General features: G+C 58.7%; 56 protein-coding genes and 2 pseudogenes. 32 read left to right on the top strand and 26 right to left on the bottom strand.

From position 1 onward, the window contains the following. Window positions 1–18 precede the first annotated feature (18 nt). The 3 genes and pseudogenes from V7730_RS12955 to lon all read right to left on the bottom strand — a co-directional run bounded on the left by V7730_RS12955 (window position 19) and on the right by lon (window position 3,201). Window positions 19–216 carry an IS3 family transposase gene (locus V7730_RS12955; protein WP_335748012.1) on the bottom strand — a complete coding sequence of 66 codons (198 nt, stop codon included), beginning with the start codon at window positions 214–216 and terminating at the stop codon, window positions 19–21. A 92-nt stretch (window positions 217–308) separates the two neighbouring features. Further along, a pseudogene (locus tag V7730_RS22650) lies at window positions 309–515 on the bottom strand (transposase); the annotation flags it as partial. A gap of 274 nt (window positions 516–789) precedes the next feature. Next, complete coding sequence (gene lon / locus V7730_RS12950) at window positions 790–3,201, bottom strand: endopeptidase La (protein ID WP_335748011.1); 2,412 nt, start codon at window positions 3,199–3,201, stop codon at window positions 790–792. A gap of 328 nt (window positions 3,202–3,529) precedes the next feature. On the opposite strand from lon, the gene pcaF reads away from it, so the two are divergent. The 9 genes from pcaF to V7730_RS12905 are packed head-to-tail and all read left to right on the top strand — an operon-like array spanning window position 3,530 to window position 12,116. Continuing rightward, window positions 3,530–4,735: a 3-oxoadipyl-CoA thiolase gene (pcaF, locus tag V7730_RS12945; protein ID WP_335748010.1), complete on the top strand. Its 1,206-nt coding sequence runs from the start codon at window positions 3,530–3,532 to the stop codon at window positions 4,733–4,735. 3 nt (window positions 4,736–4,738) lie between these two features. Next, complete coding sequence (paaA, locus tag V7730_RS12940) at window positions 4,739–5,731, top strand: 1,2-phenylacetyl-CoA epoxidase subunit PaaA (RefSeq protein ID WP_335748009.1); 993 nt, start codon at window positions 4,739–4,741, stop codon at window positions 5,729–5,731. 43 nt (window positions 5,732–5,774) lie between these two features. Continuing rightward, window positions 5,775–6,074 carry a 1,2-phenylacetyl-CoA epoxidase subunit PaaB gene (gene paaB, locus V7730_RS12935; RefSeq protein ID WP_335748008.1) on the top strand — a complete coding sequence of 100 codons (300 nt, stop codon included), beginning with the start codon at window positions 5,775–5,777 and terminating at the stop codon, window positions 6,072–6,074. Further along, window positions 6,074–6,832, top strand: a complete 759-nt coding sequence (paaC, locus tag V7730_RS12930) for a 1,2-phenylacetyl-CoA epoxidase subunit PaaC (RefSeq protein WP_443070220.1) — start codon at window positions 6,074–6,076, stop codon at window positions 6,830–6,832. Before paaB ends, paaC begins: the two co-directional genes overlap by 1 nt. Further along, window positions 6,829–7,287 (top strand): 1,2-phenylacetyl-CoA epoxidase subunit PaaD, encoded by a 459-nt coding sequence (paaD, locus tag V7730_RS12925; RefSeq protein WP_443070219.1) that lies wholly within the window; start codon window positions 6,829–6,831, stop codon window positions 7,285–7,287. The genes paaC and paaD overlap by 4 nt, the downstream gene beginning before the upstream one ends. Before the next feature lie 7 nt (window positions 7,288–7,294). Next, window positions 7,295–8,362 carry a 1,2-phenylacetyl-CoA epoxidase subunit PaaE gene (gene paaE / locus V7730_RS12920; RefSeq protein ID WP_335748005.1) on the top strand — a complete coding sequence of 356 codons (1,068 nt, stop codon included), beginning with the start codon at window positions 7,295–7,297 and terminating at the stop codon, window positions 8,360–8,362. Then, entirely contained in the window at window positions 8,352–9,128 is a 777-nt protein-coding gene (locus tag V7730_RS12915) for a Phenylacetic acid catabolic protein (RefSeq protein WP_335748004.1), read from the top strand. The genes paaE and V7730_RS12915 overlap by 11 nt, the downstream gene beginning before the upstream one ends. Beyond that, entirely contained in the window at window positions 9,128–11,167 is a 2,040-nt protein-coding gene (paaZ, locus tag V7730_RS12910; protein WP_335748003.1) for a phenylacetic acid degradation bifunctional protein PaaZ, read from the top strand. Before V7730_RS12915 ends, paaZ begins: the two co-directional genes overlap by 1 nt. Window positions 11,168–11,183: 16 nt before the next feature. Continuing rightward, complete coding sequence (locus V7730_RS12905; RefSeq protein WP_335748002.1) at window positions 11,184–12,116, top strand: aldose 1-epimerase family protein; 933 nt, start codon at window positions 11,184–11,186, stop codon at window positions 12,114–12,116. Here V7730_RS12905 and V7730_RS12900 read toward each other — a convergent pair. The 5 genes from V7730_RS12900 to V7730_RS12880 are packed head-to-tail and all read right to left on the bottom strand — an operon-like array spanning window position 12,113 to window position 13,400. Then, window positions 12,113–12,262: a hypothetical protein gene (locus tag V7730_RS12900; protein ID WP_335748001.1), complete on the bottom strand. Its 150-nt coding sequence runs from the start codon at window positions 12,260–12,262 to the stop codon at window positions 12,113–12,115. The two genes, V7730_RS12905 and V7730_RS12900, sit on opposite strands and share 4 nt — an antisense overlap. Next, window positions 12,240–12,563 (bottom strand): class II aldolase/adducin family protein, encoded by a 324-nt coding sequence (locus tag V7730_RS12895; protein WP_335748016.1) that lies wholly within the window; start codon window positions 12,561–12,563, stop codon window positions 12,240–12,242. Before V7730_RS12895 ends, V7730_RS12900 begins: the two co-directional genes overlap by 23 nt. 14 nt (window positions 12,564–12,577) lie before the next feature. Next, on the bottom strand, window positions 12,578–12,745 hold the full coding sequence (locus V7730_RS12890; RefSeq protein WP_335748000.1) for a hypothetical protein: 168 nt from the start codon (window positions 12,743–12,745) through the stop codon (window positions 12,578–12,580). A gap of 15 nt (window positions 12,746–12,760) precedes the next feature. Continuing rightward, entirely contained in the window at window positions 12,761–13,054 is a 294-nt protein-coding gene (locus V7730_RS12885; RefSeq protein ID WP_335748015.1) for a four-carbon acid sugar kinase family protein, read from the bottom strand. Window positions 13,055–13,100: 46 nt separating this feature from the next. Beyond that, window positions 13,101–13,400: a four-carbon acid sugar kinase family protein gene (locus V7730_RS12880; RefSeq protein ID WP_335747999.1), complete on the bottom strand. Its 300-nt coding sequence runs from the start codon at window positions 13,398–13,400 to the stop codon at window positions 13,101–13,103. A 41-nt stretch (window positions 13,401–13,441) separates the two neighbouring features. On the opposite strand from V7730_RS12880, the gene V7730_RS12875 reads away from it, so the two are divergent. Beyond that, the gene (locus V7730_RS12875; protein ID WP_335747998.1) at window positions 13,442–13,714 is read left to right on the top strand and encodes a hypothetical protein; all 273 of its coding nucleotides are present in this window, start codon (window positions 13,442–13,444) and stop codon (window positions 13,712–13,714) included. A 262-nt stretch (window positions 13,715–13,976) separates the two neighbouring features. Here V7730_RS12875 and V7730_RS12870 read toward each other — a convergent pair whose 3' ends face one another. Then, window positions 13,977–14,270: a putative quinol monooxygenase gene (locus V7730_RS12870; RefSeq protein ID WP_335747997.1), complete on the bottom strand. Its 294-nt coding sequence runs from the start codon at window positions 14,268–14,270 to the stop codon at window positions 13,977–13,979. Beyond that, window positions 14,270–14,854, bottom strand: coding sequence for a tripartite tricarboxylate transporter permease (locus V7730_RS12865; RefSeq protein WP_335747996.1), 585 nt, complete (start codon window positions 14,852–14,854; stop codon window positions 14,270–14,272). The genes V7730_RS12870 and V7730_RS12865 overlap by 1 nt, the downstream gene beginning before the upstream one ends. Before the next feature lie 746 nt (window positions 14,855–15,600). On the opposite strand from V7730_RS12865, the gene V7730_RS12860 reads away from it, so the two are divergent. After that, window positions 15,601–15,810, top strand: a complete 210-nt coding sequence (locus tag V7730_RS12860; protein WP_335747995.1) for a hypothetical protein — start codon at window positions 15,601–15,603, stop codon at window positions 15,808–15,810. Here V7730_RS12860 and tgt read toward each other — a convergent pair. Continuing rightward, on the bottom strand, window positions 15,807–16,934 hold the full coding sequence (gene tgt, locus V7730_RS12855) for a tRNA guanosine(34) transglycosylase Tgt (RefSeq protein WP_335747994.1): 1,128 nt from the start codon (window positions 16,932–16,934) through the stop codon (window positions 15,807–15,809). The two genes, V7730_RS12860 and tgt, sit on opposite strands and share 4 nt — an antisense overlap. Window positions 16,935–17,041: 107 nt before the next feature. Here tgt and V7730_RS12850 point away from each other — a divergent pair, with 107 nt between their 5' ends. The 8 genes from V7730_RS12850 (at window position 17,042) to V7730_RS12815 (ending at window position 21,844) form a co-directional block, all read left to right on the top strand. Continuing rightward, window positions 17,042–17,935, top strand: a complete 894-nt coding sequence (locus V7730_RS12850) for an SPFH domain-containing protein (RefSeq protein ID WP_335747993.1) — start codon at window positions 17,042–17,044, stop codon at window positions 17,933–17,935. Then, window positions 17,932–18,210, top strand: a complete 279-nt coding sequence (locus V7730_RS12845; protein WP_335747992.1) for an NfeD family protein — start codon at window positions 17,932–17,934, stop codon at window positions 18,208–18,210. The genes V7730_RS12850 and V7730_RS12845 overlap by 4 nt, the downstream gene beginning before the upstream one ends. 154 nt (window positions 18,211–18,364) lie before the next feature. Further along, window positions 18,365–19,111: an aquaporin gene (locus V7730_RS12840; RefSeq protein ID WP_335747991.1), complete on the top strand. Its 747-nt coding sequence runs from the start codon at window positions 18,365–18,367 to the stop codon at window positions 19,109–19,111. Window positions 19,112–19,238: 127 nt separating this feature from the next. Continuing rightward, window positions 19,239–19,601: an SUF system Fe-S cluster assembly protein gene (locus V7730_RS12835; protein ID WP_259995308.1), complete on the top strand. Its 363-nt coding sequence runs from the start codon at window positions 19,239–19,241 to the stop codon at window positions 19,599–19,601. Between the two features lie 126 nt (window positions 19,602–19,727). Beyond that, window positions 19,728–20,336, top strand: a complete 609-nt coding sequence (locus tag V7730_RS12830) for a hypothetical protein (RefSeq protein ID WP_335747990.1) — start codon at window positions 19,728–19,730, stop codon at window positions 20,334–20,336. A 42-nt stretch (window positions 20,337–20,378) separates the two neighbouring features. Further along, a complete protein-coding gene (locus tag V7730_RS12825; protein WP_335747989.1) occupies window positions 20,379–21,101 on the top strand; it encodes a DUF3307 domain-containing protein in 723 nt (240 codons plus the stop codon). A 54-nt stretch (window positions 21,102–21,155) separates the two neighbouring features. Then, window positions 21,156–21,518, top strand: a complete 363-nt coding sequence (locus V7730_RS12820; RefSeq protein ID WP_335747988.1) for a HesB/IscA family protein — start codon at window positions 21,156–21,158, stop codon at window positions 21,516–21,518. A gap of 17 nt (window positions 21,519–21,535) precedes the next feature. Next, window positions 21,536–21,844, top strand: a complete 309-nt coding sequence (locus V7730_RS12815) for a TfoX/Sxy family protein (protein WP_335747987.1) — start codon at window positions 21,536–21,538, stop codon at window positions 21,842–21,844. Here V7730_RS12815 and V7730_RS12810 read toward each other — a convergent pair. The 3 genes from V7730_RS12810 to V7730_RS12800 form a co-directional block, all read right to left on the bottom strand. Next, window positions 21,841–22,119, bottom strand: coding sequence for a hypothetical protein (locus tag V7730_RS12810; protein WP_335747986.1), 279 nt, complete (start codon window positions 22,117–22,119; stop codon window positions 21,841–21,843). The two genes, V7730_RS12815 and V7730_RS12810, sit on opposite strands and share 4 nt — an antisense overlap. A 3-nt stretch (window positions 22,120–22,122) precedes the next feature. Further along, window positions 22,123–22,392, bottom strand: a complete 270-nt coding sequence (locus V7730_RS12805; protein ID WP_335748014.1) for an HD domain-containing protein — start codon at window positions 22,390–22,392, stop codon at window positions 22,123–22,125. 71 nt (window positions 22,393–22,463) lie between these two features. Further along, a complete protein-coding gene (locus V7730_RS12800) occupies window positions 22,464–23,369 on the bottom strand; it encodes an isopenicillin N synthase family dioxygenase (protein ID WP_335747985.1) in 906 nt (301 codons plus the stop codon). A 119-nt stretch (window positions 23,370–23,488) separates the two neighbouring features. On the opposite strand from V7730_RS12800, the gene tpiA reads away from it, so the two are divergent. After that, a complete protein-coding gene (gene tpiA, locus V7730_RS12795) occupies window positions 23,489–24,238 on the top strand; it encodes a triose-phosphate isomerase (protein WP_335747984.1) in 750 nt (249 codons plus the stop codon). An 84-nt stretch (window positions 24,239–24,322) separates the two neighbouring features. Here the strand turns inward: tpiA and V7730_RS12790 are convergent, their stop codons facing one another. The 5 genes from V7730_RS12790 to V7730_RS12770 form a co-directional block, all read right to left on the bottom strand. After that, window positions 24,323–25,699: a TRAP transporter large permease gene (locus V7730_RS12790; RefSeq protein ID WP_335747983.1), complete on the bottom strand. Its 1,377-nt coding sequence runs from the start codon at window positions 25,697–25,699 to the stop codon at window positions 24,323–24,325. A gap of 4 nt (window positions 25,700–25,703) precedes the next feature. Next, window positions 25,704–26,384 (bottom strand): TRAP transporter small permease, encoded by a 681-nt coding sequence (locus V7730_RS12785; protein WP_335747982.1) that lies wholly within the window; start codon window positions 26,382–26,384, stop codon window positions 25,704–25,706. Between the two features lie 96 nt (window positions 26,385–26,480). Beyond that, a complete protein-coding gene (locus V7730_RS12780; RefSeq protein WP_335747981.1) occupies window positions 26,481–27,476 on the bottom strand; it encodes a DctP family TRAP transporter solute-binding subunit in 996 nt (331 codons plus the stop codon). 248 nt (window positions 27,477–27,724) lie between these two features. Further along, entirely contained in the window at window positions 27,725–28,963 is a 1,239-nt protein-coding gene (locus tag V7730_RS12775; RefSeq protein WP_335747980.1) for a sigma-54-dependent transcriptional regulator, read from the bottom strand. Then, window positions 28,960–30,705, bottom strand: a complete 1,746-nt coding sequence (locus tag V7730_RS12770) for a sensor histidine kinase (RefSeq protein ID WP_335747979.1) — start codon at window positions 30,703–30,705, stop codon at window positions 28,960–28,962. The genes V7730_RS12775 and V7730_RS12770 overlap by 4 nt, the downstream gene beginning before the upstream one ends. Before the next feature lie 59 nt (window positions 30,706–30,764). Between V7730_RS12770 and V7730_RS12765 the strand changes: the two are divergent. Next, window positions 30,765–31,939, top strand: a pseudogene (locus V7730_RS12765) (cytochrome P450). On the opposite strand, the gene V7730_RS12760 reads toward V7730_RS12765, so the two are convergent. Then, window positions 31,936–32,397, bottom strand: a complete 462-nt coding sequence (locus V7730_RS12760) for an Lrp/AsnC family transcriptional regulator (protein WP_335747978.1) — start codon at window positions 32,395–32,397, stop codon at window positions 31,936–31,938. The pseudogene V7730_RS12765 and the gene V7730_RS12760 overlap by 4 nt on opposite strands. Before the next feature lie 139 nt (window positions 32,398–32,536). Here V7730_RS12760 and cysG point away from each other — a divergent pair, with 139 nt between their 5' ends. The 7 genes from cysG (at window position 32,537) to V7730_RS12725 (ending at window position 38,681) form a co-directional block, all read left to right on the top strand. Then, the gene (cysG, locus tag V7730_RS12755) at window positions 32,537–33,931 is read left to right on the top strand and encodes a siroheme synthase CysG (protein ID WP_335747977.1); all 1,395 of its coding nucleotides are present in this window, start codon (window positions 32,537–32,539) and stop codon (window positions 33,929–33,931) included. After that, window positions 33,931–34,227, top strand: a complete 297-nt coding sequence (locus V7730_RS12750; protein WP_335747976.1) for a DUF2849 domain-containing protein — start codon at window positions 33,931–33,933, stop codon at window positions 34,225–34,227. Before cysG ends, V7730_RS12750 begins: the two co-directional genes overlap by 1 nt. Continuing rightward, complete coding sequence (locus tag V7730_RS12745) at window positions 34,227–35,891, top strand: nitrite/sulfite reductase (RefSeq protein ID WP_335747975.1); 1,665 nt, start codon at window positions 34,227–34,229, stop codon at window positions 35,889–35,891. Before V7730_RS12750 ends, V7730_RS12745 begins: the two co-directional genes overlap by 1 nt. Then, complete coding sequence (locus tag V7730_RS12740; protein WP_335747974.1) at window positions 35,881–36,603, top strand: phosphoadenylyl-sulfate reductase; 723 nt, start codon at window positions 35,881–35,883, stop codon at window positions 36,601–36,603. Before V7730_RS12745 ends, V7730_RS12740 begins: the two co-directional genes overlap by 11 nt. Next, on the top strand, window positions 36,600–37,001 hold the full coding sequence (locus V7730_RS12735) for a DUF934 domain-containing protein (protein WP_335747973.1): 402 nt from the start codon (window positions 36,600–36,602) through the stop codon (window positions 36,999–37,001). Before V7730_RS12740 ends, V7730_RS12735 begins: the two co-directional genes overlap by 4 nt. A 70-nt stretch (window positions 37,002–37,071) precedes the next feature. Continuing rightward, window positions 37,072–37,920, top strand: coding sequence for a ferredoxin--NADP reductase (locus V7730_RS12730; protein WP_335747972.1), 849 nt, complete (start codon window positions 37,072–37,074; stop codon window positions 37,918–37,920). Window positions 37,921–37,967: 47 nt separating this feature from the next. After that, a complete protein-coding gene (locus V7730_RS12725) occupies window positions 37,968–38,681 on the top strand; it encodes a M50 family metallopeptidase (protein WP_335747971.1) in 714 nt (237 codons plus the stop codon). A 50-nt stretch (window positions 38,682–38,731) separates the two neighbouring features. Here the strand turns inward: V7730_RS12725 and V7730_RS12720 are convergent, their stop codons facing one another. Further along, on the bottom strand, window positions 38,732–39,535 hold the full coding sequence (locus tag V7730_RS12720; protein ID WP_335747970.1) for a translation initiation factor 3: 804 nt from the start codon (window positions 39,533–39,535) through the stop codon (window positions 38,732–38,734). A 195-nt stretch (window positions 39,536–39,730) separates the two neighbouring features. Between V7730_RS12720 and infC the strand changes: the two genes are divergently transcribed. Further along, the gene (gene infC / locus V7730_RS12715; RefSeq protein WP_443070221.1) at window positions 39,731–40,285 is read left to right on the top strand and encodes a translation initiation factor IF-3; all 555 of its coding nucleotides are present in this window, start codon (window positions 39,731–39,733) and stop codon (window positions 40,283–40,285) included. Between the two features lie 134 nt (window positions 40,286–40,419). Here infC and V7730_RS12710 read toward each other — a convergent pair whose 3' ends face one another. The 5 genes from V7730_RS12710 to V7730_RS12690 all read right to left on the bottom strand — a co-directional run bounded on the left by V7730_RS12710 (window position 40,420) and on the right by V7730_RS12690 (window position 46,347). After that, window positions 40,420–41,214, bottom strand: coding sequence for an FAD binding domain-containing protein (locus V7730_RS12710; protein WP_335747969.1), 795 nt, complete (start codon window positions 41,212–41,214; stop codon window positions 40,420–40,422). A gap of 112 nt (window positions 41,215–41,326) precedes the next feature. Beyond that, window positions 41,327–43,690, bottom strand: coding sequence for a xanthine dehydrogenase family protein molybdopterin-binding subunit (locus tag V7730_RS12705; protein WP_335747968.1), 2,364 nt, complete (start codon window positions 43,688–43,690; stop codon window positions 41,327–41,329). A gap of 102 nt (window positions 43,691–43,792) precedes the next feature. Continuing rightward, window positions 43,793–44,278 (bottom strand): (2Fe-2S)-binding protein, encoded by a 486-nt coding sequence (locus V7730_RS12700; protein WP_335747967.1) that lies wholly within the window; start codon window positions 44,276–44,278, stop codon window positions 43,793–43,795. Window positions 44,279–44,392: 114 nt separating this feature from the next. Then, window positions 44,393–45,382 (bottom strand): molybdopterin-binding protein, encoded by a 990-nt coding sequence (locus tag V7730_RS12695; protein ID WP_335747966.1) that lies wholly within the window; start codon window positions 45,380–45,382, stop codon window positions 44,393–44,395. Next, complete coding sequence (locus V7730_RS12690; RefSeq protein ID WP_335747965.1) at window positions 45,379–46,347, bottom strand: XdhC family protein; 969 nt, start codon at window positions 46,345–46,347, stop codon at window positions 45,379–45,381. The genes V7730_RS12695 and V7730_RS12690 overlap by 4 nt, the downstream gene beginning before the upstream one ends. Before the next feature lie 138 nt (window positions 46,348–46,485). Between V7730_RS12690 and V7730_RS12685 the strand changes: the two genes are divergently transcribed. From V7730_RS12685 to grxD, 3 genes are read left to right on the top strand one after another with little or no spacing between them, the layout of a single operon-like run. Next, complete coding sequence (locus tag V7730_RS12685; RefSeq protein WP_335747964.1) at window positions 46,486–46,722, top strand: BolA/IbaG family iron-sulfur metabolism protein; 237 nt, start codon at window positions 46,486–46,488, stop codon at window positions 46,720–46,722. A gap of 5 nt (window positions 46,723–46,727) precedes the next feature. Then, window positions 46,728–47,078 carry a hypothetical protein gene (locus V7730_RS12680; RefSeq protein WP_335747963.1) on the top strand — a complete coding sequence of 117 codons (351 nt, stop codon included), beginning with the start codon at window positions 46,728–46,730 and terminating at the stop codon, window positions 47,076–47,078. A gap of 3 nt (window positions 47,079–47,081) precedes the next feature. Then, window positions 47,082–47,444, top strand: coding sequence for a Grx4 family monothiol glutaredoxin (gene grxD / locus V7730_RS12675; RefSeq protein WP_335747962.1), 363 nt, complete (start codon window positions 47,082–47,084; stop codon window positions 47,442–47,444). Window positions 47,445–47,538: the final 94 nt, after the last annotated feature.

The following is a 47,538-nucleotide window of genomic DNA, read 5'->3' as shown; positions in this document are numbered from 1 at the left end:
GTTCGGGTTGGATACATCTTAGCACGCTGTCCAATTTTGCCGGACCACTTCACCCTTCAAGCGGCGCACACGGTGACGACCCGCATGGAACCCATGTCTCGGCAAGTAGGCCGCGATCTGGCGGCTGCCAAAGAATGGGTATTTCGTAAACACGCGGTCGATTTCATGCATCAGCGGCAACGTCTCCGCATTCACGCCTGCCGGGGTATAATTCATCTATTATCGGTTAAATTTTAGCTACTTGCACTTCCTGGTTAGGCTCAAATCAGTGCGGTCTCGGTTGATCATTTGTTTGCGTCAACTCGGGCTCATCGCTTCAGTCCTTGTGACAAAAAATCATTTTCGACCGCCAGATTCCCGATCTTCGCATGCAATTCCTTCACTTTAGCCTCATTATCTTCAGCCTTGCTGACCTTGACAGGAAACACGCCCGTCCGGCTATCAATAGCCTGACGTTTCCACGTCTTGAACTGCGTTGGGTGAATTTTGTGCTTGGCTGCGGTCTCTTGCGCCGTCTTGTCACCTTCTCAGCGCCTCAAGCGCTACAGTGGCCTTAAACTTGTCCGAATAACTGCGTCTCTTCGTCACTTCTGTATCCTGTCGTCGTTGTTGGATACATCTTAGAACGCTGTCCGAATTTGCAGTTCCACTTCAATTTCAACCGGATCTAATTGTGTGGATCACAGGTGGCCTGAATGCAGGGCCCTATCTTTTTTTTTCGGAGGAGCCCTGCGTGTCCCGAAGTCAGGAATGCCCCGCAATTTCTGCGGGGCGGTTAGACTTTAAGGTTTAGTGTGCCGTGGCGCTATCGCCAGTGCCACGCTTTGCCACGAGCGCTGCCGCTGCTGCGGCCTCTTCTGCGGCTTCGTCCCATTCCACCGGTTGGGGCTTTGAGACCAGCGCGTGTTCCAGCACTTCGGAGACGTGGCTTACCGGGATGATGGTCAGCCCTTCCTTCACGTTTTCAGGGATATCCGGCAGGTCTTTTTCATTCTCCTGCGGAATAAGCACAGTGGTGATCCCTCCGCGCAGCGCGGCCAACAGCTTTTCCTTCAAGCCACCGATCGGCATTGCGTTCCCGCGCAAGCTGACTTCACCTGTCATGGCGATGTCTTTGCGCACCGGAATCTTGGTCAGCACTGAAACGATAGACGTCACCATGGCAAGACCCGCAGACGGACCATCCTTTGGCGTCGCGCCATCAGGCACGTGCACGTGGATGTCGATCGTGTCGAACACCGGCGGCTTCACCCCGATTTGTGGCGAGATAGAGCGTACATATGAACTTGCCGCATCGATGCTTTCTTTCATCACATCACCAAGTTTACCCGTGGTCTTCATCCGGCCCTTACCAGGCAGGCGCAGTGCCTCAATATGCAGCAGTTCGCCACCTACCGACGTATAGGCAAGGCCTGTCACAACCCCGATCTGGTCCTCTTGTTCGGCCAGACCATAGCGGTGCTTTCGCACGCCAAGGAACTCGTGCAGGTTATCACCTGTCACGACGACACTCTCGACCTCTTTGCGCACGATCTTGGTCAGCGACTTACGCGCTACCTTCGCGATCTCACGCTCAAGGTTCCGCACGCCCGCTTCGCGGGTGTAATAGCGGATCATGCCAGTCAGGGCGCTATCCTCGATCTTGAACTCTTTGGCTTTCAGGCCGTGGTTCTTGATCTGCTTTTCAACCAAATGCTGCTTGGCGATCTCGCGTTTTTCATCCTCGGTGTAGCCCGAGAGCGGGATGATCTCCATCCGGTCCAGAAGCGGACCGGGCATGTTGTAGCTGTTGGACGTGGTCAGGAACATCACGTTGCTCAGGTCGTATTCGACCTCAAGGTAGTGATCCACGAATGTGGAGTTCTGTTCCGGATCAAGCACCTCCAGCATGGCCGATGCAGGGTCGCCACGGAAGTCCTGACCCATCTTGTCGATCTCGTCGAGCAGGATGAGCGGGTTCGTGGTTTTCGCCTTTTTAAGCGCCTGAATGATCTTACCGGGCATGGAACCGATATAGGTCCGGCGGTGGCCACGAATTTCACTCTCATCGCGCACACCACCAAGGGAGATGCGAATGAATTCGCGCCCCGTTGCCTTGGCCACGGATTTACCGAGCGAGGTTTTACCCACACCTGGAGGTCCGACCAGACACATGATCGGACCTTTCATCTTGGTCGAGCGTTGCTGCACCGCGAGATACTCGACAATGCGTTCCTTGACCTTCTCCAGACCGTAGTGATCCGCGTCAAGCACTGCCTCGGCCTTGCCCAGATCCTTTTTCACACGGGATTTAACGCCCCACGGGATGGACAGCATCCAGTCAAGATAGTTGCGCACAACGGTCGCTTCGGCAGACATCGGGCTCATGTTCTTGAGCTTTTTGATCTCGGCGTCGGCCTTCTCTCTGGCTTCTTTGCTCAGCTTGGTCGCTGCGACGCGCGCTTCAAGCTCGGCCACCTCGTTCTTGCCGTCTTCGCCATCGCCCAGCTCGTTCTGAATGGCCTTCATTTGCTCATTCAAATAGTATTCGCGCTGGGTTTTCTCCATCTGCGTTTTGACGCGGGTTTTGATCTTTTTCTCGACCTGCAGCACAGACATTTCGCCCTGCATCAGGCCATAGACCTTCTCAAGCCGCTCGGACACGCTGAGGGTTTCCAGAAGGTCCTGCTTCTGCTCGACCTCGATACCAAGATGCCCTGCGACCAGATCGGCCAGACGAGCGGGATCTACGGCTTCGCCGACAGCTGTCAGGGCCTCTTCAGGGACGTTCTTCTTTACCTTGGCGTAGCGCGCAAATTCATCGGCAACCGACCGCAGCAGCGCTGTGGTGGTGGCGGCATCGCCCAGCATCTCTGTCAGGTATTCAGCGCGGGCTTCAAAGAAGTTGTCGTTCTCAAGGTATTCGGTGATGCGCACACGCGCTTGGCCTTCGACCAGCACCTTTACGGTGCCATCGGGCAGTTTCAGCAGTTGCAGGACATTCGCCAGCACGCCGGCTTTGAAAATGCCGTCACTGTCAGGATCATCAATGCCCGGATCAATCTGGCTCGACAGCAGGATTTGCTTGTCATCGGCCATGACTTCTTCCAACGCGCGAACGGATTTTTCGCGACCCACAAACAGCGGGACAATCATATGGGGGAATACGACGATATCGCGCAATGGAAGTACGGGATAGCTCGCGTTCAGAGGCTCTTGCATGCTCTTTTCCTTATCTTGGCAAAACGGCTTTAGTCCCTCTTCGAGGCAACGTTTGGGCCGTCTCCGGTATGGGTAGGTAATTGTGCACCCTACCCGCCTGTTTCAATGGGGTCCCGCGTTTTGCAGGTGTTTTCCCTAACATGGCGCGAACCCCCATGCTCGGCAACTGCGGATTGGGCTGTGTTGATGAGAAATTTACAGGTTGATTGCGGATTTCCGCCATTGCGTTACTTAATGCGACCTATACGCTAGGTTGATGTAACGTATATCTTGAAAATCCATGCGGTATAGAGTAGCCACAGTAATTAGATTTAATGGGAGATCACCAATGGCCGAAGCCTTTATCTGCGACGCAGTCCGTACACCAATCGGGCGCTACGGTGGCGCACTTTCTTCTGTGCGTGCAGACGATCTGGCCGCGACCCCGCTGGCTGCGCTGATGGCGCGCAATGCGGGTGTGGACTGGGCGCGTGTGGATGATGTGGTCATGGGCTGCGCCAATCAGGCTGGTGAAGACAACCGTAACGTGGCGCGCATGGCCGCCCTGCTTGCTGGGCTGCCAGTGGATGTACCGGGCATCACCGTGAACCGCCTGTGTGCCTCTGGCCTTGATGCTGTGGGCTCCGCTGCGCGAGCGATCCGCGCTGGTGACATGGACATGGCCATCGCCGGTGGCGTTGAGAGCATGAGCCGTGCGCCTTTCGTGATGCCCAAGTCTGAAACCGCCTTTGGCCGCGCTAACGCGGTCTATGACACGACCATTGGCTGGCGCTTCATCAATCGGAAAATGAAAGAAATGTTCGGCGTCGATTCGATGCCCGAGACTGCAGATAACGTGGCCGAAGATTATGGCGTCAGCCGCGCCGATCAGGACGCTTTTGCCGTACGCTCCCAGCAGCGTTGGGCGGCAGCAGATGCCGCAGGTGTTTTCTCTGAAGAGATCACGCCGGTCACCATCCCGCAGCGCAAAGGCGATGCACTGATCATTGACCGCGACGAACACCCCCGCCCCCGAACAAACGAGGCAGGTTTGGCCAAGCTTCGCGGCATCAACGGCACAGACAAAACAGTGACAGCGGGCAATGCCTCCGGTGTGAATGACGGCGCTGCGGCGATGCTCATTGCGTCCGAGGCTGCCGCCAACCAGCAAGGGCTCAAGCCGATGGCGCGTGTCGTCGCCATGTCTGCCGCAGGCGTCGCACCACGGGTCATGGGCATTGGCCCCATTCCAGCGGCGCAAAAGGTGCTTGCCCGTGCGGGTCTGACCATCGACCAGATGGATGTGATAGAGTTGAACGAGGCGTTTGCCTCCCAAGGGATCGCCACGCTGCGCGCCTTGGGTGTTGCAGATGACGCGCCTCATGTGAACGCCAACGGCGGTGCCATCGCAATCGGTCACCCGCTGGGCATGTCCGGCGCGCGGCTGGTGATGACAGCCGCGTATCAACTGCAACGCACCGGCGGCCGCTATGCGATTTGCACCATGTGTGTGGGCGTCGGCCAAGGGGTTGCGCTTATTCTAGAAAGGGTCTGAGCTATGTATGCACAAATGATCAAATCTACCGGCCAGGGAGTGAAATCCCTGGACGAGATGGAGCCGCAAGAGCGCGCCTTTCAGGAGCGTATTGATGCGGGTGGCAAGATCGAGCCAAAAGACTGGATGCCAGACGGCTACCGCAAGAACCTGATCCGTCAGATCGGGCAGCACGCTCACTCAGAAATAGTGGGACAGCTGCCAGAGGGCAACTGGATCACCCGCGCGCCCACGCTGGAGCGCAAGGCTATCCTGCTTGCGAAAGTGCAAGATGAAGCAGGCCATGGCCTTTACCTTTATTGCGCGGCAGAGACGCTGGGCATCACCCGCGACGAGATGTTCGAGGCGCTGCATGAAGGGCGGATGAAATATTCGTCGATCTTCAACTACCCGACGCTGACATGGGCCGATATGGGCGCTGTGGGCTGGCTGGTAGACGGTGCCGCGATCATGAACCAGGTCCCGCTGCAACGCACGTCATACGGCCCCTATGCCCGTGCGATGGTGCGTATCTGCAAAGAGGAATCCTTTCACCAGCGTCAGGGTTTCGACATCATGATGAAGATGTGCAACGGCACGGACGCGCAAAAGAAGATGGCCCAAGATGCGCTCAACCGCTTCTGGTATCCTTCGCTGATGATGTTTGGCCCCTCCGACAAGGACAGCGTGCACTCTGCGCAATCCATGGCATGGAAAATCAAGATGAACACCAATGACGAGCTCCGTCAAAAGTTCGTCGACCAGACCGTGCCGCAGGCCGAATACCTTGGCCTGACCGTGCCGGACGAGACGCTGAAATGGAACGACGAAAAGGGCGGCTACGACTTTGCCGAACCCGACTGGAACGAGTTCTTCGACGTACTGTCAGGCAACGGCCCGTGCAACCACGACCGTCTCGAGACCCGCAAACAAGCGTGGGAAGACGGCGCTTGGGTCCGCGAAGGGATGCTGGCCCACGCCGCCAAAAAACGCGCAGCCAAGCTGGCAGCTGAATAACGGCTCCGGCTGTGCGGTGCCCTTTCACTCAGGAGTTAACGACATGTCCCAACCCAAAAGAACGGGCGAATGGCCCCTGTTTGAGGTCTTCATTCGCGGCCAGCACGGGCTGAGCCACCGCCACGTTGGATCGCTGCACGCGCCGGACGCCGAAATGGCGATCAAGAACGCACGCGATGTATACACCCGCCGCAATGAAGGCGTGAGCATTTGGGTGGTTGAGGCCGAGGCCATTCACGCCTCAGCCCCTGGCGACAAAGAAGCGTTGTATGACCCTGCCAACGACAAAGTCTACCGCCACCCCACCTTCTTTGATGTGCCTGATGAAGTGGGCCACATGTGATGGCAAACGATGCGCTGTTCCAAACCCTGCTGCGGCTGGGCGACAATACACTGGTGCTAGGCCACCGCGTGTCCGAGTGGTGCGGCCGTGCGCCTGTACTGGAAGAGGACATTGCCCTTGCCAATACCGCGCTGGACCTGATTGGCCAGACGCAGATGTGGCTGGGATACGCCGCAGAGGTTGAAGACGCAGGCCGTTCGGCCGATGATCTGGCGTTCCTGCGCGATGTCTGGGACTTCCGCAACATCCTGATGCTTGAGCGACCCAGCGGCGATTTCGGCTACACGATCATACGCCAGTTCCTGTTTGACGCCTATCACCGCCTGCTGCTGACCGCCCTCGCCCAATCCACCGATCCACGGATCGCTGAAATTGCGGCCAAGTCGGTCAAAGAATCCACCTACCACCTTGAGCGTTCTGCCGAGACTGTCGTTTCTTTGGGCGATGGCACTCCTGAGAGCCATGAGAAGATGCAGACTGCGCTTGATCTGCTGTGGCCCTACACCGGAGAGATGTTCGAGGCCGACAGCGCGGACGACGAAATGGCCGCCCAAGGCATTGCGCCCGATCCCGCAAGCCTGCGCGCGGATTGGCTCGCTTCGGTTCAGGCAACGCTGACAGAGGCCACCCTGCGCATCCCCGAAGACAACTTCGCCCACAAGGGTGGCCGCAATGGCGTACGCCACACCGAGCATCTGGGCCATATGCTGACGCAGATGCAGTGGCTCCAGCGCGCCTACCCCGGTGCAACTTGGTGAAACCTGACGTCCAAACCATCTGGGACTGGCTGGATCAGGTGCCTGATCCGGAAATTCCCGTGATATCGGTGGTGGATCTGGGCATCATCCGCGATGTGGCGTGGGACGGCGATGTGCTGGAGGTGGCGATCACGCCGACCTATTCCGGCTGCCCCGCCACGTCGATCATCAATCTGGATGTAGAGACTGCCCTGCGCGACCGCGGACTGACCAACATCCGGCTCAAGACCAAACTTTCGCCTGCGTGGACCACCGACTGGCTCAGCGCCAAAGGGGCTGCAAAGCTGGAAGAGTACGGGATCGCCCCGCCCTCTCCCGCTGGTGGCCCGTCACGCTGCCCGCGCTGCCAATCCACCGACCTTGAAAAAGTAAGCCAGTTCGGCTCAACCCCCTGCAAGGCCCATTGGCGCTGTCTCAGCTGTCTTGAGCCTTTCGATTATTTCAAATGTATCTGAGGGACTTATGGCCCGTTTCCAACCGCTGACCGTCACCCATATCCACAAGACTATCCGCGATGCCGTGGTGGTCAGCCTTGCCGCGCCCGAGGGGGTGGAGTTTGACTTTATCCAAGGCCAATACCTCACCTTCCGGCGTGAATTCGACGGCGAGGAACTGCGCCGTAGCTATTCTATCTGTGCAGGCGTTGACGATGGCACTTTGCAGGTAGGCATCAAGCGGGTTGAGGGGGGCTCCTTTTCAACCTGGGCGAATGAGAGCTTGCAGGTGGGTGATACGCTGGAAGCCATGCCGCCACAGGGCCGGTTTCACACCCCGCTGGAAACAGACGCACAACGCCACTATCTGGGCTTTGCCGGCGGGTCGGGTGTGACACCCGTGCTGTCGATCCTGCGCTCTGTCCTGACCCGAGAGCCGCACTCCCGTTTCACGCTGGTCTATGCCAACCGCGCCGTGAGCACGATCATGTTCCGCGATGAGCTGGAAGACCTCAAGAACACCTATATGGGCCGCGTGAATGTGATCCATGTGCTGGAATCGGACGCACAGGACATTGACCTGTTTACCGGCCGCGTGGACGCTGAGAAATGCGCGCAGCTGTTTTGCCGCTGGATCGATATTGCCTCGGTCGACACCGCGTTCATTTGCGGACCCGAACCGATGATGCTGGGCATCGCTGCGGCGCTGCGCGATCACGGGCTCAGCGACGATCAGATCAAATTCGAGCTTTTCGCCTCGGCCCAGACGGGGCGCGCGAAAAAGCCCGCGGTTTCCACGACCGCCGCCCAAAGCGGCAACACAACCCAAGCCTCGGTCACGATGGATGGCGCCAGCCGCAGTTTCGTCATGCCGCGCGACCAAAGCCTGCTCGAAGCGGCCTTGGCCAATGCGCTGGATGCGCCCTTTGCGTGCAAGGCCGGCGTCTGTTCGACATGCCGCGCGCGGGTCACCGAAGGCGAGGTCGAGATGCACACGAACCACGCGCTCGAAGATTACGAAGTGGCGGCAGGCTATGTACTGACCTGCCAGTGCTATCCGCTCAGCGAAAAGGTGGCCTTTGACTATGACCAATGATCACACATCCATGCCTATCGAGGACTATTTGGCCGCTGGCGGCAAGCTGACGGCGCCCGAAAACGTCCCCCCGCGCTACCGCGCAGAGTTGATGCGACTGATGGCAATATTTGTGGATAGTGAGATGGCAGGCGCCGCCGGCTTTGCCAGCCTGATCAACGCCGCCCCCGGCGTGACAGAGCGGATCGCATCCGCCCGCATCGTGCTGGAAAAGACCCAGAACGCCGAACGCCTCCTGCGCGTCATGGCCGATTTCGGCACCGACACCGACCGCTACGCCAACAGCCACCCGTGGGAAGACCGCCTGCCCCGCGAAGCGCCCCTTGGCGCGCGGCGCAGCTATGAAGATATGCGCCTACCCGTCTTCAACGCGCCGTTTGACGATTGGGCGGATGCCGTGGTGATGAACCTGCTGATGGGATTAGCGGCGGGTGTTCTGCTGCATGATTACCGCAGCCTATCCTATCAGCCGCTGGCCGAGACCTTCCGCGAGATTGAACCGGTCGAGCAAGCCCATACTGACCTTGCCCGCGAAGGGTTGACTGTGCTGGTAAAGCGTGGCGCAAAGCTTCAAGCCTCGGTCGATTACTGGTGGCCCCGTGTCGCCGCCAGCTTTGGCACCGGCGATCAGGGGCGTGATGCGAGGCTGCTGAAGTTCGGCCTGCGCAGCAGCAGCAATGACGACTTGCGCGCGCTGTGGACCAAAGCTGCAACCGACGCCCTCAACGCCCTGAAACTTCACGCCGCCAGCGACAGGACAGCCTGATGACCCTTTCCGATATCCCCTCCTTTGCCGCTGGTAGCTGGATTGCCCCTGACAGCAGCGCACGACCCATCGCTTGCGCCATCACGGGTGACGTCATCGCGCAGGCCGGCAACAGCAGCCTCGATGTGGCTGGCATGCATGCCTATGCCCGCGATGTGGGCGGGCGGAATTTGCGGGCGCTGACGTTTCATGACCGCGCCCGGATGCTCAAGGCGTTGGCCTTGCACCTGTCCGAACACAAGCAGGCGCTGTACGATCTTTCTTTCCACACTGGAGCGACGCAGTCAGACCACGCTTTCGACATTGATGGCGGCATCGGCACCATGTTTGTCTTCGCTGCCAAAGGTCGTCGCGAAATGCCGGATGCACAGATCTACCTTGACGGAGAGCTGGAACAGCTTGGCCGCAACGGCAGCTTTATGGGCCAGCACGTTTGCGTTCCGTTGCAAGGGGTTGGCATCCATATCAACGCCTTCAACTTCCCCGTCTGGGGCATGTTGGAGAAATTCGCGCCAACCTTCCTTGCCGGTGTACCGAGCATCGTCAAACCAGCTATTGCCACCTGCTATGTGACCCAGCTTTGCGTCAAACTGATGCTCGACAGTGGCATCCTGCCCGAAGGCGCGCTTCAGATCATCTCCGGTGGTGTGGGCGACCTGCTGCTGCACACGGACGCGCAGGATGTCATCAGCTTCACCGGCTCTGCCGACACCGCGCTGATGCTGCGCGCGACACCACATTTGCTGCAAAATGCCGTAAGGTTTGTGGCCGAACAAGACAGCCTCAACGCCTCTGTTCTAGGCCCCGATGCCACACCCGGCACGGCGGAATTCGATCTGTTCATCAAGGAAGCCCACCGCGAGATGACCACAAAGGCGGGCCAGAAATGTACTGCCATCCGGCGCATCATGGCCCCTGCCGCTCATGTGGAGGCAGTGATCGAGGCGCTCTCGGCACGGCTGGCCAAAACAGTGATCGGCGATCCGCGCGATCCTGCAACCCGCATGGGGCCGCTGGTTAGCACCTCGCAACGCGACGATGTATTGGCCAAAGCAGCCATGCTAGGGACCGAGTCCGAACGCGTCTTTGGCGACCCCGATGACTTCGAGGTGGTTGGTGCGGACCGCGACAAGGGTGCGTTCTTGCCGCCCATGCTCTACCATTGCGCCGATCCTGATGCCGCCGAGCGGCTGCATGTTACCGAAGCCTTTGGTCCCGTCAGCACCGTCATGCCATACCGTGATGCGGCGCACGCAATTGACCTGCTCAACCGTGGCAAAGGATCGCTGGTGGCGTCGGTCATCACCCGCGACGGGGACCTCGCGCGCGAGATGGTACTGGGTGCGGGTCCGTGGCACGGGCGGCTTTACTTTAACAACAGCGATTCCATGGCTGAAAGCACCGGTCATGGCGCGCCCATGCCACATATGATCCACGGCGGTCCAGGCCGCGCCGGCGGCGGAGAAGAATTGGGCGGAATTCGCGGTGTGATGCATTATATGCAGCGCACGGCCGTTCAGGGCAGCCCTGACATTCTGACTGCCGTGGGCCAGCGCTGGGTGCCGGGCGCGACGGAACATACCGGCGGACCGCATCCCTTCACCCGCAGCTATCACCAGCTGCAGCTGGGTGAGACGCTTTATACAAAAAACCGCAAGGTCACGCTGGAAGACATTGAAACCTTTGCGCACTTTACGGGTGACACGTTCTATGGCCACATGGATGAGGAAGCCGCCAAGGCCAACCCCTTTTTCCCTGGCCGCGTCGCCCACGGCTATCTTTTACTAAGCTTTGCCGCCGGATTGTTCGTGCAACCCGATCCCGGCCCCGTGCTGGCCAACACCGGCCTTGCGAACCTCAACTTCATGAAGCCAGTCTCCCCCGAAGACAGCATCAAAGTGCGCTTGTCAGTCAAACAAAAGACCCCGCGCACGGCGGAATACGGGCAAGTCCGCTGGCATGTAACCGTAACCAACCAAGACGATGAACCAGTCGCGGAATATGAGCTGTTCACCATGAACGCCTACGAGGTGTCCTAATCGAGCCGAGACAGTGATGACGAAGGCTCTTGAAGCGGATAAGCTGAAGGTAACCACTCATCCGGAAGACCGCATCATGACGACGCCAACACTTCTGCAAAACGACACGCTGAGCCTTGAGGTAGGCCCCCTTGGGGCCGAGATGCAGTTCCTGCGCACCTCGGCTGGGGATGATTTACTGTGGCATGGTGATGCGGCCTATTGGACCGGACGCGCGCCCGTGCTTTTTCCCATCGTGGGACGGGCTGTTGAGGATACGGTTGCAGTGGATGACCACAGCGCACCCATGCCGCAGCACGGATTTGCGCGGCGCAGTCTATTCACGCTGGAAGAGCACAGCTCAACCATTTGTCGCCATCTGCTCACCGATACCGAGGAAAGCCGCAAGGCTTATCCCTTTGCGTTTGCGCTACGCCTGACCCACATGCTGGACGGCGCCACCTTGCACGTCACTGCGCATGTCACCAATGAGGATACGCGCCCAATGCCCTTCGGCTTTGGCTTTCATCCCGCATTTTGCTGGCCGTTGCCCCAGGCCAATCAGGCCACGCACCACGTCACACTGGCGGGCGGCGGCTCGCCGGACAAGCGCGCGATCGACGATGGGTTGCTGATACCCGAGCCGCTTGCAGGACCATTTGTTGAAGGCGATCTGGAGTTGCAGGCAGAGCGGTTCAACGACGGCGCACTGGTGTTCCCAAACGGAACTGATGCCCTGCGCTATGGACCTCGATCCGGTCCCGCGCTCGATTTCCGCTTTGATAACCTGCCTGATCTGGCGCTGTGGCAACCTGTCAGCGCGCCGTTCCTCTGTATCGAGCCTTGGCACGGCACCGCGTCTTATGTCGGGGATGGCCCGCAAATCGCGCAACGTCCCAACGCCATCACATTGGCGCCAAAAGAAAGTGCCACTTTCGGCTATTCCGTGACCGTTAGCGGCCTTGCCTAGGTAGGGTATTTCAATCGCAGGCTGGCGACAACTTCGGACAACAGGCAGATCCGCTCCATGCAGCGTGTCATCATGGCAAGCTTGGCGCCTTCCTCCTGGTCTTCCATCGCAAAGACGGTCGCTTCAAGATCGTGCCCAGCGATCACAGGTCCGTGGTTCGCCAGCAATGAGGCTGATCGTTTCCCGCCAAACCGCCCCCGTTTCAGCGCGCGTGTCGTAAAATGCAGTGTGCAGCGGAATTTCTCTGGTAGGCGCATCGCCAGACAACGGCCTAATGTTCGCGAACAAACAGCTGATACGTGCGGGATCCAAAAACCCGATAGAGCTGCCCGTGGGGGTCATCAGGACCGTCGCGTCAGACAAACGGGCCGAAATATTGCGGGTCGAGCCAGACGTCAGCCCGCTATCAAGGATCGACCTGGCAAAAAGTCCGATCTGTTCACGCATTGTGGCCATCTCGATCATCGTGGCTTCATCATCATGGTCAGGCTTTTTCCGAAAAAATCGGGGCCGCCAAAAATCCCTGATTTGAGAGCTATTGCGATGCCGCTATCCTCAATCAGCATTTTAGGGACTCCCGCCGCTTTCTTGGGATCAATCCACAAGGCACCTGCATTCAGGCTCGCCACCACGCCCCCGAAGATTCACCGCCGGTGACGACGAGGTGCTTTAGGCCCCCTCGTGGCGATAGAGATCTGGGAAAGGTCCTCATCCCGCACGGCATCAACGATGACCATCGAGGGTGTTTGCGGCAAGGCGGCCGCGATGGCCCCGGCCCCTTTGTCCACGGTGCGGAAATCAATGTGGCGCACCAGCCAGTCGGCTTGCGCACGCTGAGCACAGCGAAGATCCGGATCGGTCAACGGGGTCAACGGATGATCCTGCATCTTGGTTTCATTCAACAAGAAATCGCTAACAAGCAAATGCGCCTCAAACACGCTCCCCCCGTTCTCGGAGAATGCTGGGCAAACGATCACAGCAGTTTCACCAAGGCGTTGCGGCGGCAGGTCCGATATTGCCGTGCGCCTTACTGCCAAAGGTGGAGCAGACCTTAAAGATGATCTGGCTCGCCTCTTGGGCCACTAGCCATTCACATGCAGCAAGAGACTGCGCAACGGCCTGCGCAACTGGAATGGTACGGGACTTTAGCTCCCCTGCATCAACCTTACCGGTAGGCGCGTCAGGTACACCGACAAACTGCACAGTGGACATGCCGCCCATCGCTAGGGTCAACGCGTTATCCGGCTCGACAGTGAAATCATCTGCGATGACACCAAACTCCATTGCGGAAAATCCTTAATCGGGCCTTGATTTAGGCGGCTGACATGCGGCGCTATCCCCGCTGGAAACCGATAACGCACCAACGGATCATGGCCCGCAGTGATAAGCTCTGGCGCTGCCGCAAGACGCTTAAGCGTGGCAAAACCGTCGAGCATGTCTTGCAGGTCGACAACTATCGGGAACGGTTTTCGCTCCAGAACATTCTCATATTAGTAGGGCGCATCCGACGCCAGAACCATCCAGCCTGTATGTGCAGCGTGGCGTTCGGAAAAGGTGCAGCCCGCCTGCGTGGTCATAGTGAAGATGCGTCACACTGACGGTTGAGACCTCTTGGGCGTGATGCCCAGAGCGACCAACACTTCCCTCGGGTCCATGCGGATTGGACGGTTGCGCGCTGTGACCTCTTCGATGTCATAACAGGTATCAACGACGATAACCTCCGCGCCGCGCCGTGCCGTAACACCCTGATAAAGCAGTCAATCGCGTGGGCCACATCGTGACTGTCATCAATCAGAAAGCTGTCAGCGTGAGTGCGCGCATCGCGATCGGCGTATTTGACCGCGTGCACCTCCCACGTACTCATTGGACCACCTGCGTATAAGTCCGAACTTCTCTGGTTAAGGTCATTTCGGCAGTGTCGCCATCAAAAGACTTGAAGTGGTCGGATGTTAGATGCGCCTCGAATGCCGCGCGGTCTGTGTAAATCTCGTAGAGGAATACCTCATTTGGACGGTCCGGATCAGTTGAGATATCAAACTGGTGGCAGCCTGCCTCCACCTCAAGGCTTTTGCGGGCGTTGACCCACATCAGATACAGGAATTCGTCAAACGCTTGAGGCTTGATAACGAATGTTACGACTACGGCGTAGGGCATCAGATCACCTTTCTACGAAGACGCGCAAACATACCCCGGATCACCGGCAGCCGCGACAGGATCAGCGCGACGTTCAGTGTCAGCAAGATGGCAGCCTTCGGTCGGCTGATAAAGACCGAAAGATCACCCTCTGATATCAGCAATGACCTACAAAACGTCTCATCAAACAACCCGCCAAGGATCACGCCAATCACCAATGGCGCGATTGGGTAGCGCAACAGTTTCATGAAGAAGGCCACGAACCCGACCTCGAGCATGAGATAAAGGTCGTAGTTTCCTCCACCCAAGCTAACCGATCCGATGGTGGTCAGCACCATGACAAACGGCAGGAAAGCAGTCTGCGGAATGCACAGGATCTTGATAATGATGCTGGCGATGAACAGCAGCATCGTCAAAGACGCCATCACCATAATAGCAACCACGCGTAGGATAATCTCCGGATCGATTGTGGGGCCGGGAATGATGTTATTGATCTTGAATGCGCCCATAAGCGCTGCCGCTGGCGGCGAGTTCGGGATACCAAGCACCAGCAATGGCGTCAGCGCGTCACCGATGCTGGCGTTGTTCACCGTCTCCGACGACAACGCCCCCCCTAGATAGAGCTTTAGCCAAAGTTCGCGCCATCATTTCTTACCGACTTGCCAACGCCGTAGCTTACCCAGCCTGCGACGTCCTTATCCCACACGGGGCAAAGCGCCCTGACCGAAACCCTCGGCTCGAACACGTGGCAAGGCTTTGGCTGGGATTGCGTTCACAACCTGCAATCGCACGGTATTACAGATCTTCTCGAGGATACCGGTTTTGAAAACGAGGCGCGTGACTATTTGCAGGTGATCCAGATCGAGATCGCAATTTATACGTCGCCTGCCAAGGGGCACAAACTAGTGATCTGACAGATTATCGACGTAGGCGCTTCCAAGACACGCGCAAGCAGTAATCACGCAATCGAGGAATTGCGCGACCTGATCTTTAGTAGGCAGCTTGCAGCGGGGTCGGACCACCTTGAGACGGAGCTGGCGACACAGCTTAGTATGTCGCGCAAGACCTTCTGGAGATGCGCCCCAGCAAAGGCGTGCGCATCCTTGCGCTGTCTGCCACTGACATACGCTAAAGCTACGAGTTGCTAAACGCGCTTGAAAGTGGTGCCGCGCGCAATGCCGCCAAGACGGGCTAGAGCGATGGCGAGCTTGCGAGACTGGCCAGCGCCATCGACAGCATGGAGCCGCCTTAGAGGCGGGCGATCTACGGGATTGAGCAAACGTCGACGACTAATTCTAATCGGAACTTGTACGGCTGGGCTGTAACAGCCGCATCACCAGCGTTTTTTTCCATGATGGCGGATCAAGTCCGCCGCGCCCGCGCGATGACCATGGTCATGCGTGAAATTCCCCAAAAATCGAACCAAGACCACCGTCAGGTCATGGAAGCGATCCAAAAGCATGAGGCGGATGCCGTCTACCGCATCTACCACGCCCACCGGACCCAAGCGCAAGAAACGCTGCTCAGCCTATTGGACAAACATCAGTTGCGCAGGATCTAAAGTGGATCAATATCGCCTTGTGCGCGGATGGCGTGGAAGTCCGACTGCCACGCCGCAAAGGTCCCTGCCCCGATCGCATCGCGCATGCCGGCCATAAGATCCTGATAATACCGCAGATTGTGCCATGTCAGCAGCATGGAAGAGATCATCTCTTGGGACCGAAACACGTGGTGCAGGTACGCGCGCGAATAGTTCTGGCACGCAGGACAGCCGCAATCTTCGTCCAATGGGCGTGGATCATCGGCGTGGCGGGCGTTCTTGATGTTCAGCACACCTTTGCGGGTGAATACTTGACCCGTTCGGCCGGAGCGTGACGGCAGCACGCAGTCCATCATATCAATCCCGCGCGCCACGGCGCCGACGATGTCATCCGGCTTACCCACGCCCATCAGATAGCGCGGCTTGTCCTGCGGCAATTGCTCTGGCGCGTAATCAAGACAGTCAAACATCGCCTGCTGTCCTTCACCCACAGCAAGGCCACCGACAGCATAGCCGTCAAAGCCGATCTCGCGCAGGGCGTCCGCGCTTTGTTGGCGCAGGTCCTGCTCCAACCCGCCTTGTTGAATGCCGAACAGCGCATGACCGGGCCGGTCGCCAAATGCCTCGCGGGAACGTTTGGCCCACCGCATCGACAGCTCCATGCTGGAAGCAATGCGGTCACGATCCGCAGGCAGCGCGGGACATTCGTCAAAGCACATCACAATGTCCGAGCCCAACAGCTTTTGGATCTCCATTGAGCGTTCGGGTGTGATTTCATGCTTGGAGCCGTCGATGTGACTTTTGAAGGTCACGCCGCGTTCAGTCAGCTTGCGCAAATTGGCCAGCGACATGACCTGAAACCCGCCGGAATCCGTGAGGATTGGGCGGTCCCAATTCATAAACTTGTGCACCCCACCAAGGCGATCGATCCGCTCGGCTGTGGGGCGCAGCATCAGGTGATAGGTGTTACCCAGCAGGATATCCGCACCCGTCTCACGCACTGATTCCGGCATCATCGCCTTGACAGTCGCGGCGGTGCCGACGGGCATGAAGGCAGGCGTGCGGATTTCGCCGCGCGGCGTGTTGATCTTACCCGTACGGGCGCGCCCGTCTGTGGCGTCGATCTGATAAGAAAATCCGGTCATAGCATGCCCTCGCAGAGTTGTTCCGCCGACCTACCGCAGCGCCCCGCATCTTGCAATCAACGCGTTTCACCAGCAAACTAAAACCAACCGAATTAAGGAATGCCACCGTGCCCATCGAAGAACTTATCCTGAACCTTTTGCAAAGCAATCTTGGCTGGTTGCTTCTGGCGCTTGTGCTGGTCATTGTTGTGGTCAAAGCGGTGCGTATTGTGCCGCAGTCCGAACAGCACGTGGTTGAACGCTTTGGCCGTCTGCGCGCGGTTCTGGGGCCAGGGATCAACCTGATTGTGCCCTTCTTTGACAAGGTCGCCCACCAGATTTCCATTCTTGAGCGGCAGCTACCAACAGCTTCCCAAGACGCGATCACCCGCGACAACGTGTTGGTTCAGGTAGATACATCGGTTTTCTACCGCATCATTGAGCCCGAAAAGACCGTATACCGCATCCGCGATGTAGACAGTGCCATTGCCACAACCGTGGCCGGTATCGTGCGTGCCGAGATCGGGATGATGGACCTCGACGAAGTGCAGGCCAACCGCTCCGCGCTGATCGCTACGATCAAGACAAATGTCGTGGAATCGGTCGAGAATTGGGGGATCGAGGTCACCCGCGCCGAAATTCTGGACGTTAACCTTGATGCCGCCACCCGCGCGGCCATGATGCAGCAGCTTAACGCCGAACGCGCCCGTCGTGCGCAAGTGACCGAGGCTGAAGGCTCAAAACGTGCGGTCGAACTGGCCGCTGACGCAGAGCTTTATGCGTCCGAGCAGACCGCCAAGGCGCGCCGCGTACTGGCGGACGCCGAAGCCTATGCCACGCAGGTTGTGGCCCATGCGATTAATGAAAACGGACTTGAGGCGGCGCAGTACCATATTGCGCTCAAACAAGTTGAGGCGCTTGGCACCATGAGCACTGGCGCAGGCAATCAAACCGTCGTTATTCCCTCTGAAGCCCTTGCCGCCTTTGGCGATGCGTTTAAACTGCTCAAAGGGCGCAGATGATGGATGGTTTGCTGCATATCTGGTGGGTCTGGCTTTGCGCAGTTCTTGCGCTGGCCTTGGTCGAACTCGTCGTCCCGTCCTCGATCTTTCTGGGATTTGCGCTGGGGGCGCTCGCCATGACAGTAGTGGTAGGCTTGAGCCTGCTGTCCAACACCTCCGCCCTGCTGGCGTTGTTTGCAGCGCTCTCACTGCTTGCGTGGGTGGTTTTAAAACGGGTATTCAAAAACCAGTCCAGTGGCGCACGGGTTGTAACCCGCGATATCAACGAAAACTGATTTCACCGTAATCTACGCTAAAATCGCTGATATCCTCACCTTTTGGGGGAGAAATGTGGGATTTCTCCCTTATTCGCAGTCCAAGAGTTCCTCCAAGGTCGATTATGTAGCGGCAAACAAGCCGCGCTTAGTTAATTTTTGGGAGGTAATACTAATGCGCAAGTACATTGCAGAGGCGATCGGGACGTTCGTTCTCGTCTTTTTCGGGGTTGGTTCGGCCGTTTTGGCGGGCGGCGGGATTGGTATCGCGGATTCAATCTCGATCACTGGCATCAGCTTTACCTTCGGTATCTCGGTCGTGGCGATGGCGTATTCCATCGGTCAAATCTCTGGTGCGCACCTCAATCCGGCCGTTTCTATGGGCATGCTGGTCGCGGGCCGCATGACGCTTAAGGAATTCGGGGGATACGCGGTATTCCAGACTGTTGGTGCGATTGTCGCTGCTGCTACCATCTACATCATGGCAACCAATTCCGCCGGCGGATACGACATCGCCAGCAACGGATTGGGCCAGAACGGCTGGGGCCCCGATTATGGTGGTGAGTTCTTTATGATCTCGGCCTTCCTTTTCGAAGTAATTGCCACGGCTGTGTTTCTTGTCGTCATTCTGGCCGTCACATCCGAGACAGGCAATGCGGCCATGGCCGGCTTGGCGATTGGTCTGACGCTGACCATGATCCATCTGGTTGGCATCACAGTCACAGGCACATCGGTGAACCCTGCCCGCTCAATCGGGCCTGCCATGTTTGTTGGCGGCACGGCGCTTTCGCAGTTGTGGCTGTTCATCGTGGCGCCGCTGATCGGTGGCGCATTGGGTGGCATTCTGCATCAAGCACGCATCACTGGCACCTCGCCTGCGGACGCCGCCGCCTCGACACCGCTCGCCTCGCCCGATCTCTGATCTCTGATCTCTGATCTCGGAAAAACTTTTGAAATTCCGTTGGGCCAGCAGATCATTTCGGCTGGCCCTCTGGACGCCGCCTCCTGTAATCCATATATAAATAGTCAAGTTTATGAATGAGGCGCAGATGACCAATTCAACACCCCCTCTCGAAGGCACGCCACTTATTGCGCCTTCCAGCACGGATCACCCGCTGTACGAGCAGGTCGTGGAGGCGTGTAGGTCGGTCTATGACCCTGAAATTCCAGTCAATATCTATGAGCTTGGCTTGATCTATACGATTGACATAAACGAGGCCAACGAGGTCGCGATCAAAATGTCGCTGACCGCTCCGGGGTGCCCCGTTGCAGGCGAGATGCCCGGTTGGGTCGCCGATGCCGTCGAGCCGATTGCCGGCGTTAAGCAGGTAGACGTCGATCTGGTCTGGGAGCCGCCTTGGGGTATGGACATGATGTCTGATGAAGCCCGCCTTGAACTGGGCTTTATGTAAGCTTTCCCTTTAATGCACACGCGCGGGCCGTCCTTCTTGATGAGGGGCGGCCCGTTTGCGTTGTTGCCCCTGTGCGCGCGGCCTGTCAAACTGGGCTAAAGACCAAGGACACAGCAAGGGGCAACAATGCAGAACTGGGCCGTTTTCACCGGTGATATCGTCCGCTCCGGCGATCTGGAGCATGACGCGTTGTCCGAAGTGTTTGTGGCGCTGGAGACTGCCGCGCGCGACATTGCCGACTGGCCCGACAGCCGCACCGCCTTTGCACGGTTTCGCGGTGATGGCTGGCAGATGGCACTGCCTGTCCGCTATGCCATGCGCGCAGCACTTAGCCTGCGTGCGGCTGTGCGCTGCACCGGCAAAGGACGCGATACACGTATCGGCATCGGGATAGGTGAAGGAAACTTGCACGGGGTTGATCTGGCCGCCGGTGACGGGCCTGCCTTTGTGCACTCGGGCCACGCGCTTGACGCAATCAAACGGACGCCGCGTATGTCAGCACCTGATGCACCCGCGCTGCTGCGCACCGCTCTGCCGCTGGCAGACATCATTGCGCAGAGCTGGACCGCCAAACAGGCGCAGGTGGTCCAAGCACTGCTCGCTCCCGCTCCGCCAACGCAGGACGAGCTGGCCCACGCGCTGGGCCGGAGTCGCCAGATGATCCAGAAACAGGCGGATGCGGCAGGACTTGCTGGGTTGGTTGAAAGTTGTGAGGCTTATGAAAGTGCTAGATAGCAACCTAATTATATTGCAAACTCAGAAAGCAACCCTTTTTATATGAGCCTTCCTGTTATCCCTCTTCTAACGATTGAATTGCTGATTGCGCTTGTTACAGCACACCTGTTGGCCGATTTTGTTTTCCAGACCACCTATATGGTCCTGAACAAACAGCGTCCTTGGATCATGCTCATGCATGGAGCGCATGCCTTTGCGCTGACAGCGCTGTTTTCAGGCGGTGCAATGCTTCTCAGCCTTGGCATCGCCCTGAGCCATATCGCCATTGATACCATCAAGATAAAATTCGCCCCTGACACGCTGCGCACTTATCTAGTGGATCAGGGCGCGCACCTGCTTATTCTGTTTCTGGCCGTGGTTTGGCTGCCTGCATGGGTTATTGATCCATGGTGGCCGCCCCTTTCCACCGACATGATCCAGATCGCACTAGTCCTAAGCGGTTTTATCAGCGCGACCATGGCCGGCGGTGTGGCTGTTGGGCACCTGATGTCACGCTATAAGTCTGACGCGCAGCCCGAAGGGTTGGAGCACGCTGGCCGGATGATCGGGCTGATGGAGCGCGGGCTGATCTTCTTGATGGTCATGATCGGAGAACCTTCGGGGATCGGGTTTCTGATCGCCGCAAAGTCAATTTTGCGCTTTGATACAGTCGCAAGAGACCAGAAGATGAGCGAATATGTGATCATCGGCACACTGGCCTCTTTCGGCTGGGCGCTGGCCGCCAGTTTTGCCACCATCGCGACAATGCGCGCACTGGGGTACTAACCTCTTGAGATTGTGCCCGCCCATCCCTATCTATGAAGCTGAAGGAGCACCAATATGTTCGGAATTCCAGGCAAGCAAGCGGTCACCATGACCGACAAAGCAGCAGCACAGATTATCAAACTGATGACGGCAAAAGGCCACGCAGGTCTGCGCATCGGCGTGAAGAAGGGCGGCTGTGCAGGCATGGAATACACCATGGAATATGTGGATGATGCTGATCCCAATGACGAAGTTGTAGAACAGGATGGCGCCTGCATCATGATCGCGCCAATGGCGCAGATGTTCCTGTTCGGCACGCAGATCGACTATGAAACAGCGCTGTTGGAAAGTGGATTCAAGTTCAAGAACCCCAACGTGACAGAGGCGTGCGGCTGCGGCGAATCCATAAAGTTCGACGAAGCGCTCTTTGCCAAGTGAGCCTGTCGCAGGCCGATATGGCCTTCGCACGCGATCTTTTTGAAAACATTCCCGATCTTACCACCCGCCGCATGTTCGGCGGCATGGGGATTTATTGCGGTGCCCAAATATTTGCGCTGCAACTGTCAGACGGACGGTTGATGCTCAAGGCCGCGAAAGGCCCCTTTGCCGACCGGATAAAGGCGCTGGGCGGTGAGGAATGGACCTATACTCGCAAGAACGGCGCCGCCGCCTCCATGCCATACTGGACGCTGCCGGACTCATATCTGGATGATCCCGAAGAAGCCAGCGCGCTGGCGCGTGAGGCAATGGCGGCACTTGGCTAGACGGCGATCTCGGACACAAACTGCGCGCGGAAGCTTTTCATAAACGCGACACGCTTCTGCGCCATTTCGCGCGCGGTGGCGGTGTTCAATGTATCTGCCACGCGAAAAAGCTTTACCTCGAAATGATCCAGCGCATAGGCGCGGTCATCCAAGGCCCGCGATTGTGCCAGCGGGTCACCCCCATGGAACAGCGCAGCATTCATCTGGCCTGAAACGTTAAAGCAGCGCGCAATCCCCAACGCGCCCAGTGCGTCAAGCCGGTCGGCATCCTGCACCACCTACGCCTCGATGCTTTGCGCGCGGACGCCTGCGGAAAAACTATGCGCTTCAATAGCATGAGCTACGGCCTTCACCTTAGATTCAGTCATCCCGCGTCCCAACAGAAACGCCGACGCATGTGCCGCTGACAGCGCTGCTGCCTGCGCGCGGGCCGGATCATCTTTGGGCGGGTTCACGATATCATGCAGGAAACATGCCGCCTCGATCACCTCCAGATCGCCACCTTCTACGGCTGCAATCCGCAGCGCCAAGGCCCCGACACGGCGCAGATGCCAGACATCATGCGCTCCGTCTACGGTGTCACACCAGACACGCAGAACCTAGGCTTCATAGGCCGCGCTCATGATTTCTTGAGGTGCAGATAGGTCTCACAAAACCGCGCTGCCAGATGCTCTCCAGCCAGAACAACCTTGTCTGATCCCAGCGGCGCCACATTGGTATCGTGAGACGGATTAAAGAACAGCGGCACGGATATCCGCTCGTTGCTGCCGCCCACCACACGGTGCGGCGTGGCGCGCACGCACCCGTCGGTCCATGCCTCCATCATCTCACCAAAGTTGATCACAAAGGTGCCAGGTTCTGCACTGATCGGAATCCATCCGCCGCCCCGTTTGCGCACCTCCAGCCCCGCAGAGCCATCGGTGGCCAGCAAGGTCAGGCAGCCATAGTCGGTATGGGTCGCGATGCCTAAATCCTTGGCACCAGCCCAAACGGGGCGCGAAGGGTAATAATTGCCGCGTAAAAGCGCCATCGGAGTCTCGAACCCCGCATCAAAGGCATCGCGCGGCGCGCCAATGGACTGCGCCACACCGCGCAGCACCGCCATCGCCACTTCGCATGCGTCATCGAAGTAGGCGCTGATCACCTGCTCGAACCCTTCGGGCTGCGCGGGCCAGATGTTGGGCGCATAGACTGACATTTCTGCACACGGATCATCAGGTTTCAACCGCACGCCGCTGTCAAAATACTGTTTGTAATCGGGATTTGCATCCGGATCGACCTGCTCTGTTCCTGCCGCGCCCCAGCCGCGATTGGCACCAGTGCCCGCCATGCTGTAGGGCTTCTTGTCACTTTCGGGCAGCTTGAAAAACGAACGATATGTTTCGATCACTTCACGCACGCGCCCGCCGGACAGCGCGGTGTTATGAACCGTCGCAAACCCGACACCGGTGGCCGCCTCACGCATGGCTTCCAATGCAGCAGGGTCTTCTGCGCTGAGTGCCTGCAGATCGATAGCCGGGATCATCGCCCTCTCCTTTATCGTGTCGCCTCCTCCTACCGCGATGGCTGCGACAATTCCAACCCCATCGTTGAAGTGCGCCCCAGCCGGTGCTAGAGATCGGCAACCGGAACAAGGGGCAGAAAATGCGACGCAAACTGGCAGCAGGCAACTGGAAAATGAACGGAACCGCGGCATGCCTTGCCGAACTGGGTGCCTTGAACGCGATGCTTCCCGTGACATCGCCTGAGGTTGTGATCTGCCCACCCGCCCCGCTGTTGTTCCGCGCCCACGAGGCTGCACGCGGCACCGGCATCGAGATCGGTGCGCAGGATTGCCACATGGAAACAAGCGGTGCCTTCACCGGCGATATTTCCGCTGCGTTGATTGCCGACACTGGTGCGAAATATGTCATCGTCGGCCATTCCGAACGCCGCGATACCCATGAAGAGCGCGACCGCGATGTCCGCAAGAAGGCCAAGGCCGCTTGGGCCGCGGGCCTCACCGCGATCATCTGTATCGGCGAGACGCTTGAGAATCACGAGGCGAACAACACGCTCGACATCATCGCGGGACAGCTTGCGGGCTCCCTGCCCGACCAGATGACAGCCGACAACACCGTCATCGCGTATGAACCGATCTGGGCCATTGGCACCGGCAAAGTCCCGACGCTTGAGCAGATTGTCGAAGTCCATGACTTTATCCGCGCCAAGCTAGAGGCGCGTTATGGCGCTGAAATCGCGGATATGATTCCGCTACTTTATGGCGGGTCGGTTAAGCCGGACAATGCCGCGACCATTTTTCAGGCAGCCAATGTAGACGGCGCGCTGGTTGGTGGTGCGTCCCTGAAGGCGGTTGATTTCGCGCCGATCATTCAAGCACTCGCTGACAGCTAAGGCTGACGGCAGACCATATTAATTGCAAAGGGCGCTGGACCAATTATGGTCCGGCGCCCTTTTTTTCTGGTGCAGGTGCCTGCCCTATCTCGTGATGATCTCAGGCCCCATCATAAGCGTCGGTAGCCAAGTCGAGATGATCGGAATGTAGGTTACCATAATCAGGAAGACGAACAGCACGGCAAGGAACGGCAGTGCGGCACGCACCACGTTCATCATCGGCATGTTGGCCACCCCTGAGGTCACAAACAGGTTGAGCCCTACCGGCGGCGTGATCATCCCGATTTCCATATTCACCACCATGATGATGCCCAGATGGATCGGATCAATGCCAAGCTCGATCGCAATAGGGAACACCAGCGGTGCCACAATAACCAACAGGCCCGACGGCTCCATGAACTGGCCGCCGATCAGCAGGATCACGTTCACAATGACAAGGAACATCACCGGACCGAAGCCCGCATTCAGCATCGCCGCCGAGATTTGCTGCGGGATCTGCTCGTCTGTTAGCACGTGCTTAAGGATCAACGCGTTGGCGATGATAAACATCAGCGTTACCGTCAACTTACCCGCATCAAACAGCGTGTCGCGCACATCGCGGTGGAAGAACACCGTCAGCAGCGCTTTGGGCTTTTGCCACAAGGCCAGATTGTTGCCGTCACCGGCTACATGCAGTGGACCCATATCGCGGTAGACAAAGTTGGCGATGAAGAAGGCATAGACAGCCGCAACCGCCGCCGCTTCGGTGGGGGTAAAGATACCGCCATAGATGCCGCCCAGAATGATCACGATCAGGAACAGCCCCCAACCGGCCTCAAACCCAGCAGAGCGTACCTCGCCCCAGCCGCGCCATTCACCCTTTGGCAGGTTACGCACCCGCGCGATGATGTAGATCGTAACCATCAGCATGGTACCGGCCAACAGGCCCGGAATGACGCCCGCAAGGAACATCCGCCCGACGGACACGTCCGTTGCCGATGCATAGACAACCATCACGATGCTGGGTGGGATCAGGATGCCCAAAGTGCCCGCCACCGCAATTACGCCTGCAGCGAAATCCTTGGTATAGCCGACTTCGCGCATGCCGACGATTACGATGGAGCCGATGGCAACCACGGTCGCAGGAGACGAGCCTGACAGGGCGGCAAACAGCATACAGGCGAAGACACCCGCAATCGCCAAACCACCCGGCAAATGACCGACAAGCGCGATGGAAAATCGGATTATCCGCCTCGCCACCCCGCCGGTGGACATGAACGATGACGCCAGCACGAAGAACGGGATCGCCAGCAGCGTGTAGTGCCCCGCCATCGCCTGAAACAGTGTCTGAGCAATTGACGCCAGCGAGGTATCGGACAGCACCAGCAAGAATATAATAGAGGACGTCCCCAGCGAGATCGCGATTGGCACACCAATCAGCATCAGGCCGACGACCATCATGAATAGGACAAGAACTTCCATCCGCTTAGTTCCCCGCGTTCATATGTTGGACATCTTTGATGTCGTCTTCGGCCTCATGGCTCACGATCAGGCTGGTTGCTTCACCGCGCCAGACGCGGATGAAGGCCTGAATGAATCTGAATAGCAGCAAGGCCATGCCAAACGGCAAGATCGCATAAGGGATGAATCGTGGCAGTTTGCCGTATGCTTCGCCCTCGTTCATGATCGGCTCGATCCAGCGGAGCCATTCGGGGAACGGGATGTCGATCACCTCGTACCATGCTTGGTCGCGCGTGTTGGCAAATCCTGTTGGGAACCACCGGCCAGTTGTTGCGTCTAGCCCTGCGAAAGGTGCCCAGTAGTCCCACGCACCCTTCATCACAAAGACCGCATAAAGGATGCAGACCGCCCCTGCGATCAAGGCTAGCAACCGCCGAATGGAGGGGGAAAACAGGTTGATCACTGCATCGACACCCAACTGAGCGGTCACTTTGACCGTGTAGCTGACCCCGAAGAGCACAAGCCACGCAAACAGGAAGGTAACAGCCTCAAGGCCCCAGATCAGGCCGGTGTTAAAGCCGTAGCGCAACACAACATTGATGAAGGTAATGATCGTCATCAGGCCCAGAAGGACAGCAATTGCGGTCTCTTCGATCTCGTTGACGATGCGGCCTATGGCCGTCTTTGCCACGTAAGCATGTGCCATTGAACACTCCTACTGATGGGGGGAAAGCGCGCGATGCGTGCAAAACGTCACCCCGCCTGTCACGTGCAGGCGGGGTGTGTGTCAGACCTTGCGGTCTTAGTGTTTGGCGTTGATCGCCTGCGCTGCGTCGATGTTTTCTTGACCAACGTCGGCTGTGAATTCAGCCCAGACGGGCTTCATCGCGCCAACCCATGCCTCACGGTCGGCTGCGTCAATCTCGCGTACAACGCCGCCCGCTTCGAGGATCGCGGCCTTGGCAGCTGCGTTCACGGAGGAAGATTCAGCGTTACGCGCTTCGGTCACTTCGGCCACGATTGTGGACAGCTGCGTGCGCACATCTTCTGGCAGACCGTCGAACCAATCAGTGGATGTCACCAGCATGTAGTCGATGATGCCATGGTTGGTTTCGGTGATGCCGTCCTGAACTTCAAAGAACTTCTGGCCGTAGATATTGGACCATGTGTTCTCTTGACCGTCTACAACGCCGGTTTGCAGCGCTCCGTATACTTCTGAGAAGGCCATCGGCTGTGGGGATGCACCCATCGCCGCCATCTGTGCCTTCAGAACGTCAGAGTTCTGCACGCGGAACTTCAGACCATCAGCATCGGAAGGCAGGTTCAGCGGCTTGTTGGCCGACATCTGCTTCATGCCGTTGTGCCAGAACGCGAGGCCTAGCAGACCGCGGTGTGTCATGGATTCTTTCATCGCCTGACCGGTTTCAGAGTTCTGGAACTCATCTACAGCGTTGATGTTTTTGAACATGAAGGGCAGATCGAAGATGCGGAACTGCTTGGTGAACTGCTCGAACTTGGACAGCGAAGGTGCAGCCATCTGAACGTCACCCTGAAGCAGCGCCTCAAGAACCTGATCATCGTTATACAGCGTGGAGTTCGGGAAAACTTCCATGCAGGCTTTGCCGTTCATCTCTTCGTTGACGCGGCTTTCAAGAAGCGACGCTGCGATGCCTTTGGGGTGCTTGTCTGTGTTTGTGACGTGGCTCAGCTTGATGACGATTTCGCCGTCGTCGCATGCAGCCGAAGCAACACCGGCAGACAGAGTGATGGCCACAACGGCCGCGGTTACAAATTTCATGATGTCTCCTCCCAGAGAATTTGATCACAGGGCGGCTTTTCGCCGCGCTGGAAGCACTATTCAATGAGAGATCACCTACTGCAAGCGTGCTGACATATCGGCACTAAAATTCCGATTTTCTATTTTATATTAACCGCTTACCCGACGAACCGCGAAGTGGTAGCGCAAACATCAAGACGCATGCGTGCGGAAATCCGCACCGGCATTCCCAAAGTTGTGCGGAAATCCGCACAAACACGCCAACCGACTCAGAGGCGGAAGTCTTCGGGCTTGATCGCGTAGCGCGCGCACTTGTCGTAGAATGTCTTGCGCGGCAGCTTGAGAACACGGGCTGCCTCGCTTGCCTGCCCGCCTGCCCGCCGCAGTGCACCCTCGATCAGGGATTGTTCGATCTGGGCCAGATGCGCCACCAACCCCAAGGTCTCGTCAACCTGCCCTTGCTTGTCGTTCTCGGTCATCCCCATGACAAAACGCATCGCTTCTGTCATCAAGGCGCGCGCATTGCCGGGCCAATCGCGGGCCATCAACGCCGCTTCCAATTGCGGCGTGATCAGCGGCGCAGGTTGGCCGCTTTGCTCTGCCGCCAGTGCGACGTAGCGATGAAACAGCACCGGAATATCCTCGGGGCGTTCTGCCAGCGTCGGGATACGCACAGGCATCACATTCAGCCGGTAATATAGATCCGCGTGGAAACGCCCCGCTTCAAGCTCTTGTGACAGATCGAGGGTAGAACCGGCAATGAGCCGCGTGGCGGGCGCACCGTCAAGGGTTTCGGCAAGCGCAAGCTGGCTTTGGGCAGGCAGTCTACTGATTTCGTCAATGAACAGGCTGCCGCCTTCGCCCTCATCATAGGCGGCAGCCAGTGCGGCGGCGTCCAGATCATGCGCCGCGCGCTTGATGAAGGGACGTTTGGAGCGGAGCGAGCACAGGTGGATCACTTCGGCGACCTTGGAGATTCCGGTGCCCTGCGCTCCGGCGATCATCACATCGCCTTGCGCCTGCGCCACGCGGCGGACATGCCTGCGCAAACCTTGGGCCTGTTCGGACGAACCATAAAGCATCCGCGACGCAGGATCGCCGTGATCAACCATCTGGCGCAATTCGCGATTCTCTAACACCAACGCCCGAGTCTTTAGCGCACGTTCAACCACCGCCAGCAACTCGTTCGCCGCACAGGGTTTTTCAAGAAAGCCGAAAGCCCCCTCACCCATCGCTTTGACGGCCATTGGGATATCGCCTTCTCCGGTCAGCAAGATCACCGGCAGGTCGGGATCAATCCGGCGCACATGGGACAACAGGTGAAACCCGTCCCGCCCTGGCATCCGGATGTCCGAGATGATGACCCCGTCAAACTGAGCCGAGATGTGATCGGCCGCCACAACAAAGGCACCCGCCGTGATACAGGTGAGATTGGCCAACTCTAGCGTTTGGGCCAGCGCCTCGCAGACGGCAGAATCGTCATCAACCAAAAGGACAGTCTTGCTCATGCGGCGCGTTCCTGTGTCATGGGTTGCAAGGTTACGGTGAAACACGCGCCGCCATCGGTGTTGTGGGCGCGAATCTCACCGTCGACACTTTGCACGATGGCATAGCTGATCGACAGACCCAGCCCCATGCCTTTGGCTGCACCGACATCTTTGGTGGAATAGAACGGATCAAAGACCTTTTCTGGCGCGGCGATGCCATGACCGCTATCGGTGATCGTGGCGGTAACGCCTTGCTGGTCCTGCCGGATGATGACTTCAAGCTTACGCTGCTCCGCCTCGATCATCGCATCCAGCGCGTTGGAGATGAGATTGACAAAAACCTGCGCCAAGCGGACCTCACCGCCACGCACCCAGACCGGCGCATCTGGCGCGTCATACACCAGCTCTACCCCCATCTCCTCAAGCCGCGTTTGCGTAAGGTCCAGCGCAGATGCGATCACCGCCCCTAGATCAACCTGCACCTGCTGCACCGCCTCCTGTTTCGAAAAGGCCCGCAAGTTCTTGATGATACGCCCCATCCGATTCGCCAGCTCGGATATGCGGGTAAGGTTCTCTGCCGCGCGCTCTGGGGTGCCACGCGCGATGAATTGCACGCCGTTTTCTGCAAAAGATTGCACCGCCATCAACGGCTGGTTCAGCTCGTGGCTGATGCCGGCGCTCAGTTGCCCCAGCGCGCTAAGCTTGCTGGCCTGAACCAGATCATCCTGCGCGCGCCCGAGAGCCATTTGCGCCTCTGTCCGCTCTGCCGCCTCGCGGCGCAATTCGTTGTTAATGTCGCGCAGCGCTTGGGTACGGGCGCGGACTCGCGCTTCAAGCTGGGCATTGGCGCGCGCTAACGTTCGCCGCCGTTCGGTTGCCAGAAATAACAGCGCGCCAAAAGCCAGAAACAGCGCGGCGACCGCTGCGGCCTGGGCATTAGCCAGCCGCTGCACAACGCTAGTATCCATCAGCACTTCGCCCCGCATCCCGATCACCGGCAAATCCTGAACCAGATGCAACGCAACGTCTGGCAGGTAAGGTCCCCAGCCCAGATGCCAAATCTCATGCGAACCGATGAAACTTGCCTCGAATGCGGGTTCCTCCCCCTGCCGTGGACGTAACCCCGGCGCGCCCGCTGGTCGCTGCCAATAGATCAGCTCGGACCGGTTGGAGACCTGAACCTGTCCGCGCGCGTCGGTGAAGAACACAGGCGGCGTATCCCCTCGCCATGCATAATCAACCGAGCTGAGATCGGTTGAGACCACCAGCGCACCCAACACGCGCCCCTGCGCACCAAAAACTGGTGCGGCGTAGAAATAGCTACGCCCGGCCGCTGTACCGGCCCCATAACCCCGCCCCAACGCCCCATTAAGCGCGCGGCGCACAAACCTCATCGCATTAACGCTGCCCGCACCATCTTCTGCTGCGGCCAGAACGCGACCCATCCGGTCAATAACCATAACATCAAGTGCGGCAGAGCGGTCCGCCACGCCGCGCAACAAGGCTTTGTCCTCGGGGCGCGCGGCTCCTTCGAGGAACTGCAGAACCTGAGGATGATCCGCCATGACAACTGCCAAATCGCGGTAACGTTGCAGCTGGCCAACCAAACGGTCACTGGCCAGCGCCAGATCGGCAGCGCCACGCGCCGACAGCTGTGCAAGCCCCTGATGGGTCGCATAGCGCCAGACCGCAAAGCTCAGCACTGCCACGCAGATCAGAAAACCAACAATGCTCAGGCCGCGCCTGCCAAACCTGTATCTCATGGCGGCCAATTTACGCGCAAGGCCTTGCATTTACCAGCACAACTGCGCTTTGTGCGGCCATGCAGCGCCTCTCCCAATCACCGTTTGATTCTGATTTCATCCAGAATCCCTATCCCTTCTATGATCGCGCCCGCGCTTGTGGGCCTGTGGTGTTCTGGGAAGACTACGGCTTTGCCGCGGCCTTTGATGCGGCCACCGTTCATGCCTTACTGCGCGACCGCCGCCTGGGCCGTGCTGTGCCGCCTGATCAGGCCACGCCCGTGCCTGACCACCTTGCCTCGTTTCACGCGGTTGAGCGGCACTCGCTATTGGAGCTAGAGCGCCCCGACCACACACGCCTGCGCGGGCTGGTCTTGCGCGCGTTTACCTCACGCCAGATTGCAGCACTTGAGCCTGACATCAAAGCGGTAACAGCAGAGTTGTTGAACAACCTTCCCGCCCAAGGCAGCTTTGATCTGATCCCTGCGTTTTGCACCCAGCTGCCAGTGCGCATCATCGCGCGGCTTTTGGGCGTTCCAAAAGAGATGTCTGCCGACCTGCTGCGCTGGTCCGCCGCGATGGTAGCGATGTATCAAGCTGGCCGCACCCGCGCGGTCGAGGATGCCGCCGCACAGGCAGCGGAAGAATTCGCTGACTTTCTCACGACCTATATCGGCAGCCGCCGCAACGCGCCTGCGGATGACCTTATTTCTGAGTTAATCGCCGCCCAGCAGGACGGATCACGGCTGAGTACGGAAGAGATGATCAGCACCTGTGTGCTATTGCTGAACGCAGGCCATGAGGCGACGGTGCATAGCCTCGGCAATGCTGTCAAATGCCTGATCGAAGACGCAACACCGCTAGAGGCTTTGGCCCCGCAATCCGTGGCCGCCACCTACGAAGAGTTGCTGCGCTATACGCCGCCGCTGCATATGTTTGACCGCTATGTCTATGAAGACGTTGAGATTGGCGGCGCCAAGGTAGCCGTGTGGGGCTTGTCCTTGCCGCGGCGGGGCGTGATCCGGCTGTGTATGACGCGGCAGACACGTTCATGCCGGAACGCGCGGCCAAACCCCACGCAGCCTTTGGGGGCGGGTTGCACTTCTGCCTAGGCGCGCCGCTGGCAAGGATGGAGATGCAGATCGCCCTGCCCGCCCTATTTACGCGTCTGCCAAAGCTAAAGCTGGAAACCCCGCCACGCTTTGCCAACTCCTACCATTTTCACAAGCTCGACGAACTGATGGTCAGCGCCTAGATGGGCAACATCGTTGTGGATTTGATTTGCTCCATCGACAGCAATGCAGTGACATTGTGCACCCGCACTTCGGAAATCAGAGCCTGATAGAAACGGTCGTAGGCGCGGGCGTTCTCGACCCGCACCTTGAGGATATAGTCGATGTCCCCCGCAAGCCGGTGCGCCTCTTGCACTTCCGGGCGGTCCTGCAAGGCCTTGAGAAACTTGGCCTGCCACTCGGCCTCATGCTCGGACGTGCGGATCAGCACGAAGAAACATGCCTCCAGCCCCAGCGCATCGGCGTCTAGCACCACAGTATGCTGTCCGATCACGCCGCCCTCGCGCATTTTGCGGATCCGGTTCCACACCGGTGTCTTTGAGGACCCCACTTCGCGTGCGATATCGTCCAATGATTGGCTCGCATCGCGTTGAAGCGCCGCCAGAATCTTCCTGTCAGTCGCATCTATCCGGACGGCCATTCCGTTTCTCCCAAAATTACAAAACGCATGTTCTGCCTCAACAGCAAGATAGAACAACCATCCTTATATATCCAGACATATGGCAAATTATCAGAACAGCATTCTATTATAGAGCAGCAACGCAGAGGACACGTGACCGATGAACCATTTCCCGATCTTCTTGAGCACACAGAACTCCCGCATTATCGTGTCGGGGGGCGGTGACGCCGCGCTGGCCAAGCTGCGTCTGCTGATGAAAACCCGCGCGCGGATCACAGTCTTTGCTGCTGAACCTGCCCGCGAGATCGAGCAGTGGCACCATGAGAAGCGTCTAACTCTTGTGACCCGCGCGATGGAACATGGTGATGCTGTTTGCGTCAAGCTGTTCTATGGCGCGAACGAAGATGCCACCGAGGATGCGCGCACAGCGCTGTTGGCGCGGGCCTACGGTGCGCTGGTCAATATCGTCGACAACCTCGAAGACAGCCAGTTCATCACGCCCGCCATTGTGGACCGCTACCCAGTGACGATTGCTATCGGCACAGAAGGTGCGGCGCCGGTGCTGGCCCGCGCAATCAAGGCTGATCTGGAAGAGCGTCTGCCCCAAAACCTCGGAACGCTGGCGCGCATCGGCAAGACTTTCCGCAAGGCATCCTACGCCCTGTCCTTTGGCCGTGCGCGGCGTGATTTCTGGCGTGCGTTCTATTTTGACGCTGGTCCCAAAGCGATCAGTGACGGTGAGGAACACGTTCTGCCCGCCCTTGAGGCACTGCTTGATATGCACTTGCACAAACCTGCCCGCACGGGCCATGTGGCGTTTGTTGGCGGCGGCCCCGGTGATCCGGAGCTGCTGACCCTGAAAGCGCGTCGTGCGCTGGATGAGGCTGACGTGGTGATCTACGACCGCCTGATCACGCCAGAGATCCTTGAACTGGCGCGCCGTGAGGCAACCATGATTGATGTGGGCAAAGAGGGCTTTGGCCGTCACACACCACAGGAATATATCAACGCGTTGTTGGTTGAGCACGCTCAGGCCGGCGCACAGGTTGTTCGGTTGAAATCCGGTGATGCCACTGTTTTCGGCCGTCTGGACGAAGAAATTGATGCGGTCGATGCGCATGGCATCGGCTGGCACATCGTGCCGGGCATTACTTCTGCCTCTGCCGCTGTCGCCGCCATCGGGCAAAGCCTGACACGGCGCGGGCGCAACACTTCTGTGCGGTTCATGACCGGCCATGACACACGCGGCTTTGCCGATCATGACTGGCGCACGCTGGCCCAACCGAACGAGGTTGCGGCGATCTATATGGGCAAGAAATCCGCCCGTTTTGTTCAGGGCCGCCTGCTGATGCACGGCGCAGACCGGCACACCCCCGTGACCATCATCGAAAACGCCAGCCGACCCGACCAGCGCGTGCTGGAGACTACGCTTGACGCCCTGCCTGCCGCCCTTGAGGCAGCACAGCTCGGTGGTCCCGCACTCACCTTTCTGGGGCTTGCCCCCCGCGCAGCCTTTGCCGCGGCCCCCTCTCTCAAGCTTGAGGAATTTGCTTAATGCCCAAATCGTTCGAACCCTCTGTCATCACCGCAAATGCCCTAATTGAAGGGGATGTCGTTTATCTGCGCGGCTCCGATTGGGTGCGCGACCTGCAAGATGCCGAAGTCCTCACCGACGAGGCGGACGCGCAATTGCGCCTGATTGAGGCCTCGGCGCGCAGTGCTGAAGTCGTGGGCGTTTACCTGACTGCTGTTGATCCTAAACAGGGCCAAATTCAAACCACACACTTCCGCGAGGCCTTTCGCGCCACCGGCCCCTCCAACTATGCCCATGGCAAACAGGAGAACGTATAATGTACGCCTATTCCGATTTTGACTCCCAATTCATCGCGCAGCGCAACGCCCAGTTCCGCGCACAAGTGGAGCGCCGGATTGACGGCAGCCTGACCGAAGACGAATTCAAGCCCCTGCGCCTGATGAACGGTCTGTATCTGCAATTGCACGCCTACATGCTGCGCGTCGCGATCCCTTACGGCACGCTGAACAGCCACCAGATGCACAAGCTTGCCGATATCGCGGACAAGTGGGACAAGGGCTATGGCCACTTTACAACGCGCCAGAACATCCAGTACAACTGGCTCGAACTGCGCGATGTGCCTGATATGCTTGATGCGCTGGCCGAAGTGGACATGCACGCAATTCAGACATCCGGCAACACTATCCGCAACGTGACCGCAGACCATTTCGCAGGCGCTGCCGCGGATGAAATTGCCGACCCACGCCCGATTGCAGAGCTGATCCGCCAGTGGTCCACCGACCACCCCGAATTCCAGTTCCTGCCCCGCAAGTTCAAAGTCGCCGTCTCAGGCGCGTCCCATGACCGTGCAGTGCTCAAAGCGCATGACATCGGCCTGCAGATCGTTGAACAGGACGGCGCGCGCGGCTACCGCGTGATTGTTGGCGGCGGCCTTGGCCGTACGCCTATGATCGGCAAAGTGCTGTATGATTTTGTGGCCTCCGAAGACCTGCTGCCCACATTGGAAGCCATTGTCAGCGTCTATAACCTGCTGGGTCGCCGCGATAACAAATACAAAGCGCGTATCAAGATCACCGTGCATGAAAACGGCATCGAAGACATCCGCGCCCGAGTTGATGCACGATATAAACTAATCCGGCCACAGTTCACCGGCGTTGACCAGCAGATGCTTTCACGCATCGAGGCGGACTTTGCCTTGCCTCAGTTCGTGACCAAATCACTGGGCGCTTATGAAACCGCCTATACTAATGATCCAGTGTTCCGTGCGTGGGCTGACACCAACCTAAGCGATCACCGTGCGGCTGGCTACGCGATTGTGTCAATCTCGCTCAAGGCGCATGGTGCCACACCGGGGGATGCGACCTCTGACCAGATGCGCGTCATGGCGGAGCTGGCGGCAGAGTTCGGCCACAATGAACTACGTATTTCCCATGAGCAGAACGTGATCCTGCCCCACACGCACCGCGCCGATTTGCCCGCGCTGCATGCCCGCCTGAAAGAGGCCGGTCTGGGGACGGCGAACATCGGTCTGATCTCGGACATTATTGCTTGCCCCGGCATGGATTATTGCGCGCTGGCCACCGCACGTTCGATCCCGATTGCGCAAGAGATCGCCACCCGTTTTGACGATCTAAAGCTTGAGCATGACGTAGGCCCGCTGAAGATCAAGATTTCCGGCTGCATCAACGCGTGCGGACACCACCATGTGGGCCATATCGGCATCCTTGGACTGGACCGCGCCGGCGTGGAGAACTACCAGATCACGCTGGGTGGCGACGGCACCGAAGACGCCAGCATCGGTGAACGTGCTGGTCCCGGTTTCTCGGCCGAGGAAATCACCCCCGCAATCGAGCGGTTGGTGATGGCCTATCTGGACCTGCGCAAAGAGCGTGCCGAGACATTTTTACAAACATATCGCCGCCTCGGGCTCGCGCCCTTCAAGGCTGCACTTTATCCGCAGGCTAAAGCCGATGCCGCTTGATCAGCCCATCAATGCGCGTGTTGACGCGCTTAACACGGCGCTGAAACACCACGCCGCAGCCGATGTGCTGCGCCGCGCGTTTCAGGCCGCACCAAATCTGGCGCTTGTCTCCAGCTTTGGTGCGGAGAGCGTGGCGTTGCTGCATATGGCAGCCACTGTAAAGCCAGATGTGCAAGTCCTGTTCATCGACACGATGCTGTTGTTCCCCGAAACGCTGACCTATCAGCGCGAGGTGGCCAAAAAGCTGGGTTTGCACCGTGTGCAGGTCTTACGCGCGGACACGCTGGATGAAGACCCTGATAACACGCTGCACCAGCGCGATACCGATGCCTGCTGTGACCTGCGCAAAACCCGCGTCCTTGATCAGGCGCTCAAAGGGTTTGACGGCTGGATCACGGGGCGCAAGCGCTACCAGTCGGGTACTCGTGCCGAACTGCCGGCCTTTGAGGTCGAGGCAGGTACAGGCCGGCTCAAGGTCAACCCGCTGGCCCATTGGACCAGCGCGGATGTGCAGGAATATATGGCTGAAAACGCGCTACCGCGGCACCCGCTGGTTGCACGCGGCTACCCGTCGATTGGCTGTACGCCCTGCACATCGCCGGTGACCGAAGGCGAAGACCCGCGCGCAGGTCGCTGGCGCGGACAGGAAAAAGATGAATGTGGCATCCATTTTGTCGACGACAAAATGGTCCGGACAGGAGCAACACAATGAGCGTTATTGTAACCGACAGCGGCTTTGCCGCCGATGACTGGACCCGCAGCTATTGCTCCACCGGAGCGGCCAATGACTGCGTGGCCCTCGATCTACCCTCGGACACGATACCAGAGGGCATTGAGCTGACCCCGACGCTTGAGATGATCCGCGTGGATTTTCCTTCATCAGCGGACGGGCGCGGCTTTACCATCGCACGTGCCTTGCGTCTGCGCGGCTACACGGGCCGTCTGCGCGCGCGCGGCCATGTATTGGCGGACCAATACGCCATGGCACGGCGCAGCGGCTTTGACGAGGTCGAGATCGACGAAGCCCTTGCCGCCCGTCAACCAGACGATCAGTGGCAGTTCCGCGCGGATTGGCAAAGCGGCGATTATCAGGCCCGCCTCCGCGGCTAAGCGGCGCATTGCGCACATCCCTCCCCTTGTCTAAGAAAAGGAACGTGGAGCATGGCTCTGCGGAGAAATCATGACCGAGCATACCCCAGTGACCCTTGATACTGCAAAAGCCGTCCCCACCCTTCCCGATGCGCGGACTGTTACCTCTGTAAAACACTGGACGGACCGGTTGTTTTCCTTCCGCGTCACGCGGCCGGCGTCTTTGCGTTTTCGCTCGGGCGAGTTTGTGATGATCGGCCTCATGGGTGAGCCACACCCCGAGACAAGTAAGGTCAAACCGCTATTGCGCGCTTATTCCATTGCCTCGCCTGCGTGGGACGACGAATTGGAGTTCTATTCGATCAAAGTGCAGGACGGCCCGCTGACTTCGCGTCTGCAACATATCCAGCCGGGTGACGAGATTATCTTGCGGCCCAAGCCTGTAGGCACGCTGGTGCATGACGCGCTGCTGCCGGGCAAACGCCTGTGGTTATTCTCCACCGGCACCGGCTTTGCGCCTTTCGCAAGCTTGCTCCGCGAGCCTGAAACATACGAGAAATTCGACGAAGTCATCATCACTCACACCTGCCGCGATGTGGCCGAGCTGGAGTATTCCCGCACCCTCATCGAAGATTTGAAAGCGGACGAGATGATGCACGAGCTGATCGGCGTCGAGAACCTTGCCAAGATCCGCTATTACCCCACCACCACGCGTGAGCAGAGCCCGAAGATGGGCCGGATCACCACGCTGCTGCAAGACGGCACCGTGTTTCGCGATCTGGGCATTGACGGCATCACGGTCGAGACCGACCGCGCGATGGTCTGCGGCTCTATGGGGCTGAACGTCGATATTAGGGCCGTGCTTGAAGGCTTTGGCCTTGAAGAAGGCGCGAACTCCGATCCCAAGCATTATGTGGTTGAAAAAGCCTTTGTCGGCTAACGCCTAGCCTACCTATTCCATCCCCCGCAGGCGCCGCGAATTGACATTTGCGGCGCCTGCGGTCGTCATGCTGGCATGACCTATCCTATCTCAAATCCCACTGGCAACTTCTGGCGATCACCGCACTTGTCTTTGCGCTGTGGCATACGCCAGTGGTGGTGCCGCTGAAAATTCTTGTGGTTTTTCTGCACGAACTGTCGCACGTGGTCGCCGTATGGCTGACGAGCGGCTCGGTTGAGCAAATATCCCTCTCCCCCGCTCAGGGCGGGTTCGCTGTAACTCGTGGCGGCAGCCGGTTTTCGATTCTGTCGGCGGGGTATATTGGGTCATTGTTGATGGGGGTCGCACTGTTGTTGGCGGCTTTGCGCAGCACCGCAGACCGCTATGTAACTGCGCTATTGGGCGCCATGATGCTACTAATTACAGTGCTTTACGTGCGCGACCTGTTTGCGATCGGATTCTGCGTGGCCGCTGGTCTGGTGCTTTTGGGTATGGCGCGGTTTCTGGGTCATGCCGCCAACGATCTTGCGCTGCGCGTGATCGGGTTGACCAGCGTGATCTACGTCCCCTTCGATATCTTTGATGACACTATCGCGCGGGCGGGTCTGCCATCTGACGCGCATATGCTAGCGGCTGATTTTGGCGGGCCCACCATCCTGTGGGGAGGTCTGTGGCTCGTGATCAGCGTCACAGTCATCCTTGCCTGCCTGCGCCACATTAGGGGGAGCAGCAGCAACTTCTCCCTGCGTCCTCGTCCATAAAAAAGCCGCCCCCGAAGGGGTGGCTTTCGTTTTGCCGAATGGCAAAAGGCTTACATGCCAAGCGCTTGGCGTACACTGTCCAGAGCAGTCTTAAGCAGTTCAGGGTTGTCCTGGGCAGCCTTAAGACCTTTGGTCAGCATTGTTTTCTGCAAAGCACCCAAATCGGAGCCGTCTACCATTTCGGTGACTTTTTCAAGGTTGAAGCCGTCCACTGTCAGCAGTTCGCTCATGGAAGAACCCGTGGCGTCTGTTGCTGCGGCAGTTTCGGTCGCGGCTTCTTCTGTCGCTGCTGCGGCATCAGTTGCGGCTTCGGTGGTTGCAGTTGCTGCGTCCGTTGCCGTTTCTGTTGTCGCCGTCACGGCATCAGATGCTGCTTCCTGCGTCGCTGTCGCTGCGTCGGAGGCTGCCTCAGTTGTCGCCGCTACCGCGTCGGCTGCTGCTTCTTGCGTCGCTGTGGCTGCATCAGCGGCGGCATCGGTTGCCGCTGTTGCTGCGTCGGATACTGCTTCACCGGTTGCCGTTGCGGCGTCGGAAGCGGCTTCTGCGGCTTGATCAGAAACATCTGCGGCCGCATCAACGGCGCCTTCGGCCGCGTCTGCAACAGTTGCTGCTGCATCGCTTGCTGTGTCTGCTACCGAATCGACGGCGTCGGCTGTTGCATCTGCGGCTGCGTCAGTTGCGGCTTCTGTCACGGCGCTTGCCGCGTCGCTGGCTGCTTCTGTCGCTTCCTGAGCAGCCGTGGTGGCCGTTTCAGTTACGTCGCCTGCGATATCCTGAACGCTGCGACCGGAATACAGAACGTATCCCCCTACCGCGATAATCGCTGCAACAACGATCCATACCAAATTCTTCATAGTAGTTCCCCTCTTATTCTCATGCGGGCGGGAAAAATACCCCACTCCATGCCATTGGCGCCCAAATGCGCATGCCAACCAGCAGGTTCAAGTGAAAAACGCACCACTTGGCCCCATCTTTGGACGATTTTAAACTTGAAGAGGACCCTATGGAGGTCTACTTTACAAAATCGGTAATTCAACCATCAAAGGACCATCATCATCGCTCGCAGACCCCATAACGCACCGCCGCAACGTGACACCGGCCCGCGCGTCAATGAAAATATCCGCTCAAATGAAATTCGCCTGATTGGCGCAGATGGCGAGAACGCCGGCGTTGTGACGCCCACGCGTGCTATGGCCATGGCAGAAGAGGCAGGGCTTGACCTTGTAGAGATCTCTCCGAATGCCAATCCGCCAGTCTGCAAAATCATGGACTTCGGCAAGTTTAAATACGAGACGCAAAAGCGCGAAGCCGAAGCCCGTAAAAAGCAGAAGATCATCGAGATCAAAGAGGTCAAGTTCCGCCCGAACACTGACACCAATGATTACGAAGTCAAAATGCGGAATGTTTTCAAGTTTCTGGAGAATGGCGACAAGGTGAAGGTCACCCTGCGCTTCCGCGGCCGCGAGATGGCCCACCAGAATCTGGGCCGCGAGCTGTTGGAGCGCGTTGCAGAAGACACCAAAGAGCAAGGCAAGGTAGAGAACTTCCCGAAAATGGAAGGCCGTCAGATGGTCATGCTGATCGGCCCGCTGCCGACCAAGTAAGACACCTGAACCTGCGTGTTCTGTTAGCGCCTCGGTCTTGATGGCCGGGGCGTTTTGCGTTTTCCCACATGTACAACTAGGCAAAAATATAGCCGCACATTGCTGCGCGGCTATTGTTAGGATTGGAGCGTCGCTTAGCCTGTGATGGCTGCGACCGCCCGCTTCGTCATCACACCAACCAGATGGGCACGGTATGTGGCTGATCCATGCAGGTCGCTGATCATCTGCGAGCCGTCAGCTTTCAGGCCAGCAACCGCATCAGCGCTAAAGTTGCCGTTCAGCGCATCTTCGGCATCGGTCCAGCGGAAAACACCGTTTTCGGACGCGCCGGTAACAGCCACGCGCACGCCATCCGCAAACTTTGCGACGAACACAGCTACCAATGGGAAGCGGGATGCGGGCTGCAAGTGTTTTTCATAGTGCGCGGATTCGGGGATCGGGAACTTCACTTCCGTGATGATCTCGCCTTCTTCCAGTGCCGTCTCGAACATGCCCTGAAAGTAATCGTCCGCCGCAATCTCGCGGCTGTTGGTCACAATCGTCGCACCCGATGCAAGCACGCTGGCAGGGTAACACGCGGACGGGTCATTGTTGGCGACAGAGCCGCCTATTGTGCCACGGTTGCGCACTGCCGGATCACCGATCCGCGCCGCGAGCGATGCAAGCGCCGGATAGTGCGCCGCCGCTTCGGCCGCGACCGTCGCATGGGTTGTGCCGCCACCAATGCAAAGCCGTCCATCGGAGTCGGTGCACACTCCCTTCATCTCGGCGATGCCGAGCAGCGATACCAGTACGGATGGTGCCGCAAGGCGTGCTTTCAGCGTCGGGATCAGGGTCTGCCCGCCGCTGAGCGGCTGCGCTTCTTCCCGGCTCAGCGCCTTGACCGCGTCCGCGATCGTGCCGGGCATTTCAACATCGAAGTTATACATTCTATCTTCCTTTCAGCTTGGAGGTCTGCCTGCTGTCAGGCTTAACCTCCGGCTTCATTTGTCTTTCATCTAATGAGCGCGAGACAGGCAAAGCGTCTGTCCCGCACTTCGCTTAGCTATTCATCGCTTCCCAGACGCGGTGCGGTGAGACAGGCATGTCGATGTGATCGACCTTGCTGCCGCCCGAACGCATTGCGTCCAACACCGCATTCACCACCGCCGGAGGCGAGCCGATCGCACCAGCCTCCCCACAGCCTTTGACGCCCAGAGGGTTGTGTGTACAGGGCGTTTGGCACGAATGGTCGACATCATAGAACGGCAGATCAGAGGCGCGCGGCATGGCGTAGTCCATGTAGGACGCGCTCAGAAGCTGGCCATCGCTGTCATAGGCGCAATTCTCGAGCAATGCTTGCCCAATGCCTTGCGCGATACCGCCATGGACCTGCCCTGTGACGATCATCGGGTTCACGATGTTACCAAAATCATCCGCCGCCAAGAACCGCTCGACCGTGACCTGACCCGTTTCGGGGTCAAGCTCGACCTCGCAGGCGTAGGCGCCCGAGGGGTAGGTGAAGTTGGACGGGTCGTAGAACGCCGTCTCTTCCAGACCCGGCTCGATCTCCTCCAGCGGGTAGTTGTGGGGCACATAGGCGGCAAGTGTCACATCGCCCCAAGCGACGGATTTATCCGTGCCTGCAACGGTGAACGCCCCGTCTTTCAGCTCCACATCGGACTCAGATGCTTCCAGCAGGTGGCTGGCGATCTTGGTGGCTTTGGCGATGATCTTTTCAGTCGCGCGCACCATGGCAGAGCCGCCCACCGCGAGGGAGCGGGAGCCATAGGTGCCCATGCCCATCGGTGTGTTGGCCGTGTCGCCGTGCACAATCTCGACCATATCCTCGGGGATGCCGATCATGTCTGCGACGACCTGAGCAAAGGACGTCTCATGCCCCTGCCCGTGGCTGTGGCTGCCTGTCATGATGACCAGACCACCCGTCGCGTTGACCCGCACGGTGCACGACTCAAACAGACCCGCGCGCGCGCCCAGTTGCCCCACGAGGTTCGACGGTGCGATACCGCAAGCCTCAATATAGCAGTTCACGCCGAAGCCGCGCAGTTTGCCTTTGGCTTCCGAATCTTTGCGGCGTGCGGCAAAGCCGGGGATGTCAGCCATCTCTTCAAGCTTGTCCATGGTCGCCACGTAATCGCCCGTGTCGTATTCCACAGCCACTGGCGTGGCATAGGGGAACTCCATGATGAAGTTCTGGCGGCGCAGTTTGATCGGATCGACGCCCAGCTCATGCGCTGCTTTGTCCACCAGACGCTCAAGCTGATAGGTCGCCTCGGGGCGGCCGGCACCACGGTAGGCGTCAACGGGAACAGTATTAGTGAATACCGCCTTCACGTTCACATAGATCAGCGGTGTTTTGTAGTTACCTGCCATCAGCGTGCCGTGCAGCCACGTTGGCACGGACGGCGCAAAGGTGCTCAGATACGCGCCCATGTTGGCGTAAGTATCCGTGCGCAGCGCGGTAAAGTTGTTGTCCTTGTCCAGCGCCAGCTGGATCTTGGTCACATGGTCACGACCATGCGCATCTGACATGAACGCCTCGGAACGCGACGAGGTCCACTTGACCGCACGGTTACAAACTTTGGCGGCGAAGGTCACAAACGCTTCTTCCTGATAGTGGAAGATTTTTGTGCCAAAACCGCCGCCCACATCGGGGGACACAACGCGCAGCTTATGCTCTGGGATACCAAGCACGAATGCGCCCATCAGCAGGCGGATCACGTGGGGGTTCTGCGATGTGGTGAAAAGCGTGTGATCGCCTGTGCCGCGGGAATAATCCCCCACCGCCACGCGCGGCTCCATCGGGTTGGCCACAAGGCGGTTGTTGACCAACTCGAGGGTGGTCACGTGGTGCGCCTCCTCGAAAGCTGCATCCACAGCGCCCTTATTTTCTTCGACAAAGCCCCAGTCATAGCACAGGTTCGACGTCAGATCGTCGTGCACCTTGGGCGCACCGGCCTTGACTGCATCCTTCATGTTGACGACCGCAGGCAGCTCATCAATATCAACGACAATCGCCTCGGCCGCATCGCGGGCCTGCTCCAGCGTCTCGGCAACAACGGCGGCAATCGGTTCGCCCACGTGGCGGACTTTTCCATGCGCCAGCACCGGATGGCGCGGCTCTAGCATCGGCTCGCCGTGTTTGTCCGTGATCTGCCAGCCGCACGGCACCGATCCAACAGCCTCGAAATCCGCTCCGATGAAGATACGCACCACGCCGTCCATCCCCTCGGCGGCGGACGTGTCAACGTTTGTCAGCGTACCATGAGCGATATCAGAGCGCAGGAAATAGACATACGCCTGCCCGTTCACGTTGATGTCGTCCGTATAGTTACCTTCTCCGGTCAAAAACCGAATGTCTTCGCGCCGCTTGCTGCTGGCGCCGATACCACTATCCTTTGGCATTATCATTCCTCCCTAAGAGCGGTGCGCGTGCTGCACACCAAAGCTATAGAACGCGGACCATACCGCGCGGCTTGCTACCCACCTACCCGCGGGTAACAGCCGTTATTCCGCAGCGATTGAGCTGACGTCCTGACCGGATGCCGCCATGATCGCTTTGACGATATTGTGGTAGCCCGTGCAGCGGCAGATGTTGCCGTCGAGATAGTGGCGAACGTCCGCCTCAGTAGGCTTGGGGTTTTCTTTCAGCAATGCTGCGGCAGACATCACCATGCCAGGTGTGCAGAAACCACACTGCAGGCCGTGGTGGTCCTGAAAAGCCTGCTGGATGGCGTTGAGCGTGCCGTCCGGCGCCGCCTGCCCTTCGATGGTCGCCACTTCGGCACCTTGCGCTTCAACAGCCAGCATCGTGCAGGATTTCACCGCTTCGCCGTTTACATGCACCACACATGCGCCGCACTGGCTGGTGTCACAGCCAACATGCGTACCGGTCATACCCAGCTTGTCGCGTAGGAATTGCACCAGCAGCGTACGCCCTTCGACCTCTCCTGTCGCGGCTTTCCCGTTCACAGTCATTTTAACCTGTGTCATTGATGTCCTCCCAGACTCTCGCTTTCCTGTCATTGAGCAGAGTTAAGCACGGCCTTGGTCCGTTGAGAACCAAAAAGTTACCTTGACGCGGTATGTTGCAAGATTGGGCTTAGCTCAGGTGCGCGGTCGGCGCGGCTGTGGTCGGGTGGGAATCTCTTTGAGCAAACCACCCACGCCCATGCCGGCAATGTCACGCGCGCTGATTTCCACGCCGCAGATGACCCGCGCCAATACCCAGTCGGCACCGTTCAGCGCCGGAGAGCGTGCACAGCCTGGCAGGCCGATCACCTGCTGCGCCCAGCGTCTGCCCAGAAACAACAGGTTTCCCGGATCAACCGGCATGCCAAAGCGGGTGATCTCTCCGCCTGCCAGCACCAGCGCCGAGGGTGCCACATCGGCGATATCGGAGGTGGCTGAGCCGGTCAGAACCAGCACCAAGGGCGTTTGCGCTGCCTCAATGGCCGCGCGCAAATCTTCCGTGCGGTGCGGCACCAGCGTGACAGCCTCAAGCGTAACGCCAAGCGCCGTGAGCCTGTCTTCAATCGCTGCGCGCCCCTTGTCGCCCGCCCCGCCGGGGATCTCGGTGATGATCAGCGTGGCACGTTCCAACACCGGCGCGGCAAGACGGATCGCGCCGCGTGCGGCTTCAATCGCCGTGTCCAGTGCCGGACGCGGCACGCCGTAGGAAATGATCTTGATCGTGGCTATCATATCGCCTGCGCGCACCTGATGATGCGGCGGGACAGTCGCAACCGTGATCATCGGATCACCGCCGTTCACAGCATCCAGCGCCGCCACATCCAACACAGCAACGCCCGCGTGATCTGCGATCAGGTTCACACGTCCGGTAAAGGCGGTGCTGCGGTGCATCCCACTGCTGCCCAGCATCAACGCATCTGCCAGCGCGTCTGCGGCAGCGTCTTCGCCCACATCACCGTGCCCGAGTGCGGCGACAATTACCCGTTCAATCTGCGCGCCTTGCAGCGCAGCAATGTCGGCAGAATCCAATACCTGCCCCTTGCGCAATCGCCCCTGCGGCAGCGCTACAGAATGCGCCAACACGCAACCTGTGGCGTATTTAGTGGCGACGGGACCAAACTTCATGGCAGGCGCAGGGCTTCGATCATCTGCGCAAGGATCGATACCGCGATCTCCGCAGGGCCGGCCGCCCCGATGTTAAGGCCAACAGGGCCGTTAATGCGCGCAATGGTATGTGGATCAAATCCAGCCTCTGTCAGCCGTTCTATCCGCGCAGCATGGGTGCGTTTTGACCCCAGCGCGCCTATATAAAACGCGCCAGAGCGCAGACCGACAAAAAGCGCGGGATCATCCAGTTTGGGATCATGGGTGAGCAACACTAGCGCGGTGCGGGTGTCTATACCTACCTGCTCCAACGCGGCATCGGGCCAGTCGTTGATCACCTGAGCATCAGGGAACCGTGCAGCAGAACCGAAAGCCTCACGCGGGTCAATAACAAAGGGATCAAAGCCTGCAATACGCGCCATTGGCACCAGCGCCTGCGCGATGTGCACCGCGCCGACAACGACCAACCGCAGCGGCGGGTTGTGGATCGCGACAAAGGTTTCGCCATCTTCTTCCAAACCCGATCGGTCCATACGGAAGCGGCTTTCATGCCCGTCAGACACCAATGCACGGTGGTTACCGTTTAGGGTTACCTCATAGGCGACGGGAGTGCGCGCGGCGCGCGCCTCAACCAAGGTTTCCAGCATGTCTTGCGGCATGCCGCCGGTGCCCACAGGCTCAACCAGTACGCGGATCGTACCGCCACAGGCCAGCCCGACGGCAAAAGCGTCACCATCGCTGACGCCATATTCCAGCACCTTGCTTTCACCCTCTTCCAGCGCCTCAAGCGCTTCGAGAACGACAGCCCCTTCGACACATCCACCCGAAACCGACCCTTCCATCTCACCCTCGGAAGAGACGACCATTTGCGCCCCTACGCGGCGTGGCGCGGAACCCCAGGTCTCAATCACAGTGGCAAGCGCCGCGCGGCGGCCTGCTTTGATCCATGCCAACGCCTGTTCCGGCGCGCCTGATATTGCTCGCATGTCTTTGCCCCTCCTATCGAAGTTGGACCCTTAGCGTCTGCCAAACCGCCGCTGTGTGCAAGGTATGATCTTGCTCCCTTGCACGCAGGGCTATGCCCTACTACATCTAACCCAAAGCCATCATGACGGAGCCCGACTATGCCAATGCAAGCCAACGAAATCGAAGACCTTCTGCGGACCAGCTTTCCCAACGCGCAGATCGTTGTCGAAGGCAACGACGGCGTGCACATGTCGGCGATGGTCGTCGACGAAAGCTTTCGTGGCATGAACCGTGTCCAGCAGCAGCGCGCCGTCTATGCCGCGCTCAAAGGCAAAATGGATGGCACAAACGGCAATCTACACGCGCTGGCGCTTACCACCAAAGTACCGGAGTAGCGGTCATGTGGCTGTGGATGCTGGGTGCGGCTGTGTTTGGAGTGGCGGCGATCGTCGTCGCACACTACCGCGCAGCATCACGTCACTATGTTCCACTGTCGCACCGCCAACCTGACCGCCACAAGCAGAACGACAAAGTCCCGCTCGGTCACGAAGCGCTTGATATGACAGAGGTCTTGCGCACCCAACGCCTGCATCAGGGGCTGGAGCGCACCACAAGTTTTTACCGCGGTCTAGGCGGCGGCAGCGATGCCCCGAACCTGATCGATCCCAAGGGACCTTCCCTGCCCGACGATGAAACCTATAGCGCGCGCTATCATGCCGCGTTCCAGACCAAAAAAACACAAGGACACTAGCAAATGAGCGATGCAACCAAGACGATCAAAGACACTGTGACCAGCAACGACGTTGTCCTGTTCATGAAGGGTACCAAGGAAATGCCGCAATGCGGGTTCTCTTCTCGCGTGGCCGGTGTGCTGAACTACATGGGCGTCGAGTTTTCCGACGTGAACGTGCTCGCGGATGAGCAAATCCGTCAGGGCATCAAAGAATTCTCTGACTGGCCCACGATACCGCAGCTGTACGTCAAAGGCGAGTTTGTCGGCGGTTGCGACATCATCACAGAGATGACCATGTCCGGTGAGCTGGACACGCTGTTTGCCGAAAACGGCGTGACCTTTGACAAAGACGCGGCAGAAAAGATCCGCGAAGCCAACGTCTGATCCGACCACCAGCCGAACGCAAAAGCGCGCCTCCATTGGGTGTCAATCGCAGAGCAATAATGGGCCAAGTCGCGGCGAAAAAAGGGGCCCTTCG

The organism is Sulfitobacter sp. (genome assembly GCF_036961165.1).
Taxonomy (GTDB): Bacteria; Pseudomonadota; Alphaproteobacteria; order Rhodobacterales; family Rhodobacteraceae; genus Sulfitobacter.
The sequence above is the reverse complement of the archived record's forward strand: the minus strand, read 5'-3'. Positions and strand labels throughout refer to the sequence as shown.

Coding starts and splice junctions, on each gene's coding strand:
- V7730_RS12875 (WP_335747998.1), top strand. CDS start 13,442: ATGCGGCGCTATCCCCGCTGGAAACCGATAACGCACCAACGGATCATG.
- V7730_RS12895 (WP_335748016.1), bottom strand. CDS start 12,563: ATGCGTGAACAGATCGGACTTTTTGCCAGGTCGATCCTTGATAGCGGG.
- cysG (WP_335747977.1), top strand. CDS start 32,537: ATGAACCATTTCCCGATCTTCTTGAGCACACAGAACTCCCGCATTATC.
- V7730_RS12750 (WP_335747976.1), top strand. CDS start 33,931: ATGCCCAAATCGTTCGAACCCTCTGTCATCACCGCAAATGCCCTAATT.
- V7730_RS12835 (WP_259995308.1), top strand. CDS start 19,239: ATGACCAATTCAACACCCCCTCTCGAAGGCACGCCACTTATTGCGCCT.
- tpiA (WP_335747984.1), top strand. CDS start 23,489: ATGCGACGCAAACTGGCAGCAGGCAACTGGAAAATGAACGGAACCGCG.
- V7730_RS12905 (WP_335748002.1), top strand. CDS start 11,184: ATGACGAAGGCTCTTGAAGCGGATAAGCTGAAGGTAACCACTCATCCG.
- V7730_RS12880 (WP_335747999.1), bottom strand. CDS start 13,400: ATGGAGTTTGGTGTCATCGCAGATGATTTCACTGTCGAGCCGGATAAC.
- V7730_RS12870 (WP_335747997.1), bottom strand. CDS start 14,270: ATGCCCTACGCCGTAGTCGTAACATTCGTTATCAAGCCTCAAGCGTTT.
- V7730_RS12815 (WP_335747987.1), top strand. CDS start 21,536: ATGGCCTTCGCACGCGATCTTTTTGAAAACATTCCCGATCTTACCACC.
- V7730_RS12760 (WP_335747978.1), bottom strand. CDS start 32,397: ATGGCCGTCCGGATAGATGCGACTGACAGGAAGATTCTGGCGGCGCTT.
- V7730_RS12730 (WP_335747972.1), top strand. CDS start 37,072: ATGACCGAGCATACCCCAGTGACCCTTGATACTGCAAAAGCCGTCCCC.
- V7730_RS12800 (WP_335747985.1), bottom strand. CDS start 23,369: ATGATCCCGGCTATCGATCTGCAGGCACTCAGCGCAGAAGACCCTGCT.
- V7730_RS12955 (WP_335748012.1), bottom strand. CDS start 216: ATGAATTATACCCCGGCAGGCGTGAATGCGGAGACGTTGCCGCTGATG.
- paaZ (WP_335748003.1), top strand. CDS start 9,128: ATGACCCTTTCCGATATCCCCTCCTTTGCCGCTGGTAGCTGGATTGCC.
- V7730_RS12770 (WP_335747979.1), bottom strand. CDS start 30,705: ATGAGATACAGGTTTGGCAGGCGCGGCCTGAGCATTGTTGGTTTTCTG.
- pcaF (WP_335748010.1), top strand. CDS start 3,530: ATGGCCGAAGCCTTTATCTGCGACGCAGTCCGTACACCAATCGGGCGC.
- V7730_RS12740 (WP_335747974.1), top strand. CDS start 35,881: ATGCCGCTTGATCAGCCCATCAATGCGCGTGTTGACGCGCTTAACACG.
- V7730_RS12830 (WP_335747990.1), top strand. CDS start 19,728: ATGCAGAACTGGGCCGTTTTCACCGGTGATATCGTCCGCTCCGGCGAT.
- V7730_RS12790 (WP_335747983.1), bottom strand. CDS start 25,699: ATGGAAGTTCTTGTCCTATTCATGATGGTCGTCGGCCTGATGCTGATT.
- grxD (WP_335747962.1), top strand. CDS start 47,082: ATGAGCGATGCAACCAAGACGATCAAAGACACTGTGACCAGCAACGAC.
- lon (WP_335748011.1), bottom strand. CDS start 3,201: ATGCAAGAGCCTCTGAACGCGAGCTATCCCGTACTTCCATTGCGCGAT.
- paaE (WP_335748005.1), top strand. CDS start 7,295: ATGGCCCGTTTCCAACCGCTGACCGTCACCCATATCCACAAGACTATC.
- paaA (WP_335748009.1), top strand. CDS start 4,739: ATGTATGCACAAATGATCAAATCTACCGGCCAGGGAGTGAAATCCCTG.
- V7730_RS12720 (WP_335747970.1), bottom strand. CDS start 39,535: ATGAAGAATTTGGTATGGATCGTTGTTGCAGCGATTATCGCGGTAGGG.
- paaB (WP_335748008.1), top strand. CDS start 5,775: ATGTCCCAACCCAAAAGAACGGGCGAATGGCCCCTGTTTGAGGTCTTC.
- V7730_RS12695 (WP_335747966.1), bottom strand. CDS start 45,382: ATGAAGTTTGGTCCCGTCGCCACTAAATACGCCACAGGTTGCGTGTTG.
- V7730_RS12915 (WP_335748004.1), top strand. CDS start 8,352: ATGACCAATGATCACACATCCATGCCTATCGAGGACTATTTGGCCGCT.
- V7730_RS12845 (WP_335747992.1), top strand. CDS start 17,932: ATGATGGATGGTTTGCTGCATATCTGGTGGGTCTGGCTTTGCGCAGTT.
- paaC (WP_443070220.1), top strand. CDS start 6,074: ATGGCAAACGATGCGCTGTTCCAAACCCTGCTGCGGCTGGGCGACAAT.
- V7730_RS12820 (WP_335747988.1), top strand. CDS start 21,156: ATGTTCGGAATTCCAGGCAAGCAAGCGGTCACCATGACCGACAAAGCA.
- V7730_RS12785 (WP_335747982.1), bottom strand. CDS start 26,384: ATGGCACATGCTTACGTGGCAAAGACGGCCATAGGCCGCATCGTCAAC.
- V7730_RS12700 (WP_335747967.1), bottom strand. CDS start 44,278: ATGACACAGGTTAAAATGACTGTGAACGGGAAAGCCGCGACAGGAGAG.
- V7730_RS12825 (WP_335747989.1), top strand. CDS start 20,379: ATGAGCCTTCCTGTTATCCCTCTTCTAACGATTGAATTGCTGATTGCG.
- V7730_RS12680 (WP_335747963.1), top strand. CDS start 46,728: ATGTGGCTGTGGATGCTGGGTGCGGCTGTGTTTGGAGTGGCGGCGATC.
- V7730_RS12685 (WP_335747964.1), top strand. CDS start 46,486: ATGCCAATGCAAGCCAACGAAATCGAAGACCTTCTGCGGACCAGCTTT.
- V7730_RS12705 (WP_335747968.1), bottom strand. CDS start 43,690: ATGCCAAAGGATAGTGGTATCGGCGCCAGCAGCAAGCGGCGCGAAGAC.
- V7730_RS12775 (WP_335747980.1), bottom strand. CDS start 28,963: ATGAGCAAGACTGTCCTTTTGGTTGATGACGATTCTGCCGTCTGCGAG.
- V7730_RS12690 (WP_335747965.1), bottom strand. CDS start 46,347: ATGCGAGCAATATCAGGCGCGCCGGAACAGGCGTTGGCATGGATCAAA.
- V7730_RS12860 (WP_335747995.1), top strand. CDS start 15,601: ATGATGGCGGATCAAGTCCGCCGCGCCCGCGCGATGACCATGGTCATG.
- V7730_RS12710 (WP_335747969.1), bottom strand. CDS start 41,214: ATGTATAACTTCGATGTTGAAATGCCCGGCACGATCGCGGACGCGGTC.
- V7730_RS12780 (WP_335747981.1), bottom strand. CDS start 27,476: ATGAAATTTGTAACCGCGGCCGTTGTGGCCATCACTCTGTCTGCCGGT.
- V7730_RS12840 (WP_335747991.1), top strand. CDS start 18,365: ATGCGCAAGTACATTGCAGAGGCGATCGGGACGTTCGTTCTCGTCTTT.
- tgt (WP_335747994.1), bottom strand. CDS start 16,934: ATGACCGGATTTTCTTATCAGATCGACGCCACAGACGGGCGCGCCCGT.
- V7730_RS12735 (WP_335747973.1), top strand. CDS start 36,600: ATGAGCGTTATTGTAACCGACAGCGGCTTTGCCGCCGATGACTGGACC.
- V7730_RS12745 (WP_335747975.1), top strand. CDS start 34,227: ATGTACGCCTATTCCGATTTTGACTCCCAATTCATCGCGCAGCGCAAC.